Genomic DNA, 57,671 nt, shown 5'->3' on the forward strand with positions numbered 1-57,671 from the left:
TTCCTTGCATGTTCAAAACTGTGTTTGGCTATGACTGTTTGGGGTGTGGATTTCAGAGATCTCTATTCTTACTTTTTCAAGGCGATTTTTTAGCAGCTTTTAAAATGTATCCAGCCATTTATACCTGCCTTTTACTCTTTATTTTTTCGGCATTTCATTTCTTAGATAAATCTAGAAATTATAAAAAACTAATCTGGAGAATGGCAATCATAAATCTATTTTTTATGCTGGGCGGTTACTATCTTAAACACTTTTATTTTTAGATTTTCTAAAATCGCTTCGCTCTTTTTTGGAATTTGTCCCGATAGCTATCGGGGTTAAAAAAATGGAATTTTAAAAACTTTTATTTCTTAATCTGATCCAAAATATCGTTCATCATTTCGATTTGGACTTTTTGAATTTCGATTAATTCTTGCTGCTGATGCATAATCAAATGATCAATTTTATCATGAATTAATCTAATTTCCAACTCTGATTTAAGATTAATCATAAAATCTTTTTTAGCACGATTACGGTCTTTTTCTTCCTGACGGTTTTGGCTCATCATAATCACAGGTGCCTGTAAAGCTGCCACACAAGACAGTATTAAGTTCAAGAGAATAAATGGATACGGATCAAATCCTTTGTTTAAGAAAATAAAAACATTTGAGCCAATCCAAACCGAAATAAAAACTACAAACGAAATAATAAAAGTCCAGCTTCCTCCAAAATCAGCCACTTTATCAGCCACTATCTGCCCTAGGTTTCTTGTTTCCTCCTCTTCTTCCACAATACTTACAATCGATTTATCTTCTTTTAATGAAGAAATAACATTTTTCTCCATTGCAGAAAGAGCTCCGATTTCAGAAGAAAGATAATTTGAAATATATTTTTGGCGATAAACATTTAACTCATTTATAGAAATACAGTCTTCAGCATCAAAATCAGGATATTCTTTTTTAATTAATCCCAAAATAGGATCATGAATTGCCCTTCCGTAAATTTTCTCACTTTCAGGAAAAGAAATCCCAGAAATATCACTTTTAAATGTTTGATTGTTTTTCATTTTAATATATTTTAAAAGCTAATTTACGCAATAAACTTCTTAAGAATTGCATAAAAAAGAACCGCTTAAAATTCGTTTTTTATCACAAATCAAACTTTGCAAACAAAATTTCTTTCGTTAAATCGTGATTTTATTTCCAAAAAACGCCTTACTTTTAACGTTCCAAAATTATTCATCATTTTTTACCATTGTGACAAAAGACAATATCATACAAAATATAAGAGCTTTAAAGAGCCATTCACATATAAATTACGGCATTAAAACCAAAACGGAAGACTTTACAGAAAAGCTTTTTTATACGCTATTTGATTCGAATGCAGCGTTGGACGAGAGCATTGATGAACTGGAGTTCCGTTTTAAAGAAATTGCGGTTTTAGCCTGCAAAAAACCTCAAAATTTATGCGAATCTATTTGGGACCGTTTTTTAGAGAAGCTCCCTGGCGTTTTAGAAAAGCTAAATCAAGATGCAGAATATATTCTTGAAAATGATCCCGCTTCAAACAGCATAGACGAAGTATATCTGGGGTATCCTGGATTTTATGCCATCGCGATTTACAGACTAAGCCACGAATTATATCATCTCGATTTATTGCTGTTTTCTCGATTAATGAGTGAATATGCACACAGAATTACAGGTACAGATATCCATGCCGGAGCCGACATTGCATCGCCATTTTTTATCGATCACGCTACGGGTATTGTAATTGGTGAAACAACAGTTATTAAAAAACATGTAAAAATCTATCAGGGAGTTACGCTTGGCGCATTGAGTGTAAGCAAAGAAATGAAGAATGCTAAAAGACATCCGACGGTAGAAGCCAATGTCTGCATTTATGCCAACGCGACAATTCTAGGCGGAGAAACTGTAATTGGAAAAAACAGTATCGTTGGAGGAAATGCTTGGATTACCAAATCTATTCCCGAAGACTCTATTGTTTTAAATACCACTACTACTGAAGTCAAAATAAAAGAAAAGAAATAACATGAATTCACATAGATTATTAAACTTAATTGGCAATACTCCATTGATGGAAACGGTCAATCTGGTTAAAAATAAAAATGTAAAACTTTTACTGAAACTGGAAGGAAACAATCCTGGAGGAAGCGTAAAAGACAGAGCGGCTTATAATATGATTGCCGCAGCATTAGAAAGAGGCGACATCAAAAAAGGAGATAAATTAATTGAGGCAACCAGCGGAAATACAGGAATTGCATTAGCAATGATTGCACAGTTGTTTGGCATCGAAATCGAGTTGGTTTTACCAGAAGATTCAACCAAAGAAAGAACTCAGACCATGCGTGCATATGGCGCCACCGTGATTCTTACGCCTGCCAGCGAAGGAATTATAGGATCTAGAGATTATGCAGATAAAAAAGTGGCGCAAGGCGGGTATTTGATGCTGAATCAGTTTGCTAATGATGACAACTGGAAAGCGCATTACAAGACAACTGGTCCTGAAATATGGAATGATACTGACGGAACGGTAACGCATTTTGTTTCTGCTATGGGAACAACTGGAACTATTATCGGAACTTCGACTTATTTGAAAGAAAAGAATCCAAATATTCAAATTGTTGGCGCACAGCCTAGCGATGGTTCTCAGATTCCTGGAATCCGTAAATGGCCACAGGAATATCTTCCAAAAATTTTTGATGCTTCTAAAGTGGATACCGTTGTCGATGTAAGCGAAGAAGAAGCACGTGCCATGACTAAAAGATTAGCTCTGGAAGAAGGTGTTTTTGCAGGAATGAGCAGCGGAGGTTCTGTTGCCGTTGCCTTAAAAATAGCCGAACAGCTAGAATCTGGAGTTGTCGTAGCCGTAATCTGCGATCGTGGCGATCGTTATTTATCTTCTGATTTATTTGACTAAAAAGATACTAAGTTGCTAAGGCTCTAAGATGCTAAGTTTTGAATAAATAAAAACTTTGTGTCTCAGAATCTCAGCAACTCTAGAAAAAAAACTTAGAATCTTAGCAACTCAGAACCTTAGAATCTCAAAAAAAAATGAACTACAGAAAACTAGGAAAAACAAACTTCAATATCTCTGAAATCTCACTTGGCACTTGGCAAGTTGGCGGAAAATGGGGATCGGGTTTTGATGATAAAACGGCCGATGAACTTTTGAATACGGCTATTGACAATGGCGTAAACTTTATTGATACTGCCGATGTTTACGAAAACGGATTAAGCGAAACTGCTGTTGGAAGAGTCGTTCGCTCACGTTCTGAAAGAATTTTTGTTGCCACAAAATGCGGACGCCAGATAAATCCGCATGTTAATGAAGGATATACTCCAAAAGTGCTTCAAAAATTTGTTGAAGACAGTTTAAAAAGAACTGGCTTAGAAACTCTTGATTTAATTCAGTTGCACTGCCCTCCTACAGAAGTGTATTATCGTCCAGAAATATTTGAACTTTTTGACCGATTAAAAGATCAGGGAAAAATTCTTAATCTTGGTGTTAGCGTTGAAAAAGTTGAAGAAGCTTTAAAAGCAATTGAATATTCTAATGTAACCACAGTTCAGATTATTTTTAATCTGTTTCGCCAACGACCTTCTGAATTATTTTTCTCAGAAGCTAAAAAGAAAGACATTGGAATAATTGCAAGAGTACCGTTGGCAAGTGGGCTTTTAACAGGTAAATTTGATTCAAAAACTACTTTTGAACCTCAGGATCATCGCAATTTTAATCGTAACGGAGAAGCGTTTGATAAAGGCGAAACTTTCTCAGGAATTGATTATGAATTAGGATTAAAGGCTGTTGATGAATTAAAAGCTTTATTTCCTGAATCTAAAAATCTTGCTGCTATCGCACTTCAATGGATTTTGAGTTTTAACGAAGTCAGCTGCATTATTCCAGGTGCATCAAAAACAGAACATGTTTTATCTAATTTATCGGTTTATAACACTCCAAAATTAACTTCTGAAAAGATTGCTGCAATGAACAAAATTTACAGCGATTTGATCAAACCTTCAGTTCATCAGCTTTGGTAGTAAATAAAAAGGAATAAAAAGGGTTATTAAGCATTTCAAAATCTTAATAACCCTTTCATATTTAGACATCAAATTCAATTCTAAATTCGGCACCTTTATTTTTTCCTTTACTGGATGCTGTCAATTGCCCTTTATTTCTTTCAATGATTTTTTTGCACAAATACAATCCAATCCCCGTAGAACCTTCACTTGCAGTTCCAAGTCGGCTCATTTTCGTGAATTTTTTAAATAATTCTTCAATCTGATTTTTATCAAAACCTATTCCGTGGTCTTTTACTGTTATAATCAATTTTGAGTTTTCTGAAAAGATTCTGGCTTTTATTTCACTTTCAAAATAGGAAAACTTAATCGCGTTGCTAATCAGATTTACCAAAACCTGAATCAAAAGGCCCTCATCTATTTTCAGTTTAGCTTCTGAACATTCTATTGCTAAATCTAGTCTTATATTTTTATCAAGTAATCGCTGTTCGACTTGTTCATTAATAAAAGGAAGAATATTAGAAAATGAAATGACCTTAGCTTCTTGGCTCACTTTTGCAACATCATCTTGCTCTTTTAGCAACTTGATGAAATTTTCGATATATCTAAACTGAAGATCAGTCGATTCGCAAATCAATTCGGCCATATTCTTAACCGATTCTGATGGATTTTCGCTTATAATCAATTGAGCCAAACCTTGCGGATTTCCAGCAAAATTTTTCAAATCATGCGAAAGCATATAGATTAAATCCTGTTTTTCGTTGATAAAATTCTCAGCTTCATTAATAGATTCTTGTATGTTGCACAAAAGCAGTCCAGCTTCATCTGTATATTCTGTTGGCAGATCAGACAATTTTCTTGAAGTTCTATAATCATCCAAAGCCTTTGAAGCTGTGGCAATGGGCTTTATCAGCTTGTTTAAAACCAAAAGTGTTATTGCTGTTGCCAACAATGTCATAATTAAAGAAAAAATAAGAATGGAAGTCGATGAAACCTCATGCTCGAAAAACAAAACGAAAAATAAAATGCCAATTAAAGGAATATGAATACCTATAAAAGCGACAAATAGGAATTTAAAAGCATAACTTTTTTTAAGAAAGCTGATTTGTGAGAGTTTATGATACAACTTCATAAAAAGACAAGAATAAGCGTAGATTAATAGCTATTTTTATTGGGGATAATTGCTAAAACAAAATTAGCTTTTATAGCCAATTAAACTAATATTTTGAAGAATTTCTAAATTTTTTCAAAAATTAAATTTGTAAAAGTTTTCAAAGGCTTATTTTTGCGCTATGGGAAGAAAAAATACAGACAAAGTTGTCTTTCATCAAATTCAAGTTCTTGATGCTGGTGCAAAAGGGGTTTCAGTAGCCAAAGCACCTGACGGAAAAGTAATCTTTATTCCGAATGTGGTACCTGGAGATGTTGTAGACGTACAGACATTAAAAAAAAGAAAGGCTTACTACGAAGGTAAAGCTGTAAAATTTCACGAATTATCTGAATATAGAGTAGATCCGATCTGCGAACATTTTGGAGTGTGTGGAGGTTGTAAATGGCAAAATATGAAATACAGCCAGCAACTTGCATTTAAACAAAATGAAGTTAAAAATCACTTACAAAGAATAGGAAAAATTGAGCTTCCAGAATTTGAAGATATTTTAGGTTCTGAGAAACAGTTTTTCTATAGAAATAAAATGGAATTTTCTTTTTCTAACAGCCGTTGGCTTACAGAAAAAGAAATTGGAAGCACGGAAGACTTAGGAAATAGAAATGCTTTAGGATTCCATATTCCGAAAATGTGGGATAAAATTCTTGACATCAATAAATGTCATCTGCAAGAAGATCCCTCAAATGCCATTCGTAACGAGATCAGAGCTTTTGCAAACGAGCATAATTTAGCATTTTTTAATCCAAGAGAACATTCTGGATTATTGAGAACTGTCATGATTCGTACTGTCTCTACAGGAGAAATTATGGTTTTAATTCAGTTTTTTGAAGATGACAAAGAAAATAGAGAATTAATTCTTGACCATTTATACGAGAAGTTTCCACAAATCACTTCTTTACAATATGTGGTAAACGGCAAGCAAAATGACACTATTTACGATCAGGATGTTATTCTTTACAAAGGAAGAGATTACATTTTAGAAGAAATGGAAGGTCTAAAATTCAGCATTAATGCAAAGTCTTTCTACCAGACAAATTCTGACCAAGCCTACGAATTATACAAAATAACACGTGATTTTGCTGGTCTTACAGGAAACGAGACGGTTTATGACTTATATACAGGAACAGGGACAATTGCTCAATTCGTTTCTAAAAAAGCAAAAAAAGTAATCGGAGTAGAAAGTGTTCCAGAAGCTATTATTGATGCTAAAGCCAATGCAGAACGCAATAATATTAGAAATTGCGAGTTTTTTGTTGGTGACATGAAAGTAGTCTTTAACGAAGCTTTTATTGCACAACACGGAAAACCAGATGTTATTATTACAGACCCGCCTCGCGACGGAATGCATAAAGATGTAGTGGAGCAAATTTTAAAAATTGCACCAAAAAGAGTAGTTTATGTAAGCTGTAATTCTGCAACTCAAGCACGTGACTTAGCTTTAATGGATGAAAAATACAAAGTGACACGAGTGAGACCTGTTGACATGTTTCCGCAGACGCATCATGTTGAAAATGTTGTACTTTTAGAACTTCGATAAAAAATAGATGAAAAAACTAATTTCTCTTTTGCTACTCTTTACTTTTGGCTTATCTAGCTGCGAGAAAGATGATATTTGCGACGCCAATACACCAACCACGCCAAGATTGGTGATTACATTTTATGATATTGCCAATCCGACAAAAACTAAAAATGTAAGCAACTTAAAAGTTATTGGCGATGGAATGGAACAGGGAATTGTTTTTAATGAAAGTCTCGCCGTTGATGATCCGTTGAGATATGTAACCAGCGGAAGTAGTGTTATGATTCCTTTAAAAATAAATGACAACACAACAACCTTCAAGTTTATTTATAACTCTTTAAGTGAAACGCCCACAACGATCAATACTGATGTTATAAAATTCAACTATACGACACAAAATGTGTATGTATCTAGAGCTTGCGGATTTAAAACTATTTTTCAGTTAACAAACGTTGCCCCTTTTGTACATACTGATCCAGACGGAGATACTTTCTGGATGACCGAAGTTGATTTAGAAAACCCTAACATTGAATTAGAAAATGAAACACACATTAAAGTTTATTTTTAGTCTTTCATTATTGTTTTCAATGTTTTTAGGTTTTGCTCAGGATGTGCCTGAAATTTCTAAAAATAAAGACACAATAGTGGCTAAAAAGCCTCAAACAGAAAAAACTGTAAAAACGGTAAAACCAGAAATTCAGGAAGCTCCAAAAGATAGCGTTGTAAAAACTGATCGCTACGGACTTCGTGTTGGTGTTGACTTGTACAAATTAACTCGCGGACTTTACGATAAAGATTACAAAGGAATTGAATTTGTAGGAGACTGGCGCTTGACAAAAAAATATTATATAGCTGCAGAATTAGGCTACGAAGACAAAACTACAGAAGACGACCGATTGACTTCTTCTGCTAACGGAACTTATATTAAAGCAGGTTTTGATTATAACTTTTATCAAAACTGGCTGGATATGGAAAACCTGATTACGATAGGAATGCGCGGAGGTTTCAGTACTTTTAGCCAAGAACTGATTAATTACAAAATTTACAATTCGAATCCATATTGGGGTGAACTACCTCCGATAAACGAGGGTCAGAAATACAGCGGACTTATGGCAACTTGGATCGAAGTTGCAATGGGATTAAAAGCACAGGTTTTTAGAAACGTATTTGTTGGTTTTGGTGTTCAGCTGAAACTTCTGGCTACAAACAAAGAACCAAATAATTTTGAAAACCTTTATATTCCAGGATTCAACAGAACTTACGATGGAAGTTTTGGAATAGGTTTCAACTATACCGTTTCTTACTTTATTCCGATTTACAAGAAAAAGACAATGGCTTCTGAAACTGCAAAGAAAGAAGAGCCTAAGAAGAAATAGTTTTTTTTAGACGCTAAGATACTAAGGTTCTAAGATAAAAAAGGGAAAATTCAAATTGAATCTTCCCTTTTTTATGATGTTTAGAAACTTAGCAACTTAGAACCTAAGTAGCTTAGCAACTCGAAACTATGTTAATTGAAAATTAATTGCTGCTTGCGTATGTATTAAAGTTGTGTCAAAAATCGGAACATTTAAATCTCCTTCTTTTATGACTAGCGGAATTTCGGTACATCCTAAAATGATTCCTTCTGCTCCGTTTTTTATCAATTCATTTGCTATTTCTAGATAACGTTTTTTTGTTTCTTCCGTTGCGATTCCTCTTCCTAATTCTTCAAAAATAGTGTAATGAATAAAATCTTTTACTTCTTCACTTACGGGAATTATCGTTTCAATTCCTTTTTCAGCAAGCTTGTCTTTAAAGAAATCTAGTTCCATTGTAAATTTGGTTCCTAACAGACCTACTTTTTTCAGCTGTTTTTTCTCAATTTCAATTGCCGTTTCTACTGCAATATGAAGAAGAGGAATATCAATTGCTTGTTGTAATCTATCCGCAATGAGATGCATGGTATTAGCACATAAAAGAATCGCTTCTGCCCCGCCCGATTTTAAAACTTCCGCAGCTTTCAAAAGCATATTAAAAGTCGAATCCCAATCGTTGGCGTCGTTATTCTTTTTAATATCGGCATAATTAAAAGAATAAATCAAACACTCAGAGAAATTCAATCCGCCGAGTTTTTCATTAATTCCTTTATTAATCAAGGTATAATAATCAGATGTAGAAACCCAGCTGATTCCGCCAATAAGTCCAATTTTCCTCATATATTTTTTAGATTATTCGATTTCTTTGATTCCTTTTATAAAAAGCCATTTCATAAAAAGCTTCTCGCCATCTTTGGTTCTCACAGCTTGAAATTTAGGACCAATTATAGTTCCAATTACAAATGCTGTCATCGGAATCCAAATTCCTGTTAATCCTGTATAAGAAGCAATCAAATATCTAAATAGAAGAAATAGAATTGCAAAAGCTGCTAATTGGTATAAAAAAGCTCTTAGTTGTAGTTTTGACATTTTTTTTTTAGAGTTAGTAAGGTTCTGAGATGCTAAGTTGCTAAGATTTTTCTTAGCAACTTAAAACATCTAAATCTTAATATTATTTAAAATTTTCTTTAATCTTTTTTAGTTAGCTAAAATTCTAAGCATCTTAGAACCTTAGTAACTTAGAAACTTAGACTTGAAATTTAGTTCTCTTGCTTCCTTCGTACATTTCGTATTTCACCAAACGTGCTTCAAGACTTCCGTTGAAAAGTTTAATTTTTCTTGACGGTTTTAATCCGACAAATTTCAAAGCTTCAAGGTTTGCCGTAATAAACCAAGCATTTGTTCCAGGATAATTTTTCTTCAAAGTGTCTCCAATATTAGCATAGAATCTTTCCATGTGAATATCTAAACGCTCATCATAAGGCGGATTGAAAACGACATGAAGTTTTCCTTCTGTTTCTTTTTCCGTATCAAAGAAATTTTCTTCGTAAACCTTAATATAATCCTCTAAATTGGCATTTCTGATATTATCTTTTGCTTTGCTAACGGCGCTTGGCGCTTTATCAAAACCTTTAATCGTATAATGAAACTCGCGTGTTTTTTTCATTAAACTATCCACAATTGTATCAAACAAATCATTATCCCAATCTTTCCATTTTTCAAAAGCGAACTCTTTTCTGTTGATGTTTGCTGGAATATTGCAGGCAATCATAGCCGCTTCTGCCAAGAAAGTTCCCGAACCGCACATCGGGTCAAGGAAATGGCTTTGCCCGTCCCATCCAGACAATAAAAGGATTCCAGCTGCTAAAACCTCATTAATTGGTGCAATATTCGTAGCTGTTCTATAACCGCGCTGATGAAGCGAAGCTCCCGAAGTATCTAAAGCTACAGAAACCTGATCTTTATCGATATGAATATTAATACGCAAATCTGGATATTGTTTATCAATACTTGGTCTTTGCCCAGTTCTTTCTCTAAACTGATCTACAATTGCGTCTTTGCATTTCTGAGAAACAAATTCAGAATGATTGAAATAAGTAGAATGCACCGTAGCATCAATCACAAAAGTCTGGTTCGCATTTAAATATTTTGACCAGTTTAAACCCGAAATACCTTTGTACAAAGCCTGCTCATTATTTGCTCTAAAAGAATAAATTGGTTTTAATACTTTAAGAGCCGTGCGCAAAGACAAATTGGCTTTGTACATAAAACCTTTATCTCCTTTAAAGCTTACCATTCTCACTCCTTTTTCAACATCCTGAGCACCAAGTGTTCGTAATTCTTTTTCTAATATTTCTTCAAAGCCAAAAAAACATTTGGCAATCATTTTAAAATTTTCTTCCATTTTTTTTCAATTAAAAAAAACCAATCGCCATAACATTTTATTATACTGGTATAAACACGTATCGGAGCGAAATAGTTATTTTTCGGCAAAAATACACTAAATTTGCCGGACTTTGAATTAATTGAAATAGAATAAATGTCTGAAAAACATAACGCATCAACCCCAAACCAAGAAGACGACAATCAAAACTGGTATTCTTCATGGTTTGATACGCCATATTATCACATTCTTTATAAGGATCGTAATTATCGTGAAGCACAGATTTTCATGGACAATTTAACGCATTACCTTAATTTGCCTGAGAAAGCAAAAGTATTGGATTTAGCGTGCGGAAAAGGCCGTCATTCTATTTACTTAAACCAACTTGGCTATGATGTCTTAGGGGCCGATTTGTCTGAAAACAGTATTGCCGAGGCCAGCAAAAACAGTAACGAAACACTGCATTTTAAAGTGCACGATATGCGCGAACCTTTTGAAGAAAAGTTCGACGCTATTTTTAACCTTTTCACCAGTTTTGGCTATTTTGAAAGCGACGATGATAATTTAACAACCTTAAAGGCAATTAAAGAAAGCTTATCTGAATATGGTTTTGCTGTTATCGATTTCATGAACGTGGCAAATGTTATTGAAAACCTTGTGCCTGAAGAAGTAAAAACGGTCGACGAAATAGATTTTCATATCAAAAGATATGTTGAAGACGGACATATTTTTAAAGAAATTGATTTTGAGGACAAAGGCAGAAAATATCATTTTACAGAAAAAGTAAAAGCACTAACTTTGAAAGACTTTCAGGATTTAATGGACGAAGCCGGAATTTTCCTGCTGGACATTTTTGGAGACTACAAACTCAAAAAATTCCATAAAACCGAAAGCGAAAGATTAATCATGATTTTTAAATAAATTGGTAAATCGTTTAATTGTTTAACCGTTAATCGGAAGCAAAAAACGATTAAACGAATCAACGGTTAAACAAATATAAATGAACTATTTATTACCTTTATTTTCTGTACTTTTAGGATATAGCGCGGCTTTGTTTATAAAACCCGAAAACAAAACCAATTTAAAATTACTGCTGGCTTTCAGCGGCTCTTTTTTATTGTCTCTAACCGTAATGCACCTTCTTCCAGAAGTTTACGAATCACACAATCATAATATCGGAATCTTTATAATGGTCGGAATTTTGTTCCAGATCGTGCTCGAATTTTTCTCAAAAGGAGCCGAACACGGACATGTTCATGGACATGCAAAACTGTCTCAGATTCCGTGGCTATTGTTTGCCAGTCTTTGCATTCATGCCTTTTTAGAAGGTTTTCCAGTAAGCCATCATCACGGTTTGGCTATAGGAATTGCCATTCATCACCTTCCAATTGCGGTTATTCTAACGACCTTTTTTATCAATGCCGATTTAAACAAAAAAGCCATTTTTGCTTTCATGCTGACATTTGCCATCATGACACCGCTAGGAACTGTGGCGTCTGAATATTTGCCATTTTTAAGCAAATATTACACCGAAATAACAGCAATTGTAATTGGTATTTTATTTCACATTTCGTCAACGATTATTTTTGAAAGCAGCGAAGGGCACAAATTCAATGTTGCTAAAGTTTCTATGATCGTTCTCGGAATTCTATTGGCATTCTTTTTATAATCTGGGCGTGCCACCATCCCGATAAGAGGGCAAATTTACTTTGAGTTTATTCGCCCTCTTATCGGGACGCTGTCGGGCTATCCGCATTACTTCGGTAATTTGCTCCTATCCCTCACGCAAAAAATTATTCATAAGTCAACTAAAATCTCCTAAAACGTACTGTCTTTAAAGAAATAAAAGCTAAAATTCTATCTATTCTCTCTAATAAATCTAACTTGATACTTTATCTTTCAAAAAAACTTTGTGAAAAATATTTTAGCATATGTAACAATGATGGGAATAAAGCGTCTTTATGCTGAAAAAACACAAGAAAAAAAATTGATTTTAAATCTCTGAGACTTTGCAAGATTGAGATAAAATATATTAATTTTGACGAGTCTAAATAACGATAAAATGACATTTACCAAAACCACTGAACAAGCATCAAAATATGAACATTTAGAGAAAATGTCTGTTCATGAATTGTTATCCAATATAAACCAAGAAGACAAAACTGTGCCTTATGCAGTAGAAAAAGCTTTGCCACAAATCGAAGCTTTAATTCCTCAGATTGTAGAGAAATTAAAACTCGGAGGCAGATTGTTTTATATTGGTGCAGGGACTTCTGGCCGTCTTGGTGTTGTCGATGCTTCAGAATGTCCACCAACTTTTGGCGTTCCTTTTGATTTAGTAAATGGCATTATTGCAGGCGGTGATACAGCCATAAGACGTGCTGTAGAAAACGCCGAAGACAGTACAACAAATGCTTGGATCGATCTTCAAAACCATAATATCAATTCAAACGATGTGGTTATTGGAATCGCTGCTTCTGGAACGACTCCTTATGTAATTAGCGGTTTAGAATCTTGTAATAAAAACAATATTGTAACGGGATGTATTACTTGTAATGCAGGAAGTCCGTTGGCTTTAACTGCCCAATTCCCAATTGAAGTTGTAGTCGGACCAGAATTCGTTACAGGAAGCTCTAGAATGAAAGCTGGAACTGCACAAAAATTGGTGCTGAATATGATTTCGACTGCATCTATGATTCAGCTTGGAAAAGTAAGAGGAAACAAAATGGTTGATATGCAGTTAAGCAATATCAAACTTGTTGATCGAGGCGTTAAGATGATTATGGATGAAATTTCGGTTTCGTATGATGAAGCTTCTGAACTATTGAAAAAATATGGCAGCGTGAGAAATGCTGTTGATAATTATAAAAAATAAAAGTATTTTGCTTTGTCGTTTAGTTTAACCGCAATCCCGATAGCTATCGGGAGCTAAAGTTTACGCAAGGTTCGCAAGTTTTTTCAAAGCTTTGCGAACTTTGCGTTTTATTTAAAGTTTCTAATGTAAAAAAACTTTGCGACCTTTGCGGTTAAACACAAGTCAAACAACTTGAAACTTGACACAAGGAAAACCTGAAACTAAAAACATGGCAACAAATAAAGAATTACTAAAAAAAGGAGTGAAATATTTATCAGGTGCTCTGCCTCTTATGTTTCTTGGCCCAACATTGATTTATAATGCTTTTATGAACCAGCATACTAACTGGCATTATCTTGTTTTAGGAATCGGAATTGTGGCTTGTCTTTCTTCTATGCTTTTGATCTTTTTCGGATTGAAAATCATTATGAAAGGTATTTTTAATGACTAAATAAGCAATCAACAAACCTAACAAGTTTTGAAAACCTGTTAGGTTTAATATTTATAAAACATGGAAAGTCTAATTCACATTCAGAAAACATTTGAAAAAGTTGTTTATATCGATAAACGAATAAACAATCGAGAATTTGAAGATTGTGTGTTTAAAAATTGTGATTTTTCCAACAGCAATTTCAATTCTAATACTTTCCTTGACTGCGAATTTATTGACTGCAATTTATCTATGACCAGTTTGGCTGGAACGAGCTTAAAAAATGTAACCTTTAAAAACTGTAAACTTCTCGGAATCGCTTTTAATGAATGTGACGATTTTTATTTCAAGTATATTTTGAAGATTGTGTTCTGGATTATGCTCTTTTTTCGAATAAAAAAATGCCTAAAACCAAGTTCATCAATTCTTCTGTGCGCGAAGTGACTTTTATCGGAACCAATTTAACGAGTTCTGTCTTTGACAATTGCAATCTTGAGGGTGCTATTTTTAACGAAACTCAACTAGCTGGAGTTAACTTTAAAACAGCTTACAATTATAAAATTGATCCTGAGTTTAATCCGATGAAAAAAGCCCAGTTTTCTACTGAAGGAATTGTTGGATTATTAGATAAATATGACATTAAAATCATTTGATTATGAATGCAGATCAATCTTACCTAGAAAGTGTCAAAAAACAATTTTTATATTATAAAATGCTTGGCGAAAAAGCAATTGACCAACTTGAACCATCACAGCTTTTTGTTTCTTTTAATGACGACACCAACAGTATAGCGACAATCATAAAACATATTTCTGGCAATATGCTTTCTCGTTGGACAGATTTTTTAACTTCTGACGGCGAGAAAGAATGGCGAAACCGTGATTCCGAATTTGAAAACGATTTACAATCTAAAGAAGAAGTTTTGGAAGTTTGGAATAAAGGCTGGAATTGTCTTGAAAATGCTTTGGAAAGCTTAAAACCCGAACAGCTTTCAGATATCATTTACATTAGAAATGAAGGCCATACGGTTATTGAAGCTATAAATCGTCAATTAGCGCATTATCCTTATCATGTCGGACAGATTGTTTTTTATGCTAAACAATTGAAAAACAGCGAATGGAATAGCTTATCGATTCCGAAGAATAAATCGGGAAATTATAATGCCGAAAAGTTTGCCAAAGAAAAAGAAATCAAGAACTTTACTGATGATGAATTAAAGAAATTGAAATGATAAAAGCTGTAAGCTTAAAGCATAAAAAAATGAAAAAAATACTATTCTTATTACCGATTCTGGCTTTAGTGTCTTGTTATAATACCGAACACAATTGCAAGGATTTTAAAACTGGAAAATTCAAATTTGAAACAGAAGTCAATGGCGTAAAAAAAACAACTTATTTTGAGCGCAAAGACGATATTGAAATCGAAACATTTGAAGGAAAAACAGATACCGCGACTATTCGTTGGGTAAGTGACTGCGAATATGTGCTGCAGAAAAAACATCCAAAAAATATGGCTGAAGAAAAAGCCATCAGCATGAAGATTCTAACAACTTCTAAAGATTCGTATACTTTTGAATTTGGCTTGGTTGGTTCTGAAGAAAAACAGCGAGGCACAGTTTATAAAGTAGATTAAACTTTCGTTATATACTATTTAAAGCTCCAATCTTGGAGCTTTTTTTAATCTATTAAAAAATGAAATACAGTGTGGAGCTACTTACGGAGATCCCTCGTTCCTCGGGATGACAAAACTGTGAAAAAAAACCTTTGTCCCTTTGTCCCTCTGTTTCTTTGCAACTCAAAAAATAAAAATGTTTCTTTTACATTTCTATTTTAAATAGTACATTAGAACTTTAATCTAACCAAATGAAAAATACCATTTCGCAAAGAGTAGCTGACTTTTTAAAAGGATATCCGCCGTTTAATTTTTTGCATCAAAGAGATTTAGAAAAACTGTCTGAGCAGATTTCAATTATATATAAAGAAAAAGATGCTGTGATTTTTGCTGAAAATGACAAAACGCACGACTCTTTTTATGTGGTTCATAAAGGTGCAGTAGCTTTGAAAAAAAGCACTAAAAATACGGTTTTAGACATGTGTGATGAAGGGGATATTTTTGGACTTCGTCCGCTTTTGGCGCAAGAAAATTATATTATGGAAGCTGTGGCGCATGAAGAAACCATTCTATATGCCATTCCGATTGCCGTTTTTAAACCCTATGCGCTTGAGAATAGAAATGTTGGTAATTTCCTGATTGAGAGTTATGCTTCGAATACTCGAAATCCGTATTCAGATATCCATAAAGATAAATTATACGGTGATGATCAGCTGAATGAAAATTTGCATTCCAGCAATCATTCTTTCGATTTAGCCCCTATCAAATATTCTAAAAAAATCGTAACCTGCAGTCCGTCAACAACTGTTAAGGACATTGCGAAAATCATGAATAAGAAAAAAGTCGGTGCCATTTTGATTGTAGATGAAATGCTTCCGATTGGTATTTTGACGGATAAAGATCTTCGAAATAAAATTGTCACTGGAGATTTTCCTATAACGACAACTGCCGAAACAATAATGACAAAACCGGTTATTACGTATCCGAAAAAAATGACAGTCACCGAGGCGCAAATGGCGATGATGAAAAGCAATATCAGCCATTTATGTTTGACAAAAGACGGGACTGTAAATACAAAAGCAGTTGGAATTTTGTCAAAACACGACGTTATGGTGGCGCTCGGAAATAATCCAGCCGTTTTAATAAAAGCGTTGAAACGTGCTAAAAAAGTCAAAGAAATAAAGCCAATCCGAAACCGAATTATGCAATTGCTACAGGGTTATTTGGATCAAAACATTCCGATGACTCTGATTACCAAAATCATAACTGAATTGAATGAAGCGTGCATAACTCGAGTTATCGAAATTTGTATCGAAAAAATGAGCAGTCCCCCACCTGTAAAATTTGCTTGGCTGGCACTTGGAAGTCAGGGACGCGGTGAACAGATGCTGCATACGGATCAGGATAATGCTATTGTGTACGAAAATGTCAATGAAGTTTTCAGAGATGAAACTAAAATCTATTTCTTAAAATTTGCTGGACTTGTCAATAAAGGTCTTTTTGAAATTGGTTACGATTATTGTCCTGCCGAAATGATGGCTTCGAATCCAAAATGGTGCATGAGTTTGGATGAATGGAAAAGTCATGTGCACCATTGGATTACCAATCCTGGTAAAAATGAGGTATTATTGTCGTTTATTTTCTTTGATTACAGCTTAACTTACGGAGATAGCGAAGTGGCAAATCAATTGTCCGATTATATTTTTGAAGATTTAAAAGCAAATCCGATTTTTTATATGCATTTGGTAAGCGGTGCTTTACAAAGTCCTTCTCCAACTGGTTTCTTTAGACAGTTTTTAGTAGAGCAAGACGGAGCTAACAAGGATAACTTTGACATTAAACGAAGAGCTTTAATGCCTTTAACCGACGCAGCACGTGTTTTAATTTTATCTCATTCGGTAAAAGGAATCAGTAATACGGCAGAGCGTTTTGAGAAACTGGCAGAATTGGAACCAAACAATAGAGAGCTATATTTATCATGCTCGTATTCGTTTAAAGCGTTATTAAAATTCAGAACGAAACAAGGATTGTTGCATCATGATTCGGGTCAGTTTATCGAATTGGAATCTTTAACCAAAATGGAAAAAATTAAACTGAAACGTACTTTTAAAACTATAAAAGAACTTCAGGAACTTATTTCAGTACGTTTTAACATCTCAAATCTGGTATAATAATGAGTTTATTCAATTTTTGGAAGAAAGAAGAAAACAATTTATTCGACGAAAATATTACGATCGAAGAAACTCGTTTTGTGGTTTTAGATACCGAAACTACAGGATTTGACTACGATAATGATCGTATTTTGTGTATTGGCGCACTGGTTCTTCAAAACGGAATTATTAATGTTCAGGAAAGTTTTGAGGTTTATTTGGAACAAGAGCATTATGATAAATCTACCGCTCAGATTCATGGTATTTTAAAAGATCTGCTTATTAAACGCCCGACTGAACTAGAAGCATTACAGCAGTTTTTAGATTTTTTAGGAGATTCTATAATTATTGCACATCATACCATTTTTGATGTTACGATGATCAATAGAGCTTTAGAGCGCAATGAACTTCCGCAATTGCAAAACAAAACTTTAGATACGGCTTATTTGTATAAAAAGACTTTGATTCAGTCGCATTTATTTGAACGAAAAGATCATTATACTTTAGATGATTTGGCTGATAAATTTGATATTTCAAAAAAAGATCGTCATACCGCTTTGGGAGATGCTTATATAACAGCAATTGCTTTTCTTAAGATTGTAAAGAAGTTACGAGAAAAAAAAGAGGTCAGCTTAAATCAGCTTTTTAAATATTAATTTTTTTTATCAATCTTAAATTTACATTCAAAACCTTCAATTTACCATTTCATAATACAAGACTTACATTTATTAGCATTAAGAAAAAATTAACATAACGTGTACTTTGTTTTAGAGAGATAGCTTTGCCTTAATCAAAAAAATAAAAAACACTTTATGAAAGCTAACTTTTTAAAATCAATTACCTTGCTTGGACTTGCAGGTCTTTCTGCAATAAGCTGTCAAAATGATGACAAAGATTCAAAAAACGATGTAAACGCAAGTATCGATTTTACTTCACATTCAAAAGTACCTCCTTTTGTGTATGCTCAAACAGGTTTTGAAAACTTAAAAATCAGTACTTTAATTACAAGTGCAGATGTTCTTCCAAATTCACCTTCTTTTGTTTACGGAGCACAGCCAGACGGTGCCGGATTAATGAAAGACCCAAATGGTGATGGATACATTATGATTACCAACCACGAAATTATCCAATCTGTATCTAGAGTATATTTAGATAAAACTTTCAAACCTGTAAAAGGAGATTATATCGTTGATGGTGTTGGAGGCCTAACTCGTTTATGTTCTGCTACTTTGGCAACTCCAGAAATCCACGGATTTGGACCAATCTTTTTAACTGCCGGAGAAAGCGGTCAAGAAAGCATGGTTCACGGAATTAATCCTCTTGGATTATCTTCCGATAAAGCTAGAACAGATAGAGTTTTACCAGCTTTAGGAAAAGCAAGTATGGAAAACGCAGTTCCGCTTCCAAAAGAGGCTTATCCTGGAAAAACAGTTATTTTAATCGGTGAAGATCAGTCTTATGCAACTTCTCACGTAAGCGCCGGCCAGCTGATTATGTATGTAAGTACAGTTGGTGATTTATCTAACGGAAAATTATACGCTTTAAAAAGAACTGATGGAAATCAAGTTGAAACTACTATGACTTTAAACAATTCATACCCAGTTGAATTTGTTGAAATTCCAAATGCAAAAAACTTAACTGGTGCTGTAATCAATACAACGGTTAATGACTTAAAAGCAATTCGTTTTTCAAGAGTTGAAGACGTAGATTACAGAAAAGGAAGCGCAAGCAACAATAGAGAAATCTATTTTACTGCAACTGGTCAGGCAACTAACAATGCTCCTGTTGAAGGATATACCATGTGGGGAAGAGTTTATAAAGTGAAATTAGACGCAACAAACCCATTAAAAGGAACTTTAGAATTGGCTGTTGAAGGTGACAGTACTCCTGGAACTGGAATCATCAATCCAGATAATTTATGTGTGACTGAAAACTATGTATACATTCAGGAAGATGGCGACAGCTATTATGCAGATGCAAAACACGATTCATACATTTGGCAATACAATATTGCTACAAAACAAAATAAACCGTGGTTAAACATGAATCACAAAAGAACAGATACAGCTTGGAACACACTTTATAACCAAACCGGCGAAATGAGATTTGGAAGCTGGGAATTTGGAGCCATGCAAGACATTTCAGATATCATTGGTGTTCCAGATACTTTCACGGTAAATATTCACCCTCATACTTGGCAGAGCGATGCATTTAAAAATGCCGACGGTTCAGGAACTCAAACTAACAAAGAGGGAGGGCAAACTGTAATTATTAGAAACGTGCAGCGCTAATAATTTCTAACAAAATCTTATTGACAACCCTTATTTTCCGATAAGGGTTGTTTCTATTACAACGCCACTATGAAATTAAAATATTTTACTTTTCTATTCCTAATGCTTTCTTTTTTCTTTTCATGCAAAGAAAGCGAAGCTTCAAAACCTACAGTTAAACAAGAACTACTTGTCGATTTAAGTAAGCTTAATAATGAAATTACTCATCTTCAAAAGCTTGTAAAAAGCAATTCATCACAGAAAGAAATTGTCGAACAATTTAAAAAATCACGTCTGGCATACAAAAAAGTCGAATGGGCAATTGAATATTTCATTCCTGAAACTGCCCGATTTATGAATGGTCCTGCTCTTGACGAAATAGAATTGGAAGAAAACCGATCTTTTGAACCACATGGTTTTCAGGTTATGGAAGAAATGATTTATCCTGAATACAATTCCGAAAGTAAAGAAGATTTAGCAAGAGAATTGAATATTTTCCAATCGAATATAAAACAGTTAGAAAATACATTTGAAGCGATAAATGTAAGTGATGATTACGTTTTAGATGCTATACAGCAGAATGTTTTTAGAGTGATTGCCTTAGGAATTACGGGTTTTGATAGTCCGATTTTGCAATCTTCAATTCCAGAAGCCAGCCAAAGTTTAATCTCAATTCCAGAAACGCTTGAAAAGATTGATGCTGATAATAAGTCAGTATCTGAATTAAGAGAATTAACCCAAAATGCAAAAAAGTACTGCACGGAAAATAATAATTTTAATGCTTTCAATCGTGCAGTATTTATAACTGAATATCTAAATCCGATTTCGAAAAAACTGAAAACTTTTCAGAAAGAAGAAAACATTAAAGATGTAAAGAAAAGCAGTCCGCTAAAACCAACAATTGAAACTTTATTCGACAAAGATGCCTTTGACGTAAATGCTTTTGTACTTTCTAAAGAATATGCTTTTACTAAAGAAAAAGCTGTTCTAGGCGAAAAATTATTTTATGACACAAGTCTCTCAAAAAACAATGACCGAAGCTGTGCAACCTGCCATAATCCAGAAAAAGCTTTTACTGATAGCTTAAAAACTAATGTTTCATTAACGGGAAAGAATTTACCCCGAAACACTCCTACTCTAACCTATGCCTCTCTGCAAAATGCTCAATTTTGGGATATGCGTCAATTAGATTTAGAAAAACAAAGTGTAGATGTGATCCAGAATAAAGATGAAATGCACGGGTCTATGGAAAATATTCATGCTAAAATTCAGCTTGATAAAGAATATGTAAAACTATTCAAAAAAGCCTTTCCAAAAACCTCAAAACCTGAAGCTTGGCAGATTCAAAATGCTATTGCGAGTTATGTAAGATCTTTAAATGCTTTTGATTCCAAATTTGATGAATACATGAGAGGAAATAAAAACGTGCTGAACAATGAGGAAATTGAAGGAATGAACCTTTTTATGGGAAAAGCAAAATGTGCCACTTGTCATTTTACACCTTTGTTTAACGGAACGGTTCCGCCAAGTTATTCCAAAACCGAACATGAAGTTATCGGAACTCCAAATGAGCCTTTAGGAAAATCTTTAAGTCCAGATAAAGGCCGTTACATATACAATAAAATGCCACAATTGGTTGGTGCTTTTAAAACACCAACGGTTAGAAATGTAGCTATAACTGCGCCGTACATGCATAACGGAGTTTTTAAAACGCTGGAAGAAGTGGTTTCATTTTACAATAAAGGCGGTGGAATTGGTTTAGGCTATGAAGTAGAAAACCAGACGCTTCCTTTTGACAAACTGAATTTAACTGTAAAAGAGGAAAAAGCTCTTGTTGCTTTTATGAAAACGCTCACGGACAAGAAATACCAGTAAAACCAAAATAAATCTCGATTAAACAAAAACGGCTGAAAATATGATTTCTAGCCGTTTTACATTTTAATCAACAAATATCCTGTACGGATAGACATTTGATGATTTACTTTTCAGATTTTTAATAAAACTATCGCATAGATAGCTCCACTCCGAATCAGACAATTGCTGTTTCTCCTCTGGATTTGTCTTAATGTAGACATCAACCGTTCGACTGAAGCCTGCTTTTACAGAAATTTCCTTTCTAGTTCCTTTTTCAATTCTAATATCTTCTATTGAACTTTTAAAATGGTTAAACCCAAAGGCTTTAATATCAGCAAAAGTTACAATTCTCCCTCGAGTCAGCAAAGCATTTCTATAAGCCAATATTCTGTCTTTGTTGCTTTGCTTATTTAAACCACCTGCTGTGTTGGTCATAAGAGTCGTGGACTGACTCACAAAAAACAAATCGTCTTTGCATTCTAGGGCAGTTCCCGCCTTAATGTCATTTCCTTCTTCTGCACATGTAGACCAATAAGTAATCATAAATGCTTTTCCTACTGATTCATCTGCTCTTGGTTTAATCATTAAATAAGGATCATTATTCTTAGAAAAATTGCTTTCTTTTGCCTGTTGCTCTACTGAAGCCAGCAATTGGTTAATTTCACTGGCATTCCTGCAGGAAAACTTAAAGAAGAAGAGAAACAAAAACTAAATACTATTGAAGACGTTTTGAGAAAAAGGGTAATTGGCCAGGATCATTGTATTGCAACTGTTTCAGGATCTATTCTCGAATCACGTTCGGGATTAAGCAAAGCTGGACAGCCAATTGCATCATTTTTCTTTTTAGGACCAACAGGAACTGGAAAAACAGAATTAGCAAAAAGCTTAGCGGAATTTCTTTTTCAAGATGAAAATGCTATTATTCGTTTTGATATGTCTGAATTTAAAGAAGAACATTCTGCGGCTTTGTTGTACGGGGCACCTCCAGGCTATGTCGGGTATGAAGAGGGAGGTTTGTTAGTCAATAAAATTAGACAAAAGCCCTACTCTATTGTTTTATTTGATGAAATTGAAAAAGCACATCCTTCTGTTTTTGATGTTTTTCTTCAAATTATGGACGAAGGAAAACTGCATGATCGTTTAGGAAAAGAAGGCGATTTCTCTAACGCCATTATACTTTTTACCTCAAATATTGGTGCGGATCATATTGTCAACACATTCAATAGTGGTGAAATCCCAACTTCAAGTTCTTTAATGGAAATTATGGCAAATTATTTCAGACCAGAATTTTTAGGGCGTTTAACTGAAATTATACCTTTCGCGCCTATCATCAAAGAAAATGCATTAAAGATTTTCGAGATACACCTCAAAAAAGAATTTATGGATTTATTGAAAAACATCAATATTAAAGTAGAAATTCCGATGGGAGCCAAGCTCTATTTAGCAGAAAACGGCTACAATGCCAAATATGGAGCAAGACCAATTAAAACCATTATCAGAACGCATTTAAGAAGACCTTTAGCTAAAAAAATAATTTCTGGAGAAGTCAAAGATGGCGATACTGTTTCGGTTGTTATTGAAAATAACGAAGTAAAATGGGTTAAAGAAGAAACCCTTTCAATTTAAAATTAGATCTCAATAATTTATATAAAAAACGCTAAGAAATTAAGTAATCTTAGCGTTTTTTTGTTTTTATTCTAAAACTAGGCCTATTTGTCCATCGTCGTCTAATTCTGTTTCAACAGGATCATCTTCTGGAATTTCCGGTTTTTCCGGAACTTCTTCAATTGGTTCTTCATAAGGAAGCGGCTCTAATAAATTCACCTGTCTTAATTTATCAGTCGTCAATTGATTTCCAAGAGCTTTGAAACCTTTTACGGCTATAAAGTCTTCTACATCAATATGAAGATCGTCTTTTTGAACACCTTTTACTTTGGCGAAAACCAATTGTGCCACTGGACGATAATCAGTCGAAACGATTTCTAACTGCGAATTTGGATGATCAGTAATGAAACTTTCTTCTTTTCCTTCATTTTCTACCAAGAAACGTTTCAAGAAATAACGTTCTTTTTCTCCATCATAATAGATTGCTGAAATTGGTTTTTTAGGATTCCATTTTTCCAATACAATCATATCTTCATCAAAATGTGTAGATAATTCTGGAATGATTACTTTCAATTTCCCTGATTGACTAATGACTAAGATTTTATCTGTTGGTTTAAACTCTCCTAATAATTCTCCTCTTGCATCAACATTTAAACGTTTTACGGTATCATCAAACCAAACTTTTCTTGGCAGTAAAGTCGAAATTCCTTTTTCTTTTAATTCGATTTTTTTGATTGGATATTTGGTTACTAAATTTCCTTTAGAACCACGCCCTTTAATAGCTAACTTAGCGAAATCAATATCGAATTTCAGTTTCTTAATCGTTCCAACCTGACGAAGCAAAATAGTCACAACCTCGGCTTCTCCATTAGGATTATGCGAAAAATACACTACCTGAGAACCGTTTGTTCCATTCGTTAAATCGTAGGCTTTATCGCGTGTTACACCTGTAACATTAAAACGTTTTATATAAGACGGACCTGACTTACCATCACGATACATCATATTATAAATCGTGCGTTTATCGTTTTTATCAAATACCGCTGCGTGTATAATATCTTTTCCGATAAAAGTCTTGGCATCAACTTTTGTAATCATCATGGTTCCGTCTCGTAAAAACACGATAACATCGTCAATATCAGAACAGTCGCCTACGTATTCATCTTTCTTTAAACTAGTTCCTACGAAACCTTCTTCGCGGTTTACGTATAGTTTTGTGTTTCTTAAAACTACTTTTGTAGCTTCAACGTTATCAAATACGCGAAGTTCTGTTTTACGCTCTCGCCCTTTTCCATATTTCTCTTTCAGTTTGGTAAAGTAAGCAATGGCAAAATCGGTAAGATGCTCCAAATTGTATTCTACCTCTTTCATTTCCTCTTCTAATCTAGAGATTAATTCATCTGCTTTATCAGAGTCGAAACGAGTAATACGAATCATCGGAATTTGAGTCAGTCTTTGTAAATCGTCATCGTTGATTTCTCTAACAAATGATTTTTTGAAAGGCTCAAAACGGTCGTATAAATATTTGTAAAGTGATTCTCTATCTCCATATAATTTGAAGTCAATATACATTTCTTCACGAATGAAGATTTTTTCTAAAGTAGAGAAATGCCACTTATTTTTTAATTCTTCTAATTGAATTTCAAGTTCTTGTTTAAGCAAATCAACCGTTCTTTCAGTTGAAATCTTCAACATTTGTGAAACGCCAATAAATAACGGCTTATTATCTTCAATTACGCATCCTAAAGGTGCAATTGAAGTCTCACAGGCTGTAAACGCAAATAAAGCATCGATTGTTTTGTCTGGCGAAACACCCGGGAAAAGATGAATTAAAATCTCAACATCAGCGGCGGTGTTATCCTCAATTTTCTTGATTTTGATTTTACCTTTTTCATTGGCTTTCAAAATACTATCAATCAAACTCGAGGTATTGGTAGAAAACGGAATCTGCGTAATCACCAAAGTATTTTTGTCTAATTGCGAAATTTTAGCACGCACACGCACACGTCCGCCACGCATTCCATCGTTGTAATTCGAAACGTCGGCAATACCAGCTGTCGCAAAATCTGGATAAAGTGTAAATGATTTCCCCTTTAAGATTTTAATCGACGCGTCAATTAATTCGTTGAAGTTATGAGGAAGCACTTTTGTAGATAGTCCAACCGCAATACCTTCTGCTCCTTGTGCTAAAAGCAATGGGAATTTTACAGGAAGATTAATTGGTTCAGCTTTTCTACCGTCATAAGATAGTCCCCATTCTGTAATTTTTGGAGAATATAAAACCTCCAAAGCAAATTTGGATAAACGTGCTTCAATATAACGGGGTGCTGCTGCACCATCACCGGTTAAGATATTTCCCCAGTTTCCTTGACAGTCAATCAATAAATCTTTCTGACCGATTTGTACCATGGCATCACCAATACTCGCATCTCCGTGTGGGTGATACTGCATGGTGTGACCAACAACATTGGCAACTTTATTATAACGACCATCATCCAACTCTTTTAAAGAGTGCATAATACGACGCTGAACAGGCTTGAATCCGTCCTCGATAGCAGGAACTGCACGTTCCAAAATTACGTACGAAGCATAATCCAAGAACCAGTCTTTATACATTCCCGTTACTTTAGTAATAACGTCTTCGCCTTCTTCTTCTTGATTTTCGTAAAAATGTGCACCTTCGAAATGTTTTCCTTCACCATCAATCACATCATCATCGCCATCCTGAATGTTATCCAGATTTTCCTCTGAATTATTCTCGTCGTCGTTTGGAATTATGTTATCGTCTTCTTCGTCTTTCATATATTTTGTTCAGTATAAATACTAAAAAATTCTTCTGTAATTCTTTTCTTTTTAAACCTCCTCAAGCTCATCAATCTCCACCTTAAGATTTTTGATAATAAAATCTTGTCTGTCTGGGGTATTTTTACCCATATAGAAAGATAACAACTGCTCAATCGAAGTATGTTTATCCATCATAACTGGATCAAGGCGAATGGTGTCTCCAATAAAGTTTTTGAACTCATCTGGAGAAATCTCTCCTAAACCTTTGAATCGCGTGATTTCTGGTTTTGGCTTTAATTTCTCGATGGCATCTTTTCTTTCTTCTTCAGAATAACAATAAATGGTTTCTTTTTTATTTCGAACCCTGAAAAGTGGTGTCTGTAAGATATACAAATGACCTTCTTTGATTAATTCAGGGAAAAACTGCAAAAAGAAAGTAATTAAAAGTAAACGAATGTGCATTCCGTCGACATCGGCATCGGTTGCGATTACAATATTGTTGTAACGCAGTTTTTCTAATCCGTCTTCGATATCAAGCGCTGCTTGCAATAAGTTGAATTCTTCATTTTCATACACAATCTTTTTAGACATTCCGTATGAATTCAGAGGTTTACCTCGTAAACTGAAAACCGCTTGCGTATTTACGTCACGCGACTTTGTAATCGATCCAGAAGCCGAATCTCCCTCAGTAATAAAAAGCGTACTTTCTAAGTTTCTAGGGTTTTTGGTATCTGGAAGATGCGCTCGGCAGTCTCTTAATTTTTTATTGTGAAGATTCGCTTTTTTAGCACGATCTGTCGCCAATTTTCTAATTCCAGACAATTCTTTTCTTTCGCGTTCTGCCTGAAGAATTTTACGCAATAAAGCTTCGGCTGTTGGCGGATTTTTATGCAGGTAATTATCCAGTTTCGTTTTGATGAAATCGTTAACGAAAGTACGAACAGAAACCGCTGGTGTTCCGTCATCAGAACCCATATCGGTAGAACCTAATTTTGTTTTGGTCTGAGACTCAAAAACCGGTTCCATTACTTTAATGCTAATCGCACTTACAATCGATTTTCGAACATCTGACGCATCAAAATTCTTATTGTAAAACTCTCGAATTGTTTTTACAACCGCTTCACGATACGCCGCTAAGTGCGTTCCTCCTTGTGTTGTGTTCTGACCGTTTACAAAAGAGTGATATTCTTCGCTATATTGGGTTTTACTATGGGTCAATGCCACCTCAATATCGTGGTCTTTCAAATGGATAATTGGATATTCTAAATCTTCTTCACTGATAGTCTCTTCCAACAAATCACGAAGTCCGTTTTCTGAATAGTATTTTTCTCCGTTGAAAATAATCGTCAAACCATTGTTTAGATAACAATAGTTTTTAACCATTTTCACTACATATTCTAAACGGAATTTAAAGTTTTTGAAAATCGTTTCGTCTGGCGTAAAAGTTACTTTCGTTCCTTTACGTTTTGTTGTTTCTATAATATCTTCTTCGGACACTAAATTTCCAGCTGAAAACTCTGCCGCTTTTTGTTTGTCATCACGAACCGATTCTACGCGGAAATAAGTCGAAAGTGCATTTACTGCTTTTGTTCCTACTCCATTCAGACCTACTGATTTCTGGAAAGCTTTTGTATCATACTTTCCTCCCGTATTCATCTTCGAAACTACATCGACCACTTTTCCTAAGGGAATACCTCGTCCGTAGTCACGAACGGTAACCGTCTTTTCTTTGATACTTACCTCAATAGTTTTTCCAGAGCCCATTACGAACTCATCGATACAGTTGTCTAAAACCTCTTTTAGAAGAATGTAAATACCATCATCCGGCGCAGATCCGTCTCCAAGTTTTCCGATATACATCCCAGGACGCATACGGATGTGTTCTTTCCAATCAAGCGAACGAATATTATCTTCGGTATATTGATTTTGCTCTAGCATATATGATTTTGGGATTTTTTGCTAATGTACCATTTCTTAGCAAAAAATGAAAGCGTATTTTCTTTTTGTTATGAATAATAACAGTTTAAAATCTATTTAAATTGATTTTAAAGTAAAAAGGGCGCTGAAAGGATCTAAAAACTGCTTTTTTAGCAAAAAATATTATTTGATTCCTAGCACTTCTTTTGCTAAAGCAATCATTTCGGGCGTTCCCGTATTTTTATTTTTCTCGTCAGAAAGTTTCACAACGCCCTGCCAATGTAGATTATCGGGTTTTGTATCGGTTAATTTAATCACCATATTCATTGCAGGAAGGCCAACATCGTTGGTAAAATTTGTTCCGATTCCAAACGACATTTTTATTTTGTCCTGACAGAAATCGACAATCTTTTTTACTTTATCATAATTTAAGGAATCAGAAAAAACAATAGCTTTTGATTTTGGGTCGATTCCCATTTTTATGTAATGCGAAATCACTTTTTGAGCAAATTCAATTGGGTCACCACTATCATGTCGGACGCCATCAAAAAGTTTAGAATATTTTTTATCAAACTGATTGAAAAATATTTCGGTAGTATAAGTGTCTGTTAAAGCTATTCCGAGATCGCCGCCGTAAACTTGTGTCCAATGTTCCAAGCTTATCGAATTTGCCATTTTAAAACCATATTGCGCGGCATGAAACATAAACCATTCGTGAGCGTGCGTCCCTAGAGGTCTCCGATTATTGACCATTGCAAAATGTACATTGCTGGTTCCAATGAAACTTTGCCCACCATAAGTACGCAAAGTCTCATTTACAAGATTCTGCACATCATAAGAGTGGCGTCGTCTGGTTCCAAACTCTAAAATAGAAACTCCAAGTTTATTATAATTCTCTATTTTTTCTTTCGTAAGACTTTTTACCGCTTCATCATTTAAACGAATTAAGTGGTTGGATTTATAAAAAAGTTCCGAAATCAAAGCCATTAACGGTACTTCCCACAAAATGGTTCTGTACCAAAATCCTTCAACAGTAACTTTTATTTCTGATCCTTCTTGACTAATCTGAACTTCAGACGGATCAAAGCTATATCCTTGCAGAAAATCTAAATACGTAGGATCGAGATAGGGACAATAATGGGCGAGATAGTTCTTTTCTTCTTTTGTTAAACGAAGATCTGCCATTGCATCGACAGAATTTCGAAGTAAATCGGCAAAACCTTCCGGAAAAATATGTTTTCCGCGGTTTATAAAACCATACCGAACTTTTGCTTTTGGAAAAAGTTTAATTACAGCATGCTGCATTGTAAATTTGTAGAAATCATTGTCTAAGATTGATTTCAGAAAAGTTGTTTCCATAGCATTCAAATTCGGATCATTCTTGCTAAGATACGTCAATTTTAACAAAAGAAGAAAGATCTAAATCTAATCTTTTATTTTTAAACTATTTTAAAAGAAACGACACTATTTCCATCTACAAAAACAGTAATATAATCACCTATGTTACTATCTATTGGAATCTGAAATTCTAAACCTCCTCGCTTCTCTTTCGGATTTTGAACCTTAACAGCTTTATTGTATTTATTCAAATAAAAAACCTGATTCGATTTCGAAAGATTTTTGATTTCTACTGTAATTCTATCCCCATTTCGTGCTTCAATTATCCCAGAATCTGGGGATTTAATTTTATAATCTTTTTCGATTGTCGTATTATAAATCAAAGGTCCATTAAGAAAATCTTCTTTGCTTAATCTGTTTCCTAAATAAGAACCTGAATCTGGAAAGTGCTTCGCAAAGAAATAATCTGGATCTGTATCAAAATAAGCAGGATTAAAATCATTGACCATTCTGCCTTTACTGCTGTCATAATAGCCTTGTCCCCATGTTACATCTAGAAGACGCCATTTTTTATCAATCAAAACCATATTCCAAGCATGATTGGATGAAGTGGTTTTTCTTCCAATATCTCTTACTGAAATTTTAGAATCGCCACGAATGATTTCGCATTTAATTCCCATCAAGGAAGCCAAATGCTGATACAAAGCCGTAAAGCCTTCACAAACTGCTTTTTTAGATTTAAAAGCTTTCTGAACTAAATTATCATTCAGCTGTTTTATTTTTCGCTGTTTTTCTGCTTCTGAAGAATAACTGAAACCCTGCACTCTTGGCGGATTCAAATAGGCATTGTAATCGTATCTTATATTGAAAGCAATCCAACTGTAAATAGCACGCGCACGATCATAATCCGAATCAAAATCTTTTTCGATTTTGTCGGCTAATTTTTCAGTGCTATCAAAGCTTTTTGGGTATTTTGCAACTATTTTATCAACTTCACTAATCTTTTGAGCAAAAGTAAAATTGATGAAAATACTATTTAATAAAAGGAAAATAAGGGCAATCTTTTTTTGTGGCATTTAAAAATTTGATTTAATAATATCTTTCAGTTCTTGATCTAATTCAGGATTAGAGATTTTATTTTCTTGTAAATCAAAATTCGAGCCAAATGCTGGTAATGAGAAACTTCCTTTAATTTCAGCACCATAACGAGGAAAAAGATTCTGTGCAATTCCTAAAACAGATGCACCACCTCTACCGCCAGGAGAAGTTGCCAACAATAACATTGGTTTGTGTTGAAAAACATCTTTTTCAATTCTAGAACTCCAATCGAAAACATTTTTGAAAGCAACAGAATAATTTCCGTTATTTTCCGCCATTGAAACAACTAGAATATCAGCTTCTTTAAGTTTGTTCAAGAATGCTTGTGCCACTTCATGCTGACCAATTTCTTTCTCAAGATCTACGCTGAAAACTGGCATTGCAAAATCATTAAGATCTAAAACTTCAACTTCTGCATTTTCAAACAAACTAGATGCGTAGGTTGCTAAACGTTTATTGATTGACTGCTTACTGTTACTTCCTCCAAAGGCTACTATTTTCATATTTGTGGTATTTTTATTTTAAACCATATAAGTAATATAAGTTCATTTAAAAAACTTTGTCCTTAAATTAAAAAAAAACTTAAATTTCCTTCTATTACTTATATGGTTTAATATTAATTTTCGATTTCAAAAATCTCTTTTTGTATTTCTACAGAATAATCATTTGGCGAGATACTTCCGCCGAAAGCTTTTGCATAGACTTTAGTAAATTCTGCTCCAAAATATAAAATAATGGCCGAATAATACACCCAAACCAAAATTATAATTACAGAACCCGCCGCACCATAAACGCTTGCAACAGTTGAATTTCCAAGGTAAACTCCAATCGCAAATTTCCCTATCATAAACAAAATCGCAGTGCTTGATGCTCCAATAAAAGCATCTTTCCACTTGATGATTCCGTCAGGTAAAGTTCGGAATATAATGGCAAAAAGCAATGTTATGCTGGCAAAAACAATCACCAAATTAACCACATAAAAAAAGTAAACTGTTGTGTCTGGAAAATAGAGTTTTAAACGAGCATTTAAAAGATCCAGAGTAGCATTGACTATTAAACTGACCAGCATTAAAAATCCAACTGAAACAATCATGGAAAAAGACATCAATCTGTTTTGAATGAACTTTTTCAATCCCTTGTTGGGTTTTGCGCGAAGTCCCCAAATATAATTTATAGAGCTCTGAATTTCTGCAAAAACCCCAGATGCCCCAATTAAAAGCATTACAATCCCAAATACGGTAACAAAGACATTGCTGTCTGATAATTGAACATTCTTGATTGCCTCCTGAATCTGTACTGCAGCATTATTTCCAACCAATCGATTTATCTGACCATATAACTGACCTGTGACTGCCTCTTCCCCAAAAAAGAAGCCACAAATGGTAATTATAATAATCAATAAAGGAGGCAACGCAAAAATGGTATAGTAAGATAATGCCGCACTTAACTTAATTGCATTATCATCATTGAATTCTAAAAATGTTGTTTTTAATAAATACCAAGTTTTTGAAAAGATATTATGATTTTTCATTTGCTGATCTTTTGATATTCATTCAAATTTAAGCATTAATGAAAATTCGTTACTTCTTGGATTTTCGTTGGTTTTTATATTTTTCCCATATATGATATTTAACCCCTAACGGAATAATCTCATTGAGATTTAATATTGGTAAGTCAAATAAACGACACTCTAACTGTCACTTAGGGGACTTCACACCAAAAAATTATTTATAATGACAAAAAATCCCTTTATCGTAAACCGTCCATAAACTTGCTTTTTGATTCGCTGCTTTTAAAGCATTATTTGCCCAAGTATTGCATGTATAAAAAAGACTGTAACTTCCTTTGGCTTCATAAAAAGCATCTTTTTTCCCGTAGCTGTGACCTTCAATCCATTGTGGATGAATTGGATCACTAAAACTATTGGAAATATAATTGACTAAGTTTTGATAATTTTCTTTTGAAACTAAAATTCGCTTACAATCTTCTCCTTCTTTTAATTGCTTGAAAAATGTTGCATGCACAGCAGAAGAACTGATTCCAAATGCGGCTTTAAAAGCTGTACTTGCTTTTAAATCTGACCATTCTGGCGTTTCCAAATAAAAGCCTTTATCTCCCCAACCAAAAGCGATATAATTCATCAACGAATCTTTTGATTGCGTCTGATTGAATTGAATTTCGTTTCTCCAATCTTTTATTTCATTTTTTACGGGAACTACAATATCGGTATGAACTCCATTTGAAAGAATGTAAATTGGAATTGCGTCTTGTTCTTCGACTTTTGCGATATCTGAATTGACTGTAATTTTAGAAATAATCAAAACAGAAGAAATATAAAGGGCAAGAAAACTGAAAATTCCGAAAAGCGTCCAGCCCAGAATTTTGAATGATTTTTTTAGCATTTTAATTGGTTGATTTTAGATTAGTAATTGGTTATTTTTTCTGTAACCAATTTTTAAGCCAAAAATTTTTAATGCTGCTAATTTGTTTCCGAAATGGCACACGGATTTTACGGATTCGCTTTCGCAAAACGCGGATTTGTACGGATTTTTTTTTTAAAAGTTTGTCATCCTGAGCGAAGTCGAAGGACACGCAAGAAGCTCCATAAAGAAAATTGACAATCTGTGCGTAGGCTTCGACTTCGCTCAGCCTGACAAACAAAATCTTAAGTTATAGACATAAAAAAACTGCTGAATCTCTCCAGCAGTTTTTTAGTCTATTTTCTTTGCTCTTTCTTCTATTATCTAAAAAAAGATTAAACGTTGAAACGGAAGTGCATTACATCTCCATCTTTCACCACGTATTCTTTTCCTTCAACTCTGAATTTTCCAGCTTCTTTTGCTTTTGCTTCAGACCCGTATTGAACGTAATCATCATATGAAATTACCTCCGCACGGATGAAACCTTTTTCGAAATCAGTGTGGATAACTCCAGCTGCTTGTGGTGCAGTTGCTCCAATTGGAATAGTCCAAGCGCGAACTTCTTTTACACCAGCTGTAAAGTAAGTTTGCTGTTTTAATAATTTATAAGCTGCACGAATTAAAACTGAAGCTCCTGGCTCTTCTAATCCCATATCTTCAAGAAACACCTGACGCTCTTCGTAGCTTTCCAATTCTGTGATATCAGCCTCTGCTCCTACTGAAAGTACAATTACTTCAGCATCTTCATCTTTTACTAATTCACGAACTTGATCCACATATTTATTTCCGCTTACTGCAGAACTTTCGTCAACATTACAAACATACAAAACTGGTTTTCCTGTAATTAATTGGAAAGATTCCATCAGAACTTCTTCGTCATTATTTTGAGGAACCACTGTTCTAGCAGATTTCGCTTGCAAAAGAGCTTCTCTAATTCTGTTTAGCAAAGCTTCTTCTGCCTGAGCTTCTTTATTTCCTGTTTTTGCAGCACGTTTTACTTTTTCTAAACGCTTTTCGATGGTTTCTAAATCTTTTAACTGCAATTCAATATCGATAGTTTCTTTGTCACGAATTGGATTTACGTTTCCATCAACGTGCACAATGTTATCATTGTCAAAACAACGTAAAACGTGAATAATAGCATTACACTCTCTAATGTTTCCTAAAAACTGGTTTCCAAGACCTTCACCTTTACTTGCACCTTTTACTAAACCTGCAATATCTACAATATCTACAGTTGCCATTTGTACGCGCTCTGGTTTTACTAGTTCTTCTAGTTTGTTGATTCTTGGATCTGGAACGTTAACAACACCAATATTAGGTTCGATTGTACAAAACGGAAAGTTCGCACTCTGCGCTTTTGCATTAGATAAACAATTAAATAATGTTGATTTTCCAACATTTGGCAATCCTACAATTCCTGCTTTCATCTGTTTGTTTGTATTTATTTGATGTGAGCCTTCGATTTAGCTCTTCACATTAAACCCTGTGATTTAATGTCTTATGATTTACATGTTTTTATCATTTTATGCCAAAATGCTATTTTTTGGCTCTAAAATTTTGCAAATATAAGATTTAATAGCTCTTGCGCGAAGTAAAAATGTTCAATAATATAATTTTAGACATAAGCAATGAAATTTTTAAACATTTTATTAATATTTTGTTAAAAAAGACTACTTTTATAAAACTGATTAACAAAAAACAAACCAAAAAACCACTTACCATGAAAAAGATTGCATTATTGTTATTTCTGCTGAATTCAGCATTTCTCTTTGCACAAAAAGAGGTCTCGGGTCTTGTAAAAGATAAATCGGGAAATCCGCTTCCGGGCGTTAATATTGTCGAAAAAGGAACTTCAAATGGAGTTTCTACTGATTTTGAGGGTAGCTTTAGAATAAAAGTAAAAGAAGGTGCAACTTTAGTTTTTAGTTATGTCGGTTTTACAACAGTTGAAAAAACAGCTTCTGGAGATAAAATAAACATTGTCTTAAGCGAAAACGATGGCCAAGTTTTGAATGACGTTGTTGTCGTGGGTTCTCGAAATGCAAAACGGACGGTTGTAAATTCGGCCGTTCCTATTGATGTAATCAATGTCAAAGATGTTACTACTCAAAGCGGAAAAATTGAAATTAATCAGCTTTTACAATATGTAGCTCCTTCATTTAATGCAAATAAACAATCTGGTTCTGATGGTGCCGACCACGTTGATCCCGCTTCTTTAAGAGGTATGGGACCAGATCAGACTTTGGTTTTGATTAATGGAAAAAGAAGACATCAATCGTCTCTAATCAATTTATTTGGAACTCGCGGACGTGGTAATACAGGAACAGATTTGAATGCAATTCCTGCTGCGTCTATTAAAAGAATTGAAATTCTGCGTGACGGTGCTTCTGCACAATATGGTTCTGATGCGATTGCAGGGGTTATTAATATCGTGACAAATGACAACGTTGACGAATTAACAGGTTCAGTTACGTACGGCGTTTTTAACACACATGCCAAAGGCGAATTCTTGCCAGGAACTCCAAATACAAAAGGATTTAGATTGGATCAAAATGGAAATGGGAATTCGTACGGAAAAGATCAGGACTTTGACGGAGGTTCTGTAAGAGTGGCAGCTAATTACGGAACAGGAATTGGAAGCAAAGGCGGTTATGTAAATGTTACGGGAGAATTTTTAAGTAAAAACAAAACTCTTAGACCTGCTTACGATTTTAGAAAAGGATTTGGTGATGCTGAAATGACAGGTGTTAACCTGTTCGCCAATTTAGCAATTCCTATTTCTGATAAAACCGAATTTTATGCTTTTGGAGGAAGCAATTTTAGAGATACCGACGCTTATGCTTTTACCAGAAATGACGGAGAAAGAGTTGTCGAATCTGTTTATCCAGGAGGTTATACTCCAAGAATTACTTCTAAAATTAATGATAATTCTATCGCAGCGGGAATTAGAACCGAATCTTCTGGCGGATGGAAATTTGATTTGAGCAATACTTTTGGTAAAAACAAATTCCAATATGATATTAAAGGAACTATAAATGCTTCTCTTGAAGAAAAATCTCCTCATGAATTTGACGCTGGAGGACACAGCTTACTTCAAAACACTACAAATTTTGATATTTCTAAAAACTACGAAAGTGTTTTAAGCGGTTTAAATATTGCTTTTGGAGCAGAATTTAGAGTGGAGCAATTTGAAATTTTTGCTGGCGAAGAAGGTTCATACGCGACTTATGATACAGATGGAAAACCTATTACAGATCCAACAACGCAAAGCGCACCAATTGATCCTGTAACTGGAGAACCAAGACCTGGAGGTTCTCAAGGTTTCCCAGGATACAGCCCTGCAAATGAAGTCAATAAAGACAGAACCAATTTTTCTCTCTATACTGATGCCGAATTGGATGTTACCGAAGCTTGGATGGTAAGCGGAGCTTTACGTTTTGAAAATTACAGTGATTTCGGAAGTACATTAAATGGAAAACTAGCATCAAGACTTAAAATCACAGACCATATCAACGCTAGAGGATCGATAAGTACAGGTTTCCGCGCTCCTTCTTTAGCTCAAATTTATTATAATTTACGTTTTACCAACTTTAATGCAAGCGGGGCAACAGAAGTTTTATTGGCTCCAAACGATAGCCCAGTTACAAGAGCATTTGGAATTGAGAAATTAAATGAAGAAAAAGCGGTAAATGCTTCATTAGGATTTACTGCGTCTTTCGGTGATTTTACAGCAACCGTTGATGGTTATTATATCAAAGTAAAAGACCGTATTGTTTTGACGGGATATTTTGATGCCAGTTCTTTAAATCTAGGTGTTTCGGAAGCTCAATTTTTTGCGAATGGAGTTGACACAAGCACGCATGGTTTGGATTTGGTTTTCTCTTGGAAAAAGACATTTGATTTTGGTCAGTTTGGTGCAACTTTAGTTGGAAACATCAACGATATGAAAATTGACAAAGTAAAAAACGGAACTCTTGATGAAGCTATTTTCTTCGGAAAACGCGAAAAAGCATTTTTATTAGCTTCGGCTCCAGACAATAAATTTGGTTTAAACCTTACTTACGCAAAAAACAAATTTGATGCTGGTTTAGCTTTTACTCGTTTCAGCAAAGTAGTTCTGGTTGATTATGCAGACGAAGATGATGTTTACAACCCAAGATTGATTACCGATTTAACTGTTGGATATCAGTTCACTAAAAGCTTAAAACTGACTTTAGGAAGCAACAACTTATTTAATGTATATCCAACCAAACAGGACGAACAAGGAAATACAGAGGCAGGAGGTTATTGGGACGCTGTACAAATGGGTTTCAGCGGAGCTTATTACTACGCAAGGCTTGGTTTTAATTTTTAAGAAAGGGCTTCGACTCTGCCCAGTCTGACCAAACAAAAAATCCTGAGCGTTATGTTCAGGATTTTTCATTTCTATTTATAATTACAATTTAAACTCTAATGATGCGACGATTGCTTTTTCTTCGTCGGTTGCTGTAAATCCTGAAATATCCCAATAATTGGTCAAGATTTTGTTTTTCTTATTGAAAAGTGATTTTTCTTTAAAGACATCACTGTCGTTATAGGTGAAATTTTGTTTATTAAAACCTGTTGTTACAAAACTATTTCTTATCTGGACATTTTTAGTTTTATCCTTTAAAACAATATTATAACCAATTTCTTCATTCGAACTCAATACATAATAATCGGTTCCATCCCATCTATAATTTACTTTTACAAATGATTTTGTTAAGTTTTTTTCGCCTTCTTTTGTCTTTTCTTCCACTTTATCGAGAGTTGCAGGCGTAGTTGAAATCGTAAATTCTACAATAATCTTTTTCAAAGGATCATAAATGATTTCAAAATTATCAATTGCTTCTTTGGCCTTGTCCAACGGAACAACTGACATTACGTAGTAATCTTTGTTTTTCGAATGTCCTTTTATTGTAAAATCGTATGCTTTTTTTGACTTTGAATCTAATAATGGATCAAAATATTTAAAATTCGAATAATTCTCCATTATATTATTAAGGTTATAGCCCTTTAAATCAGCACTCACATCTGCTTCTAATAATCCGTAGGAGCGATTTTGTTCAACCAATAAAGTGGTTGCATTATTATTTTTATCAAATTGAAAATTTACCAATCCATCATTATAGTAGGTATACTGATTGTCAAGCATAAAAAACTCTCTAACATATACTTTCTGTCTATGAGAGATACTTATTTTCTTTATAGAATTGTTAACCAATTTCTGCAGTATTTTTTCAGGAGATTCCTTAGACAAAACTACTTCATCTAATTTATTGTTTTTACTCTTTAAATAAATAACAAATTTTTGCTCTCCATTTAAAGAAGTCCAGCGTACAGTCAAATCTTCATAATTAGTTTCAGAAACCTGAACGTTAGATCCGCCGGTCAGCATAAAAGTAACTTTTCCTTCTTCATTGCTCAATAAAATCTGTTGGGTTTTCATTATTTTAACCGTAGCATTTTGTATTGGCTCCAAAGTTTCTATATCCTTAACAATAATAGAATACTCCTCCTTTTGTGCAAAAACGCTTACGCAATTGAGCAAAACAACAAATAAAAGTAGCAATCTCTTCATAGGCATTGTTATTTTTTCAACTAAAGTATTATTTTTTTAACAATTAACCAATAGCCTAAAAATAAAACATTCACTATCAAGAAACTGACTTTTTAAAATACCTGAAATCAGGGTAAAAAAAAATCCTGAACCAAAAGGTTCAGGACTATATTTTAAATACAAAGAAAAATTATTCAGCATGCAAAAATGCTTGTCTCTGCAATAAAGTTTCTTCGTCTTCAACATGATTATCATCAGGAACGCAACAGTCAACAGGACAAACAGCAGCACATTGCGGCTCATCGTGAAAACCTTTACATTCTGTACATTTTCCTGGTACTATATAATAGATTTCGTCAGAAATTGGAGTCTGCGCATCATCTGCGTCAACTTCAGTTCCGTCAGGTAATACAATTTTTCCAGAAAGACTTGTTCCGTCTTTATATCTCCAATCATCTGCTCCTTCATATATTGCTGTATTTGGGCACTCTGGTTCGCAAGCCCCACAATTGATGCATTCGTCAGTTATAATAATTGCCATCTTTTTTAGTCTTAAGGTTTAAAAGTCACAAAGTCTAAAGTCATAAAATCTGTCATAAAGTTTGAAAGTATTTAAAGTAAAAATATTAAAGTCTTTTCAACTTAGGACTTTCGACTTTTGACTTTTGTCTTTCGACTTAATTATGCTTATTTTTGTGCAAAATTACAATCAAAACAATTCATAAACAAACATTATGACATTAGAAACAAAAAAAAGTGTTTTTGTTGAATTAGGAAAATTTTTAAGTCAGTTTTCTGAGAGCGGTTCTGTGCAAAAATCTGACGTTTTATATAACGACATCTTTTTTGAAGATTTCGAAAATCTAATTCGCCTTTCACAATCTCATAATGGATGGTATACTCCAGAACAAGTATATTTCTCGATACAATCTTGGGCAGAAGCTTTAACAAAAGAAAATATAGACAAATGGCTTTCGGCTTATTCCTTCGACTCCGCTCAGGATGACAAAAATGGAAAAACTGTTGCTCTGATTTTAGCTGGAAATATACCTTTGGTAGGTTTTCATGACTTTTTATCAGTTTTAATAACAGGAAATAAAGCTTTAATCAAAACTTCATCAAATGATCAGTATTTATTGCCTTTTTTGGCTAAATATTTAATAGCTATTGATGAAAACCTAAAAGACAGCATCACTTTTGTAGAAGGGAAACTGGAAAACTTCGATGCTGTAATTGCAACTGGAAGCAATAATACTTCTCGTTATTTCGAATATTATTTTAAAGACAAACCGTCAATTATTCGTAAAAACAGAAATTCGGCTGCGATTTTAACTGGAAAAGAAACCCATGAAGATTTAGAAGCTCTTGGTGAAGATATTTTCAGATATTTTGGTTTAGGATGTCGAAATGTTTCAAAATTGTATATCCCAAAAGACTATTCTTTTGATGCATTTTTTCAAGCAATGTTCAAATATCAAGACGTTATTCACTATGAGAAATACGCTAATAATTACGATTATAATAAAGCTGTATTTTTAATGAGCAATTTCAAATTATTAGATAACGGATTTTTGACTTTAAAAGAAGATTCGAGTTATGCTTCGCCAATTTCGAGCGTTTTTTATGAATATTACGAAAACCTTGATGAGCTAGAAAAACGTCTTCAGGAAGACACAGATCAAATTCAATGCATTGTAAGCAATAATTTAACCCCAAACAGTATTGCATTTGGAGAAACCCAAAAACCTCAATTGTGGGATTACGCAGATAATGTCGATACTATAACGTTTTTGTTAACAACAAAGTAATAAATTGTTTAATTATTTCGAATATTTTAACGCTTTTTCGGCTCTTATTACCGAAATTTGCGTCTTTAAAATTTTCGACTATTAACAACAACCATGAAAAAACACAACTACAGCGCAGGACCAAGTATTTTACCTCAGGAAGTTTTTGAGAAGGCATCAAAAGCAATTTTAAATTTTAATGATTCAGGGTTATCTATCCTTGAAATCTCGCACCGAAGCAAAGATTTCGTTGCAGTTATGGAGGAAGCTCGTTCCCTTGCTTTAGAATTATTAGGACTTCAAGGAAAAGGTTATCAGGCTTTATTTTTACAAGGTGGTGCAAGTACAGCTTTCTTAATGGCACCATACAACCTAATGAAAGAAAACGGAAAAGCAGCTTATTTAGATTCAGGTACGTGGGCAACTGCGGCAATCAAAGAAGCGAAACTTTTCGGTGAAACTGTTGTCGTAGCTTCGTCAAAAGAAGACAATTATACTTATGTTCCAAAAGGTTACGAAATTCCAGCTGATGCTGATTATTTCCACTGCACAAGTAACAATACCATCTTTGGAACTCAAATGAAAGAATTCCCATCAACAAATATTCCTGTTGTATGCGATATGAGTTCTGATATTTTTTCACGCGAATTAGATTTTTCTAAATTCGATTTAATCTATGCTGGAGCTCAAAAAAATATGGGACCTGCTGGAACTACATTAGTGGTAGTTAAGGAAGAAATCTTAGGCAAAAACGGAAGAACAATTCCTAGCATGCTAGATTATAGCAAACACATCAAGGCAGAAAGTATGTACAATACTCCATCTGTATTTGCTGTTTATGTGTCTCTTTTAACTTTACAATGGATTAAAGAAAAAGGCGGAATTGCTGCTGTTGAAAAATTAAACAACGCAAAAGCAGAATTACTTTACGCTGAAATCGACAGAAACCCATTATTTAAAGGTGCTGCAAAAGTAGAAGACCGTTCAAATATGAACGTAACTTTCTTGTTGACAAACCCTGATCATACTGCAACTTTTGATGCTTTATGGAAAGAAGCAGGAATTTCAGGATTACCTGGACACCGTTCTGTAGGTGGTTACAGAGCTTCAATCTACAACGCTATGCCAATTGAGAGCGTTCAGGTTTTAGTTGACGTAATGAAAGCATTAGAAACTAAAGTTTAATCTTTTTTCGGTTAATCGTTAATTTGCTTAACTGTTTAATCGTCAAAACACTTGCTTTAAAATATCAAAAAAAAGAAAAATCAAATAGTTGGTTATCGATTAAACAATTAAACGATGAACCAAACAAACAATAAACACAACAATGAAAGTATTAGCAAATGACGGAATTTCTAAAAGTGGAATTCTAGCCTTAGAAAAAGGCGGTTTTGAAGTTATCACTACAAAAGTAGCTCAAGAACAAGTAGCTAACTATATAAATGAAAACAACATTGACGTAATTTTAGTTCGTAGTGCGACTAAAGTTCGTAAAGATATCATCGATGCATGTCCTGGCATCAAAATCATCGGTCGTGGTGGTGTTGGTATGGACAATATCGATGTGGACTACGCAAAAAGTAAAGGAATCCATGTAATTAATACCCCTGCTTCATCTTCTGAGTCTGTTGCGGAATTGGTATTCGGACACTTATTTTCTGGTGTGCGCTTCTTGCATGATTCTAACAGAAATATGCCTCTTGAAGGGGATTCAAACTTCGAAGGTTTGAAAAAAGCATATGCTAACGGAACTGAATTAAGAGGAAAAACTTTAGGTATTGTTGGTATTGGCCGTATCGGGCAAGCTACTGCAAAAATGGCTCTTGGTCTTGGAATGAAAGTGATCGCTGCAGATAGCTTTATTCCTCAAGTTGATGTAAAAGTTGAATTTTTCGACGGACAGTCAATCACAACTACAATTGTTTCTCAATCTTTAGAGTCTTTATTTAAAGAAGCAGATTTCATCACATTGCACGTTCCTGCTCAAGATGGATACATCATTGGAGAAAAAGAACTTGCCATCATGAAAGACGGTGTTGGAATCGTAAACTGTGCTCGTGGTGGTGTTATTGATGAAGTAGCTTTAGTAAAAGCTTTAGATTCAGGAAAAGTTGCTTTTGCTGGTTTAGACGTTTTCGAAAGCGAACCAAAACCAGAAATGGCAATTTTAATGCATTCTAAAATCTCTTTAACTCCTCACATCGGAGCTGCGACAGGAGAAGCACAAGATAGAATTGGTACAGAATTAGCATCACAAATCATTACTTTGTTAAGCTAATTAACTATATTTAAATTACATAGAAGGGATTTATTAACACAGTTTAATAAATCCCTTTCTTTTTTTGTTTAAATTTGATTGATAATCTAAACCCTAAATATCATGTTTGAACAATTAACCCAATTAGTGCAGCAATACGGAGGCGATGCTGTGGTAAACAATAGCGCTGTCCCAAATGAACATAATGACGCCGTAATAAGCGAGACAAGCAATTCTATTTTTGAAGGATTAAAAAAGATTGTTTCTGAGGGAAACACAGATCAGATTGCCGGATTATTTAATGGAAATTCTCCAATAGACAGTTCAAATCCTGTTGTTCAGCAAATCCAACAGCAATTAAGCGGAAGTCTTGGAGAAAAATTTGGTTTAAGCAGTGCAGATTCAAATGGAGTTGCTTCCAATTTGATTCCACAGATATTAGGCTCTTTAGTCAATAAAGCAAAAGATCCAAACGATAGCAGTTTTCAAATTTCAGATATTATAAATTCCATTTCTGGTAACAGCGGACAAGCTTCTGGAATAATGGATACCATTTCTAAATACGGAATGCAATTTGGACTTGACCAAAACAACGACGGAAAAGTTGATGTTGCAGATGTTCTTGTAGTAACCAAAAGCAAAGGAGGAATTGCAGGTTTTATTGGAAAACTTTTTGGAAGTAAATAGTTAAGACACTAAGACTCTAAGTCTCTAAGATACTAAGTTTTTAAAGCTGTTTGCTTCGCAAACAGCTTTCTACTTTTATGCACACAACCAAAAATAAAGCTTAGAAGCTTAGCACCTTAGAAACTTCAAAAGAATGTTAAACCTTTGTTACTTTGAGCCTTTGCCTCTTTTAACCTGAAAAAATATTCGTAAATTTATAATATGAAAAAATGCATTTCCATATTAATTGTTTTACTTATAATTGTTGCATGTTCTACAACTTCGCAGAATATTGCGAGCGCTAATACTGCATCTGCATCAAGTAAAAAAATAAGTGATACTGTTAGAATTGCAAACGACTCTCTTGAATATGAAGTAATAATTATCGATAATGGTTTCAGCACTTGGCTTGCATCAAGAGCTTATCCAAGAAATTATTATTCATTACAATATCTTGAAAATAAAAACTATTTGTATGTAACTGAATGGAATAATCGTGTCCTACAGCCGCAGCGTTACAATCCAAATTTATACGAAATGTCAATAAACTATCGTCCTGACATTCATTATGGCTATGAAGTAAATTACCTAATTTACAATTACATGATTTATTTCCAAAATACTTACAAACAAAAGCTTTGGGGTAACGTTCCTTCAAGATAATATACTATATTTGTAATCATTACAAATAGTATGGACAGATTAAAAAAACGCTGGGGAATCACCTCAAATTTACAAGCCGTTATTATATTTATCGTTTTTGCCATCACAGGATCGGCATCTGCTTGGCTGTCTAAACCTTTATGCGTTTGGCTAGGAATTACCAAAGAAGATTTCGGAGGTTGGTTTACGCTTATTCGTCTTATTATTATCTTCCCAATTTATCAGGTTTTATTGGTTGCTATAGGAACTGTTTTTGGGCAATTTAAATTCTTTTGGAACTTCGAAAAGAAAATGCTTAAAAACATGGGACTTGGATTTTTATTTAAAGATTAGACTTTCTCAATTTTGCTTTGAGAAAAAATAAGTATAAATCCATGTCAAAGTAAAAGAAGGAATAACATCTGTAAAAGGAATAATCTCTTCCAGAAATGTCAAAACCCCAGCAACCTTCCCTACTCTCCCTTTGTACATTTTTGCCATAATTATACCTGCAATTGGCGCCCAAACAACATCTGAGAATTCACCCAAAAACGGAATCGAGAAAGAAATCATACCAATTCCGTCCAAAACCAATCCAATAATTAATTTTGACATTCTGTTATCTTCTACCACTTCTAAATCTTGCATAACACATTCATTTTTAAGTTAATCGAAATTAAAAATAATTCCCTAAAGTAGTCTTACTTATTATTAAATTTAATTTCCAACATTCCCATATCAATTTATGTACCGATTTTAGATTTAGATTTTAGATTTTAGATTTTAGATTTTAGATTTTAGATTTTAGATTTTAGATTTTAGATTTTAGATTTTAGATTTTAGATTTTAGATTTTAGATTTTAAAAATCGCTTCGCTCTTTTTAGAATTTGGTATTTATTTTGAAATTTCCACATTGACTTTTGATATTGACCTTTGATATTGACTTTTGATATTGATTTTTGATATTGACTTTTGTAATTTGATATTGATTATAATCTTCGTTTCTTTGTAAAAACAGTTTCAGTACATGATACACGCAAAAAACATACATAAATTCTACGACAAACTTGAAGTTCTAAAAGGAGTCGATCTACATATTAAAAAAGGTGAAATTGTTTCTATAGTTGGTGCTTCGGGTGCTGGCAAAACGACATTATTGCAGATTTTAGGAACTCTTGATAAACCAGACCATAATCCAGATTCATCTCTGACTATTAATGGTAAAAACGTTTTAGAGCTCCAAAATATTAAAAACGATAACTCTAACCAAGAAAAAGCATTTAAAATCATTACCTGGTTAGGAGCACTTTATTTCGTTTTACTGGCTGTGTTTGCATTATTTTTTAGAAGCAAAATAGAAAATAATATTTTCGGTTACGGCACTTTGGCAGTAATTCTCACACCTACTCTACTAATGATTCTTTATTATAATCGTTACTTTAAAAAGAAAAGCAGACAAGACAAAGTTTTATCCGATTTTAGAAACTTAAACTTAGGATTCATTTTTCAGTTTCACCAGCTTTTGCCTGAGTTTACAGCCTTAGAAAACGTTTGTATTCCGGCTCACATTGCAGGTAAAAAAACAGCCGAAACCGAAGAAGAAGCAAAAAAACTCCTTTCTTATCTCGGACTTTCGCATAGAATCAATCATAAACCTAGCGAACTTTCGGGCGGTGAACAGCAGCGTGTTGCCGTTGCAAGAGCTTTAATCAATAAACCAGATGTCATTTTTGCCGATGAACCATCAGGAAATCTGGACACACATTCTGCCGAAAACTTACACCAACTGTTTTTTCAACTTCGAGACGAATTCGGACAAACTTTTGTTATTGTAACCCACAACGAAGAATTAGCAAACATGGCTGACAGAAAATTGGTAATGGTTGACGGGCAGATTAGCAATTAAATTAATCAGGAGCTATTTCCTGCTGTCCTTCCAATCTTTTGCCTCCCGATAGCGATCGGGACGGGCACAAAAGGATTTTCCCTCCCATCAGGGCTAGGGTCTCGTATACATAAGAAGATTTCATTAAAATGAACCAAAAAGAACTCAAAGAATTTCTAGACGAAAAAGTCATTCAATATAACAATCAGGATTTTATAGAAAGCGATCCCGTTCAGATTCCGCATCTTTTTAGCAAAAAAGAAGATATCGAAATCGCTGGTTTTCTTAGCGCATCAATTGCTTGGGGAAACCGTAAAATGATCATTAAGAATTCGCATAAAATGATGGAACTAATGGGGAATACACCCTACGATTTCGTCATGTCGCATTCTGATGAAGATTTGGCAAGACTTGAAACTTTTGTCCATAGAACTTTCAACGGACACGATTTTGCTGGTTTTATAAAAGGCTTAAAACATATCTACCAAAACCACAACGGACTAGAATCTGTTTTTGCTAAAAATCAAGAAAAAGACAGCCTTCAGAAAAGCATCAGCGAATTCAAAAAAATATTCTTCGAAACAGATCATTTAGCTCGAACTCAGAAACATATTTCAGATCCGTTAAACAATTCGGCGGCGAAGAGAATCAACATGTACCTGCGCTGGATGGTTCGACAAGATGCAAAAGGAGTCGATTTAGGAATCTGGAAAAGCATTTCGCCATCTGTTTTATCTTGTCCGCTTGATGTTCATTCTGGAAATGTGGCTCGCAAACTGGGAATTCTTTCGCGTAAGCAAAATGATGCAAAAGCTTTATTGGAATTAGATACCAAATTAAGAGAAATGGATGCAAAAGATCCTGTAAAATATGATTTTGCTTTGTTTGGATTAGGAGTTTTTGAAGGCTTTTAATCTTTTAAGATCTAAAAATATACAACCGTCAGGCTGAGCGGAGTCGAAGCTCACGCTCCAATCGTTGCGCTCTTCTCCCGAAGCCTCGGGATCGCTCAGAGTGGCAATACTATATCAAAAATTACAAATTCAACAAAAAACCACGAATTTAACGTACATTTGCACAAAATTTAAAGCAAATGAGCACTTTCGAAAAATTTAATCTTCCAAAATCATTACAAAAAGCAGTTGACGAATTAGGATTTGTTACGCCTACTCCTATTCAAGAAAAATCTTTTTCTGTAATCATGTCTGGACGTGATATGATGGGAATTGCACAAACGGGAACCGGTAAAACATTTGCTTATTTATTACCTCTTTTAAAGCTTTATAAATTCACTCATACCAATACGCCAAAAATTGTAATTCTAGTTCCAACACGCGAATTAGTAGTTCAAGTGGTTGAAGAAGTAGAAAAACTGACGAAATATATGTCGGTTAAAACTCTAGGAATTTATGGAGGCGTAAACATCAATACACAGAAAAAAGCCGTTTACGAAGGGGTTGACATTTTAGTTGGAACTCCTGGACGTACAATGGATTTAGCTCTTGATGCTGTTGTTCGTTTTGACGAAACACAAAAACTGGTTATCGACGAGTTTGACGAAATGCTGAATTTAGGTTTCAGACCACAGCTGACTTCGCTTTTTGCGATGATGAAACCTAAACGTCAAAACATTCTGTTCTCTGCAACGATGACAGACGAAGTTGATGATTTATTAAATGATTATTTTGATTTTCCTGAAGAAGTGACATTAGCACCATCAGGAACGCCTCTTGAGAAAATTACGCAGCTTACTTATAATGTTCCAAATTTCAATACAAAAGTAAATCTGCTAAAACATTTATTGGAAACCGACGAAAGCATGAGTCGCATTCTAGTTTTCGTAAACAACAAAAAGATTTCAGATATGCTTTTCAATCGCATTGATGAACTTTTTGACGGGCAATTTGGTGTGATTCACTCCAACAAATCTCAAAATTACCGTTTGAGTACAATGGCTGAGTTTCAAGAAGGAAATCTTCGCGGTTTAATTACAACCGATGTTATGGCAAGAGGTTTGGATATTTCTAACATTACACACGTAATTAACTTCGAACTTCCAGAAGAACCTGAATTGTACATGCACAGAATTGGCCGTACAGGTCGTGCAGATGCAACAGGAACAGCCATTAGTTTTGTTACTCCTAGAGAAGAAGAATTCAAAATAGCAACGGAACTTTTAATGGATCAAGAGCTTGAAATAGCTGATTTTCCTGAAGAAGTTGAAATTTCAGAAAAACTTATTGAAGCTGAAAAAGATAAATTACCAAGAAAGTTTTTATTGAAAAAACCGAAGCTGGAAGGTGAAGGCGCTTTTCACGAAAAATCTAAAAAGAACCAGAAAGTCAATCTTGGAGGTCCTTCAAAAACCAAAAAGAAAACACATGGTTCTGTTAACAGAAATATGTTGAAGACAAGAAACGAGAAGAAGAAAAAAAAATAAGTGTTTTTTAGATACTAAGCTACTAAGATGCTAAGTTTCTAAGTTTTTTTTCTATAAAATATGAAAAGGGTAAAGATTTTAAATAAATCTTTACCCTTTTTTAATCTTAGAAGCTTAGCGTCTCAGAACCTTAGCAACTTTTCTCTATATTTTCGTAAACAACAATCCCACTGGCGAACACAACTGTATTCTTCTGCCAGTATCTACAATCTTTCCTGTTGCGATATCTCTTTTAAAAATAACTATATCATTAGTATATTGATGGCCTACTAAAAGGTAATTTCCTGTTGGATCAATTGCAAAATCACGTGGACCTTTTCCTAATGTGCTTTGCTGTTCTACTAATTCCAGACTTCCTGTTTTAGAGATTTTGTAAACCGAAATAGCATTCGCATCAACACGGTCTGAAACGTATAAAAAATTTCCATCAGGTGAAATTTTGATTGCAGCTGCACCCGTTCCGCCTTTAAAGTCTTTTGGAAGAATGCTTGTTTCAGCAACTACTTTTAAACTTCCAGTTTTATCCCAGCTTAGTGTTGTTAAAGTTCCATCCAATTCCTGAACTAAATACACAAATTTTCCGTCTTTACTGAAAGTTAAGTGTCTTGGTCCGCTTCCCGGTTTTACATCAACACTACCTTTTAAAGTCAGAATTTCATTTTTTGAAGTTGGGTTGTATTTATAAATAAACACTTTATCTAAACCTAAATCATTTGACAAAACAAACTTTTTGTCTGGAGAAAACATAACCATGTGCACATGCGCCTTTTCCTGACGAGCTGCATTTGGTCCTTTTCCTTCATGTTGAATAAGTTGTTGTTTTTCTGTAATGCTTCCATCTGGATTTTTCTTAAAAACAACAATGCTTCCACCAGAATAATTGGCAGCAATTACATTTTTATCATCATTAATTAAATGGCAAGGATCTGCTCCAAAAGAATCATTTTTATTTAAAAGATTGATTTTGCCCGTTTGCGAATCATATGAAAAAGAACTTACTGTACTTTGTGTCCCGTTTTCGTTTACAGCATAAATAAATTTATTATCTGCAGAAACTGATAAATAGCTCGGACTAACAACATTCTCTGAAGAACTTTTTAATTTATAATCACCTGTTGTAGCATCAAATTCATACACATAGATTCCGTTGCTTTGGCAAGTATTGGTATAAGTTCCTACCAGTAAGTTGAATTTATTCTGAGCTCTAACCGCGGTTATTGATAAAGCTGAAAATAATACTAGATACATTTTTTTCATAGTTTATTTTTTGTTTTTGTGAATTAGCTAAAATAAGTAATAATATTTGTTTGAAGGAGTTTCTAAGTTACAAAGAAATTACAAAAGTTACATTTTTTGATAGTTTTCTTGCTAGTCAAAACATTTTCAATTCATAATTGACAATTAACAATTCATAATTCTCCTACTTATATGGTTTAATAATTTTAATTTGTATTTTTGACCAGCATCTTCGCGAAAAACAAAACGTAGTGAAGTAAATCGAAGCCAGAATGCATTTTAAACATCCCGAAATTCTATACTTTCTGTTTTTATTGATCGTTCCAATTTTGGTACACTTATTTCAATTAAGACGATTCAAAACTTCCTATTTTACCAATGTACGCTTCTTAAAAGAACTTGCTATACAGACTCGTAAGAGTTCTAAAATCAAAAAACGTCTTTTATTGACCACTCGTTTATTATTGCTTACCTGTGCCATTATCGCCTTTGCACAGCCTTTTTTTGAAGCAGCCGACAGTAAGAACGCTTCAAATGAGATGTATATTGTACTGGATAATTCTTTCAGCATGCAGGCAAAAGGCAAAAAAGGAGAATTATTAAAAAGAGCCGTACAGGAATTGCTTGAAAACACTCCAGAAAACACACAATTTTCACTTTTAACCAACACTGAAAATTTTTGGAATACGGATATAAAATCTTCTAGAAGTGCTTTACAAAATTTAAAATACAGCGCTTCTCCTTTTGACCTTTCAGCAATTACAGCTAAAATAAAAGCTCATAAATCGGCTCATAAAAAAGATATTGTCATTATTACTGATGCTGTCGGTTTAAAGGAAGCAGCTATTCAAAATATAGATTTCGAAGAAAAACCATACTTTATTGTTCCAGAAGCGGAGCAAAAAAACAATGTCTCAATAGACAGCGTTTACATCAATCAGACTTTAGAAAACTTCTACGAAATCGGAATTAATCTATCAGCTTATGGTGAAGATTTTAAACCAGTTTCAACTGCACTTTACAATCAAAATAAGCTGATTGCCAAAACTATTGTCAATTTCGACGCTAAGAAAAAGAAAATCAATTTTACCATTCCTAAAGAAGCTTTTCACGGATATGTAACAATTGAAGACAATGGTTTAACTTATGACAATAAATTGTTTTTCAGCATTTCAAAAAATAAAAAAACAAACGTTATCAGCATTGGTGAACCTGAAAAAAGCAATTTCTTATCCAGAATTTACACTTCCGCAGAATTCAATTATAACAATTATCCAATCGGTTCTTTAGATTATAATAGTTTAGAAAAACAAAATACTATTATTTTAAATGAACTGGTTGATATTCCGCAAGCATTACAAACCACTTTAAAGGCTTTTGTTTCTAAAGGAGGAAATTTAGTTGTGATTCCATCCGAGAAAACTTCTATTTCAAGTTTAAACGCTTTATTGGGTAATTTTGGAAAAATACAATTCGGAAATTTAGAAACCAACAGTAAATTAATCACTAAAATTAATTTTGATCATCCTCTTTTTTCAGGCGTTTTCGAAAACAAAATAAGCAATTTCCAATACCCAAAAGTAAACAGTTCGTTTGCCGTTTCGAGTTCATATCCTGCTGTTCTTTCGTTTGAAGACCAGACTGCTTTTGTAACCGCCGTTCAAAATCAGGTTTCTGGAGTTACGGTTTTTACAGCTCCGATTAATAGTGCCAATTCTAATTTTCAGCAATCGCCTTTAATTGTCCCATTGTTTTATAAAATTGCTCAAAACAATCAGAAAACTGGCGTAAATGCTTTAACAATAGGAAACAATCAGCCTTATTTTGTTGATGTTCTTTTGACTAAAGATGCTATTTTGGAAGTAAAAGGAACAGAAGATTCGTTTATACCCGTTCAGCAGATTTTAAACAATAAAGTCAAATTAACCTTTAATGATTTTCCTGAAACAGCAGGAAATTACAGTGTTTTTGACAAAAAAGAATGGGTAGAAAACATCAGTTTTAATTACAAAAGAACCGAAAGCGATTTAAGCCAAGTAAACACCAATGTAATTTCTGATTTCAAAACTGCCGATACGATTTCGACCATTTTCAATACATTACAAACTGAACGAACCGACAGCCAAATTTGGAAATGGTTTGTTATCTTTGCACTGTTATTTTTAGCATTAGAAATGGCAATCATAAAATTTGTAAAATAGGTTTCTCGTTTTCTAAAACGTCTTACTTTTTACAAAAATCATTTTACGACAAAAAAATATCTACATATGAAACTAATCATCAAAAGCGCCAAAATTATCGACTCAAAAAGTCCGTTTCACAATCAGACCGTTGATCTTTTAATTGCAGATGGTGTAATAGAAAAAATAGGCGTTTCACTTCCAAACGATGACGCAGAAGTGGTACGATTTGATAATCTTCATGTTTCTCAAGGATGGTTTGACAGCAGTGTCTCTTTGGGAGAGCCTGGTTACGAAGACAGAGAAACCATTGCAAATGGATTGAATGTTGCAGCCAAAAGCGGTTTTACGGCAATTGCATTACAGCCAAATTCGTTACCAATTATTGACAATCAATCTCAGGTAAATTTTGTAAAAAGCAAAGCAAATGGTTCTGCTACAGAAATTTTCCCGATTGGAGCTTTAACAAAAGCCAGCGAAGGAAAAGATATGGCGGAGCTTTTTGATATGAAAAATTCTGGAGCAATAGCTTTTGGAGATTACAACAAAAGCATTGACAATGCTAACATTCTAAAAATTGCTTTGCAATATGTACAAGATTTTGACGGATTGGTAATTGCTTACTCTCAAGACCCAAATATTAAAGGAAACGGTGTTGCAAACGAAGGAATTGTTTCAACAAGATTAGGTTTGAAAGGAATTCCAAACTTAGCTGAAGAACTTCAAATCTCGAGAAACTTATTTTTATTGGAATATACTGGTGGAAAACTTCACATTCCGACTATTTCTACAGCAAAATCAGTTGAATTAATTAGAGAAGCTAAAGCAAAAGGCTTAAACGTTACTGCAAGTGTTTCGGTGCATCATTTGGTTTTAACGGATGAAAAACTGGATGGATTTGACACTCGTTTTAAAGTGACGCCTCCATTAAGAACTGAGGTTGACCGACAAGCTTTACTAAACGGAATAGCTGACGGAACTATCGACATGATTACTTCAGATCACAATCCGATTGATATCGAATTCAAGAAAATGGAGTTTGATACTGCCAAAAATGGAACTATCGGATTAGAAAGTGCTTTTGGTGCTTTACTAACGGTTTTACCTGTGGAAACGGTTGTTTCAAAATTAACTGCTGCGAGAAATGTTTTTGGTCTTGAAGATCTTACAATCAAAGAAGGTGCAAAAGCAAATTTAACTTTGTTTACAACAGAAGGAAAATCAACTTTTACGAAAGAAAATATTCTCTCAAAATCAAAAAATTCTGCTTTTTTAGGAACTGAACTTAAAGGTTCTGTTTACGGGATTTTCAATCAAAATCAATTAGTTACAAAATAACAAAATGAATAATTCAGTCGAAGAAGGAAAACCAATTGCTATAACTAGCTATATTCTAATTATTGGTGTTTTAATCGCCATGAGCATGAATTCTGAGAACAAAAATAGTTTTGCTTCCTTTCATATCCGCCAATCTTTAGGATTATCTTTAACCTTTATTTCTTTGGGTGCAATCATTAGTAATTTCGATAGTTTCTTCATTACTTTCCCAATGTGGATCTGCATTTCAATTCTATGGACTTTCGGTATTTTTAATGCCATTCAAGGACAAATGAGACCTATTCCTTTAGTTGGAAATTTATTTCAAAAATGGTTTAAAAAAATTGGTTAATTTTTAAATTTCCAATTTTTAAGTACCAAATTCCAAACTAAAAACGTCAAAACTTTGACAAAGTTAAGAACTGAAAACCGCGACTGAGACTGAGACCAAAAATTTACAATTCACAACTTACAATTCATAATTAAAAAATGAATCTATCTTTAGAATATAAAATAAGAGAACCAAAAGTAATTTTAGATAAAAATCCTTTATTGCTTTTATTGCACGGATACGGCAGCAACGAAGCCGATTTATTCTCTTTTGCTTCTGAACTTCCAGATAATTATTATATCATTTCTGCAAGAGCCCCTTACGACTTACAATATGGCGCGTATGCTTGGTATGCCATCAACTTTGATGCAGATCAAAATAAATTTTCAGATAACGAACAAGCCAAAACTTCAAGAGATTTAATTGCAAAGTTTATTGATGAATTAGTGGCAAATTATCCAATTGATGCGAACAACGTAACGTTAATTGGATTTAGTCAAGGTTCAATTTTAAGTTATGCAACGGCACTTTCTTATCCTGAAAAAATTCAGAGAGTTGTCGCAATGAGCGGTTATTTCAACGAAGAAATCATCAAAGAAGGTTTTGAAAACAATGATTTCAAAAACTTAAAATTCTTCGCTTCACACGGAACTGTAGATCAAGTTATTCCAATTGAATGGGCAAGAAAAACACCTGCCGCTTTAGAAAAACTTAATATTCCGCTTACGTACAAGGAATATCCTGTTGGACATGGAGTTGCTCCTCAGAATTTCTTTGATTTCAAGAATTGGTTAGCTTTATAACTCATTTAAAAAAAACAAAGAAAAAACTTACTTTTTTTTTCTTTTGCAAATTATATATTGTATTTTAGTCTTAACAAACTAACGTAGTTTAATAAAGATAAAAATAATTAAATACCCAAAAGTTTCTTTAAAAGGAAACTTTTGGGTATTTTTGTAATAGTAAGAGAATGGAAAAAAATTTTGATATAATTTTTCTAGAAGAGGTTTTTGATTTTCTTAGAAATTTAAAAGCAAAACATTCAGAAAAAATACTTTATAACATTAGAAAATCGCAAACAAAAAATGACCCTGAACTTTTTAAAAAGTTAAATAATGACATTTGGGAGTTTCGAACTTTATATCAAGGAAATCATTATCGATTATTAGCTTTTTGGGACAAAACCAATACACAAAATACTTTAGTAATTTCTACACATGGCTTTATAAAAAAGCAAGGCAAAGTGCCCGAGAAAGAAATATTAAAAGCGCAAAAACTGAGATTAGAATATTTTAAAGATAAAGATTAAATTCAATTTTAAAAATATGAAAACATATAATTTGAATCAAGTAACAGATGAGATAGTTGGCAAAATCGGAACTCCTGCAAGAGATCAATTTGAGTATGACTTGCAAATGGATTTAATCGGAAATGCTATTAAACAAACTCGTAAAGAGCGTAATTTAACTCAAGAAGAATTAGGAAAACTTATTGGGGTACAAAAAGCGCAAATATCTAAACTTGAAAAAAACGCTGGAAATGTAACACTTGAAACTGTTATTAAAGTTTTTACAGCACTAAAAGCTACAGTCAAATTTCAAATAGAATTAAAAGACTTAACGATCAGTTTAGACAAATAAATTTTGCTATTTTATAACTACAATACTTTATAAATGAACACCAAAAAACTTGATAATCCTGCATTAATTTTAATTGATATTCAAAAAGGCTTTCATGATATTGCCTATTGGGGCGGCGACCGTAATAATGTTACAGCAGAAGAAAAAGCTGGCGAACTTCTGGAAATTTGGAGAAACAAAAAATTGCCTATTTTTCACATACAACATTGTTCTTCAAATCCAAATTCAATTTTAAACGAGACAAACCCGGGAAATGAATTTCAAAATGTGGTAAAACCTCTTGAAGGAGAAATCATTATTAAAAAGAATGTCAACAGTGCTTTTATTGGAACTAATTTAAAAGAGCTTATTGATAATGCCGAAATAACTAATCTTGTTATTGTGGGTTTAACTACAGACCACTGTGTTTCTACCACGACAAGAATGGCTGGAAATTTCGGTTACAATGTTTACTTGGTTTCTGATGCAACGGCGACTTTCAATAAAAAAGGCTTAAACGGAGAAGAATTCTCTGCCGAATTAATACATCAGACTGCTTTAGCAAGTTTAAATGAAGAATTTGCCCAAGTCGTAGATTCTGAATTTATTAAAGAGATTATTTAGTATTCAGTCGCAGTCGCAGTTTCAATCTAACTATAAAAAAACTTTGTCAAAGTTTGAAACTTTGACAAAGTTCTAACTGAAAACCGAGACTGTGACTGTAAACTTTTATTCTCCAGTATAAAGAATCTTCTCTCCTTTTTTCAGAACATAACCTTTCCACGGAATCAACTGCCAGTCGCCGTTAATCCAAGAATCACCTTCTGATTTTCTTTCTAAAATAATGGATTCTTTTTGAGTATCTAGGAAAAGCTCTGCTTTATTTCCGTCAAAAATTACATAGGAAACGGTAGAATATGCTTTTCCATCTTCAGCATGATTTAGTCTTGTGCTGTTTTCAAAAACTCTAATGCATTCTTTTTTCAAAACCGACCAAGTATAGCCTGCCGAAGCTTTGCATCCATGAGAATCGGAATCTCCTCCAACGACAGCTTCCTTTTCAGGTTCTTTTGGAGTTGTGCTTGCATTTTCTTGAGAAACTTTTTTTCCGCAAGAAATTGCACTTGCCATAATCAAAAACAAAAACATCTTTTTCATAATCCTATTTATTTAAAAGTCAAAAAAAAAAATAGGATTAAAAAATCCTATTTTTGATATAACCAAGTTTGATTTACTTCAAAGGTAATATTATCATCATTATCAACAAAGTATTTTAACAAGACTTCTCCCCATAATTCTCCGTTACTGTAATCTGCAATGATCCATCTATGGTTTAAAATTTTTACTTTATTAATGATAAATTTGTTTGGCCCAATCTGATCTTGTCCCGTGTAAGGATTCCCTTTTGGATTAGAATTAAAGTCCAATAACTTTTCTGTCACAACCGGAATTAGTTTTTCGTATAAAATTACTTTTCCTCCAGAAGCGCTGTTATCGAAGTAGTTTTGCGCATTTTCGTTGTGTTCTAAAGAAAAATAATCTGCTTCTGCCAATTTATTTTTCATCAAACTAATGCTGTCTCTTAACTTCTTAGTGGTTTTATCATATCGCTCTTGTCCAAATTTCACTTCTCCGCTATAAAACGAATACGTAAAAACATTCATCAAAATGGCAAGAATAAAAAGATAAAGCATTAAAGATTTTTTCATTGTGTGGTATAATTAAATTGTAATTTCTAAATTGTCGTAAGCCAGAAAAACATTTTCAGGAAGCTGTTTCTGAACTTCCTCATGAAAACCTAAAACATGGCTGATATGAGTTAAATAAGCTCTTTGAGGCTTAACCAAATTAATAAAATCAAGTGCTTCTTGAAGATTAAAATGAGTATCGTGAGGTTCAACACGCAACGCATTTACAACGAGAACTTTTATTCCTTTCAGCTTCTCAACTTCAGCTTGTTCAATTGTTTTTACATCAGTCAAATAGGCAAAATCTTCAATTCTGTACCCAAAAACCTGAAGATCGCCATGCATAGCGTTTATCGGAATTGCCATTTTATCTCCAACGGCAAAAGATGCATTATTTTGCACTTCGATCGTTTTTACGCTTGGAGCTCCTGGATATTTATTTACAGTCTCAAAAACATAATCGAAACGACGTCTTAGATTATCTAAAACGCGTTTATGTCCGTAAATCGGAATTTCTCCTTGTCTGAAATTAAACGGACGAATATCATCTAAACCAGCAGTGTGATCAGAATGTTCGTGGGTAAAAAGAATTGCATCGAGCTTTCGGCATCCGCATGAAAGCATCTGCTGTCGGAAATCAGGACCGCAATCTATTACATACGAATGCTCCTCCCATGTTATCCAAATGGACACACGAAGCCTTTTATCCTTAGCATCAGTGCTTTTACAAACTGGATGATCGATTCCGATAATTGGAATGCCTTGAGAAGTGCCTGTACCTAAAAAATAAACCTTCAATTGAACTTAATTTTTTTACAAAAATAGATTATTTCTCTTTCATTAGACTGCTAATTTACTAACTTTGTAACAAATCTATTTAAAACAAAATGGGTACAGAAATAAAACTCAAAGGTGACAAGGTCATCGAACAGATTCCTTCTATAAAAGACAAAGCGTTACGCATTAATTTAAACGAAAATATTTACGGAACATTTGCTGAGATTGGCGCTGGACAGGAAACTGTTAGACACTTTTTCAGATCGGGAGGTTCGTCGGGAACTATTGCAAAAGCCATGTCTGCCTATGATAAAGATTTCAGTGATGCTGTTTATGGAGCTGAAAGCGACGGAAGATATGTTACCGAAGAGCGATTAAAAAAAATGCTTACCCATGAAGGACAAATCATCGAAGAGCGTTTAAGCCGAGAAAAACACCCAACAAAACTTTTTTTCAGTTATGCCAATACCGTTGCCACAATAGATTTTGCTA

General features: G+C 33.9%; 57 protein-coding genes and 3 pseudogenes (1 of these 60 cut by a window edge). 39 read left to right on the forward strand and 21 right to left on the reverse strand.

Annotated features, from left to right (window positions below):
* The first annotated feature begins 8 nt into the window (after nucleotides 1-8).
* Complete coding sequence (locus tag BB050_RS00695; RefSeq protein WP_236940448.1) at nucleotides 9-263, forward strand: DUF2752 domain-containing protein; 255 nt, start codon at nucleotides 9-11, stop codon at nucleotides 261-263.
* Between the two features lie 80 nt (nucleotides 264-343).
* On the opposite strand, the gene BB050_RS00700 is transcribed toward BB050_RS00695, so the two are convergent.
* The gene (locus BB050_RS00700; RefSeq protein ID WP_066032227.1) at nucleotides 344-1,045 is read right to left on the reverse strand and encodes a DUF1003 domain-containing protein; all 702 of its coding nucleotides are present in this window, start codon (nucleotides 1,043-1,045) and stop codon (nucleotides 344-346) included.
* Between the two features lie 190 nt (nucleotides 1,046-1,235).
* Here BB050_RS00700 and BB050_RS00705 point away from each other — a divergent pair, with 190 nt between their 5' ends.
* The 3 genes from BB050_RS00705 to BB050_RS00715 all read left to right on the forward strand — a co-directional run bounded on the left by BB050_RS00705 (nucleotide 1,236) and on the right by BB050_RS00715 (nucleotide 4,037).
* Complete coding sequence (locus tag BB050_RS00705; RefSeq protein ID WP_035690666.1) at nucleotides 1,236-2,027, forward strand: serine O-acetyltransferase; 792 nt, start codon at nucleotides 1,236-1,238, stop codon at nucleotides 2,025-2,027.
* A 1-nt stretch (nucleotide 2,028) separates the two neighbouring features.
* Complete coding sequence (gene cysM / locus BB050_RS00710) at nucleotides 2,029-2,916, forward strand: cysteine synthase CysM (protein ID WP_066032228.1); 888 nt, start codon at nucleotides 2,029-2,031, stop codon at nucleotides 2,914-2,916.
* 134 nt (nucleotides 2,917-3,050) lie between these two features.
* A complete protein-coding gene (locus BB050_RS00715; RefSeq protein ID WP_066032229.1) occupies nucleotides 3,051-4,037 on the forward strand; it encodes an aldo/keto reductase in 987 nt (328 codons plus the stop codon).
* Between the two features lie 61 nt (nucleotides 4,038-4,098).
* Here BB050_RS00715 and BB050_RS00720 read toward each other — a convergent pair whose 3' ends face one another.
* The gene (locus BB050_RS00720; RefSeq protein ID WP_236940399.1) at nucleotides 4,099-4,974 is read right to left on the reverse strand and encodes a sensor histidine kinase; all 876 of its coding nucleotides are present in this window, start codon (nucleotides 4,972-4,974) and stop codon (nucleotides 4,099-4,101) included.
* A gap of 334 nt (nucleotides 4,975-5,308) precedes the next feature.
* Between BB050_RS00720 and rlmD the strand changes: the two genes are divergently transcribed.
* Genes rlmD through BB050_RS00735 form a run of 3 tightly spaced genes read left to right on the forward strand, consistent with a single transcriptional unit; the run spans nucleotide 5,309 to nucleotide 8,079 of the window.
* A complete protein-coding gene (gene rlmD, locus BB050_RS00725; protein WP_066032231.1) occupies nucleotides 5,309-6,721 on the forward strand; it encodes a 23S rRNA (uracil(1939)-C(5))-methyltransferase RlmD in 1,413 nt (470 codons plus the stop codon).
* A gap of 7 nt (nucleotides 6,722-6,728) precedes the next feature.
* Nucleotides 6,729-7,271 (forward strand): DUF6452 family protein, encoded by a 543-nt coding sequence (locus BB050_RS00730; RefSeq protein WP_008462612.1) that lies wholly within the window; start codon nucleotides 6,729-6,731, stop codon nucleotides 7,269-7,271.
* Nucleotides 7,243-8,079: a DUF6048 family protein gene (locus BB050_RS00735; RefSeq protein WP_066032232.1), complete on the forward strand. Its 837-nt coding sequence runs from the start codon at nucleotides 7,243-7,245 to the stop codon at nucleotides 8,077-8,079. The genes BB050_RS00730 and BB050_RS00735 overlap by 29 nt, the downstream gene beginning before the upstream one ends.
* A gap of 126 nt (nucleotides 8,080-8,205) precedes the next feature.
* On the opposite strand, the gene BB050_RS00740 is transcribed toward BB050_RS00735, so the two are convergent.
* The 3 genes from BB050_RS00740 to BB050_RS00750 form a co-directional block, all read right to left on the reverse strand.
* Nucleotides 8,206-8,898, reverse strand: a complete 693-nt coding sequence (locus BB050_RS00740; RefSeq protein WP_066032233.1) for an aspartate/glutamate racemase family protein — start codon at nucleotides 8,896-8,898, stop codon at nucleotides 8,206-8,208.
* Between the two features lie 12 nt (nucleotides 8,899-8,910).
* Nucleotides 8,911-9,147, reverse strand: a complete 237-nt coding sequence (locus BB050_RS00745; RefSeq protein ID WP_008462608.1) for a hypothetical protein — start codon at nucleotides 9,145-9,147, stop codon at nucleotides 8,911-8,913.
* Nucleotides 9,148-9,304: 157 nt separating this feature from the next.
* Entirely contained in the window at nucleotides 9,305-10,462 is a 1,158-nt protein-coding gene (locus tag BB050_RS00750; RefSeq protein WP_008462606.1) for a THUMP domain-containing class I SAM-dependent RNA methyltransferase, read from the reverse strand.
* A 135-nt stretch (nucleotides 10,463-10,597) separates the two neighbouring features.
* Between BB050_RS00750 and BB050_RS00755 the strand changes: the two genes are divergently transcribed.
* From BB050_RS00755 to BB050_RS00805, 12 genes are all read left to right on the forward strand, one after another.
* A complete protein-coding gene (locus BB050_RS00755; protein WP_008462605.1) occupies nucleotides 10,598-11,362 on the forward strand; it encodes a class I SAM-dependent methyltransferase in 765 nt (254 codons plus the stop codon).
* Nucleotides 11,363-11,441: 79 nt separating this feature from the next.
* A complete protein-coding gene (locus BB050_RS00760) occupies nucleotides 11,442-12,110 on the forward strand; it encodes a ZIP family metal transporter (protein WP_066032234.1) in 669 nt (222 codons plus the stop codon).
* Between the two features lie 393 nt (nucleotides 12,111-12,503).
* Nucleotides 12,504-13,316 (forward strand): N-acetylmuramic acid 6-phosphate etherase, encoded by an 813-nt coding sequence (gene murQ, locus BB050_RS00765; RefSeq protein WP_008462601.1) that lies wholly within the window; start codon nucleotides 12,504-12,506, stop codon nucleotides 13,314-13,316.
* 208 nt (nucleotides 13,317-13,524) lie between these two features.
* Entirely contained in the window at nucleotides 13,525-13,746 is a 222-nt protein-coding gene (locus tag BB050_RS00770; protein ID WP_008462598.1) for a DUF6095 family protein, read from the forward strand.
* Nucleotides 13,747-13,806: 60 nt separating this feature from the next.
* Nucleotides 13,807-14,169: a pentapeptide repeat-containing protein gene (locus BB050_RS22020; protein ID WP_236940400.1), complete on the forward strand. Its 363-nt coding sequence runs from the start codon at nucleotides 13,807-13,809 to the stop codon at nucleotides 14,167-14,169.
* Nucleotides 14,127-14,378 (forward strand): pentapeptide repeat-containing protein, encoded by a 252-nt coding sequence (locus BB050_RS22025; protein WP_236940401.1) that lies wholly within the window; start codon nucleotides 14,127-14,129, stop codon nucleotides 14,376-14,378. The genes BB050_RS22020 and BB050_RS22025 overlap by 43 nt, the downstream gene beginning before the upstream one ends.
* Before the next feature lie 2 nt (nucleotides 14,379-14,380).
* Nucleotides 14,381-14,956 (forward strand): DUF1572 family protein, encoded by a 576-nt coding sequence (locus BB050_RS00780; protein ID WP_066032235.1) that lies wholly within the window; start codon nucleotides 14,381-14,383, stop codon nucleotides 14,954-14,956.
* Nucleotides 14,957-14,985: 29 nt separating this feature from the next.
* A complete protein-coding gene (locus BB050_RS00785; RefSeq protein WP_035690664.1) occupies nucleotides 14,986-15,357 on the forward strand; it encodes a hypothetical protein in 372 nt (123 codons plus the stop codon).
* Nucleotides 15,358-15,587: 230 nt separating this feature from the next.
* Nucleotides 15,588-17,507 (forward strand): DUF294 nucleotidyltransferase-like domain-containing protein, encoded by a 1,920-nt coding sequence (locus BB050_RS00790; protein WP_066032236.1) that lies wholly within the window; start codon nucleotides 15,588-15,590, stop codon nucleotides 17,505-17,507.
* A 2-nt stretch (nucleotides 17,508-17,509) separates the two neighbouring features.
* Nucleotides 17,510-18,142: a 3'-5' exonuclease gene (locus BB050_RS00795; protein WP_066032237.1), complete on the forward strand. Its 633-nt coding sequence runs from the start codon at nucleotides 17,510-17,512 to the stop codon at nucleotides 18,140-18,142.
* Nucleotides 18,143-18,298: 156 nt separating this feature from the next.
* Nucleotides 18,299-19,777, forward strand: a complete 1,479-nt coding sequence (locus tag BB050_RS00800; RefSeq protein WP_066032238.1) for a PhoX family protein — start codon at nucleotides 18,299-18,301, stop codon at nucleotides 19,775-19,777.
* A gap of 69 nt (nucleotides 19,778-19,846) precedes the next feature.
* On the forward strand, nucleotides 19,847-21,631 hold the full coding sequence (locus tag BB050_RS00805; RefSeq protein ID WP_066032239.1) for a cytochrome-c peroxidase: 1,785 nt from the start codon (nucleotides 19,847-19,849) through the stop codon (nucleotides 21,629-21,631).
* A 63-nt stretch (nucleotides 21,632-21,694) separates the two neighbouring features.
* Here the strand turns inward: BB050_RS00805 and BB050_RS00810 are convergent, their stop codons facing one another.
* Nucleotides 21,695-22,261 (reverse strand): hypothetical protein, encoded by a 567-nt coding sequence (locus tag BB050_RS00810; RefSeq protein ID WP_066032240.1) that lies wholly within the window; start codon nucleotides 22,259-22,261, stop codon nucleotides 21,695-21,697.
* Between the two features lie 12 nt (nucleotides 22,262-22,273).
* Here BB050_RS00810 and BB050_RS00815 point away from each other — a divergent pair.
* Nucleotides 22,274-23,236 (forward strand): annotated as a pseudogene (locus tag BB050_RS00815) (AAA family ATPase); the annotation flags it as partial.
* 66 nt (nucleotides 23,237-23,302) lie between these two features.
* Here BB050_RS00815 and BB050_RS00820 read toward each other — a convergent pair.
* The 8 genes from BB050_RS00820 to ychF all read right to left on the reverse strand — a co-directional run bounded on the left by BB050_RS00820 (nucleotide 23,303) and on the right by ychF (nucleotide 34,202).
* The gene (locus BB050_RS00820) at nucleotides 23,303-26,017 is read right to left on the reverse strand and encodes a DNA gyrase/topoisomerase IV subunit A (protein ID WP_008462578.1); all 2,715 of its coding nucleotides are present in this window, start codon (nucleotides 26,015-26,017) and stop codon (nucleotides 23,303-23,305) included.
* 51 nt (nucleotides 26,018-26,068) lie between these two features.
* Nucleotides 26,069-27,937 carry a DNA topoisomerase IV subunit B gene (locus BB050_RS00825; protein WP_008462577.1) on the reverse strand — a complete coding sequence of 623 codons (1,869 nt, stop codon included), beginning with the start codon at nucleotides 27,935-27,937 and terminating at the stop codon, nucleotides 26,069-26,071.
* Nucleotides 27,938-28,099: 162 nt separating this feature from the next.
* Nucleotides 28,100-29,275 carry a nicotinate phosphoribosyltransferase gene (gene pncB, locus BB050_RS00830; protein ID WP_066032241.1) on the reverse strand — a complete coding sequence of 392 codons (1,176 nt, stop codon included), beginning with the start codon at nucleotides 29,273-29,275 and terminating at the stop codon, nucleotides 28,100-28,102.
* Between the two features lie 80 nt (nucleotides 29,276-29,355).
* Nucleotides 29,356-30,330: a transglutaminase domain-containing protein gene (locus tag BB050_RS00835; protein ID WP_066032242.1), complete on the reverse strand. Its 975-nt coding sequence runs from the start codon at nucleotides 30,328-30,330 to the stop codon at nucleotides 29,356-29,358.
* Nucleotides 30,331-30,855, reverse strand: a complete 525-nt coding sequence (locus BB050_RS00840) for an NADPH-dependent FMN reductase (protein ID WP_066032243.1) — start codon at nucleotides 30,853-30,855, stop codon at nucleotides 30,331-30,333.
* A 113-nt stretch (nucleotides 30,856-30,968) separates the two neighbouring features.
* The gene (locus tag BB050_RS00845; protein WP_066032244.1) at nucleotides 30,969-31,883 is read right to left on the reverse strand and encodes a YihY/virulence factor BrkB family protein; all 915 of its coding nucleotides are present in this window, start codon (nucleotides 31,881-31,883) and stop codon (nucleotides 30,969-30,971) included.
* Nucleotides 31,884-32,076: 193 nt separating this feature from the next.
* A complete protein-coding gene (locus tag BB050_RS00850; protein ID WP_066032245.1) occupies nucleotides 32,077-32,754 on the reverse strand; it encodes a TIGR02117 family protein in 678 nt (225 codons plus the stop codon).
* A gap of 353 nt (nucleotides 32,755-33,107) precedes the next feature.
* Entirely contained in the window at nucleotides 33,108-34,202 is a 1,095-nt protein-coding gene (gene ychF, locus BB050_RS00855) for a redox-regulated ATPase YchF (RefSeq protein ID WP_066032246.1), read from the reverse strand.
* A 293-nt stretch (nucleotides 34,203-34,495) separates the two neighbouring features.
* Here ychF and BB050_RS00860 point away from each other — a divergent pair, with 293 nt between their 5' ends.
* Nucleotides 34,496-37,129, forward strand: a complete 2,634-nt coding sequence (locus BB050_RS00860; protein WP_066035070.1) for a TonB-dependent receptor — start codon at nucleotides 34,496-34,498, stop codon at nucleotides 37,127-37,129.
* A gap of 81 nt (nucleotides 37,130-37,210) precedes the next feature.
* On the opposite strand, the gene BB050_RS00865 is transcribed toward BB050_RS00860, so the two are convergent.
* Nucleotides 37,211-38,374 carry a peptidase associated/transthyretin-like domain-containing protein gene (locus tag BB050_RS00865; protein WP_066032247.1) on the reverse strand — a complete coding sequence of 388 codons (1,164 nt, stop codon included), beginning with the start codon at nucleotides 38,372-38,374 and terminating at the stop codon, nucleotides 37,211-37,213.
* Between the two features lie 169 nt (nucleotides 38,375-38,543).
* Nucleotides 38,544-38,894 (reverse strand): 4Fe-4S dicluster domain-containing protein, encoded by a 351-nt coding sequence (locus BB050_RS00870; protein ID WP_008462559.1) that lies wholly within the window; start codon nucleotides 38,892-38,894, stop codon nucleotides 38,544-38,546.
* Between the two features lie 193 nt (nucleotides 38,895-39,087).
* Here BB050_RS00870 and BB050_RS00875 point away from each other — a divergent pair, with 193 nt between their 5' ends.
* The 6 genes from BB050_RS00875 to BB050_RS00900 all read left to right on the forward strand — a co-directional run bounded on the left by BB050_RS00875 (nucleotide 39,088) and on the right by BB050_RS00900 (nucleotide 44,059).
* Nucleotides 39,088-40,161 (forward strand): acyl-CoA reductase, encoded by a 1,074-nt coding sequence (locus BB050_RS00875; protein WP_066032248.1) that lies wholly within the window; start codon nucleotides 39,088-39,090, stop codon nucleotides 40,159-40,161.
* 93 nt (nucleotides 40,162-40,254) lie between these two features.
* Complete coding sequence (gene serC, locus BB050_RS00880) at nucleotides 40,255-41,325, forward strand: 3-phosphoserine/phosphohydroxythreonine transaminase (protein WP_066032249.1); 1,071 nt, start codon at nucleotides 40,255-40,257, stop codon at nucleotides 41,323-41,325.
* 142 nt (nucleotides 41,326-41,467) lie between these two features.
* The gene (locus BB050_RS00885) at nucleotides 41,468-42,418 is read left to right on the forward strand and encodes a D-2-hydroxyacid dehydrogenase (protein WP_066032250.1); all 951 of its coding nucleotides are present in this window, start codon (nucleotides 41,468-41,470) and stop codon (nucleotides 42,416-42,418) included.
* A 102-nt stretch (nucleotides 42,419-42,520) separates the two neighbouring features.
* On the forward strand, nucleotides 42,521-43,084 hold the full coding sequence (locus tag BB050_RS00890; RefSeq protein WP_008462553.1) for a DUF937 domain-containing protein: 564 nt from the start codon (nucleotides 42,521-42,523) through the stop codon (nucleotides 43,082-43,084).
* Between the two features lie 201 nt (nucleotides 43,085-43,285).
* The gene (locus BB050_RS00895) at nucleotides 43,286-43,726 is read left to right on the forward strand and encodes a DUF6146 family protein (protein WP_066032251.1); all 441 of its coding nucleotides are present in this window, start codon (nucleotides 43,286-43,288) and stop codon (nucleotides 43,724-43,726) included.
* Nucleotides 43,727-43,756: 30 nt separating this feature from the next.
* Entirely contained in the window at nucleotides 43,757-44,059 is a 303-nt protein-coding gene (locus BB050_RS00900) for a DUF6787 family protein (protein WP_066032252.1), read from the forward strand.
* Between the two features lie 6 nt (nucleotides 44,060-44,065).
* Here BB050_RS00900 and BB050_RS00905 read toward each other — a convergent pair whose 3' ends face one another.
* On the reverse strand, nucleotides 44,066-44,353 hold the full coding sequence (locus BB050_RS00905; protein ID WP_008462550.1) for a hypothetical protein: 288 nt from the start codon (nucleotides 44,351-44,353) through the stop codon (nucleotides 44,066-44,068).
* Between the two features lie 380 nt (nucleotides 44,354-44,733).
* Between BB050_RS00905 and BB050_RS22225 the strand changes: the two are divergent.
* The 4 genes and pseudogenes from BB050_RS22225 to BB050_RS00920 all read left to right on the forward strand — a co-directional run.
* Nucleotides 44,734-44,946: pseudogene (locus BB050_RS22225) on the forward strand (ATP-binding cassette domain-containing protein); the annotation flags it as partial.
* A gap of 216 nt (nucleotides 44,947-45,162) precedes the next feature.
* Nucleotides 45,163-45,612 (forward strand): annotated as a pseudogene (locus tag BB050_RS22230) (ABC transporter ATP-binding protein); the annotation flags it as partial.
* Between the two features lie 128 nt (nucleotides 45,613-45,740).
* A complete protein-coding gene (locus BB050_RS00915; RefSeq protein WP_066032254.1) occupies nucleotides 45,741-46,505 on the forward strand; it encodes a TIGR02757 family protein in 765 nt (254 codons plus the stop codon).
* A gap of 179 nt (nucleotides 46,506-46,684) precedes the next feature.
* Nucleotides 46,685-48,031: a DEAD/DEAH box helicase gene (locus BB050_RS00920; RefSeq protein ID WP_008462547.1), complete on the forward strand. Its 1,347-nt coding sequence runs from the start codon at nucleotides 46,685-46,687 to the stop codon at nucleotides 48,029-48,031.
* A gap of 144 nt (nucleotides 48,032-48,175) precedes the next feature.
* Here the strand turns inward: BB050_RS00920 and BB050_RS00925 are convergent, their stop codons facing one another.
* Complete coding sequence (locus BB050_RS00925) at nucleotides 48,176-49,288, reverse strand: lactonase family protein (RefSeq protein WP_066032255.1); 1,113 nt, start codon at nucleotides 49,286-49,288, stop codon at nucleotides 48,176-48,178.
* Between the two features lie 251 nt (nucleotides 49,289-49,539).
* On the opposite strand from BB050_RS00925, the gene BB050_RS00930 reads away from it, so the two are divergent.
* The 7 genes from BB050_RS00930 (at nucleotide 49,540) to BB050_RS00960 (ending at nucleotide 55,338) form a co-directional block, all read left to right on the forward strand.
* Nucleotides 49,540-51,468 carry a vWA domain-containing protein gene (locus tag BB050_RS00930; protein WP_066032256.1) on the forward strand — a complete coding sequence of 643 codons (1,929 nt, stop codon included), beginning with the start codon at nucleotides 49,540-49,542 and terminating at the stop codon, nucleotides 51,466-51,468.
* Nucleotides 51,469-51,534: 66 nt separating this feature from the next.
* Nucleotides 51,535-52,785 (forward strand): dihydroorotase, encoded by a 1,251-nt coding sequence (locus tag BB050_RS00935; protein ID WP_066032257.1) that lies wholly within the window; start codon nucleotides 51,535-51,537, stop codon nucleotides 52,783-52,785.
* A 4-nt stretch (nucleotides 52,786-52,789) separates the two neighbouring features.
* Entirely contained in the window at nucleotides 52,790-53,116 is a 327-nt protein-coding gene (locus tag BB050_RS00940; RefSeq protein ID WP_008462543.1) for a membrane protein, read from the forward strand.
* A gap of 137 nt (nucleotides 53,117-53,253) precedes the next feature.
* Entirely contained in the window at nucleotides 53,254-53,898 is a 645-nt protein-coding gene (locus BB050_RS00945; RefSeq protein WP_066032258.1) for an alpha/beta hydrolase, read from the forward strand.
* Nucleotides 53,899-54,065: 167 nt separating this feature from the next.
* Nucleotides 54,066-54,404, forward strand: coding sequence for a type II toxin-antitoxin system RelE/ParE family toxin (locus BB050_RS00950; RefSeq protein ID WP_066032259.1), 339 nt, complete (start codon nucleotides 54,066-54,068; stop codon nucleotides 54,402-54,404).
* Between the two features lie 16 nt (nucleotides 54,405-54,420).
* Nucleotides 54,421-54,735: a helix-turn-helix transcriptional regulator gene (locus BB050_RS00955; RefSeq protein WP_066032260.1), complete on the forward strand. Its 315-nt coding sequence runs from the start codon at nucleotides 54,421-54,423 to the stop codon at nucleotides 54,733-54,735.
* A gap of 33 nt (nucleotides 54,736-54,768) precedes the next feature.
* Entirely contained in the window at nucleotides 54,769-55,338 is a 570-nt protein-coding gene (locus BB050_RS00960) for a cysteine hydrolase family protein (RefSeq protein ID WP_066032261.1), read from the forward strand.
* Nucleotides 55,339-55,443: 105 nt separating this feature from the next.
* Here the strand turns inward: BB050_RS00960 and BB050_RS00965 are convergent, their stop codons facing one another.
* From BB050_RS00965 to BB050_RS00975, 3 genes are read right to left on the reverse strand one after another with little or no spacing between them, the layout of a single operon-like run.
* The gene (locus BB050_RS00965) at nucleotides 55,444-55,872 is read right to left on the reverse strand and encodes a hypothetical protein (protein WP_236940402.1); all 429 of its coding nucleotides are present in this window, start codon (nucleotides 55,870-55,872) and stop codon (nucleotides 55,444-55,446) included.
* Nucleotides 55,873-55,919: 47 nt separating this feature from the next.
* Complete coding sequence (locus tag BB050_RS00970) at nucleotides 55,920-56,423, reverse strand: hypothetical protein (protein ID WP_035690590.1); 504 nt, start codon at nucleotides 56,421-56,423, stop codon at nucleotides 55,920-55,922.
* 12 nt (nucleotides 56,424-56,435) lie between these two features.
* Complete coding sequence (locus BB050_RS00975) at nucleotides 56,436-57,200, reverse strand: MBL fold metallo-hydrolase (RefSeq protein WP_066032263.1); 765 nt, start codon at nucleotides 57,198-57,200, stop codon at nucleotides 56,436-56,438.
* A gap of 89 nt (nucleotides 57,201-57,289) precedes the next feature.
* On the opposite strand from BB050_RS00975, the gene BB050_RS00980 reads away from it, so the two are divergent.
* On the forward strand, nucleotides 57,290-57,671 hold the beginning of the coding sequence (locus BB050_RS00980; protein ID WP_008462537.1) for a TonB-dependent receptor. It continues 1,079 nt past the right edge of the window; 382 of the gene's 1,461 nt are visible here — the first part of the coding sequence; its start codon is at nucleotides 57,290-57,292; its stop codon lies off the right edge, out of view.

This window comes from Flavobacterium anhuiense (assembly GCF_001705175.1).
GTDB lineage: Bacteria > Bacteroidota > Bacteroidia > Flavobacteriales > Flavobacteriaceae > Flavobacterium > Flavobacterium anhuiense.

Coding starts and splice junctions, on each gene's coding strand:
- BB050_RS00760 (WP_066032234.1), top strand. CDS start 11,442: ATGAACTATTTATTACCTTTATTTTCTGTACTTTTAGGATATAGCGCG.
- BB050_RS00840 (WP_066032243.1), bottom strand. CDS start 30,855: ATGAAAATAGTAGCCTTTGGAGGAAGTAACAGTAAGCAGTCAATCAAT.
- BB050_RS00950 (WP_066032259.1), top strand. CDS start 54,066: ATGGAAAAAAATTTTGATATAATTTTTCTAGAAGAGGTTTTTGATTTT.
- ychF (WP_066032246.1), bottom strand. CDS start 34,202: ATGAAAGCAGGAATTGTAGGATTGCCAAATGTTGGAAAATCAACATTA.
- BB050_RS00740 (WP_066032233.1), bottom strand. CDS start 8,898: ATGAGGAAAATTGGACTTATTGGCGGAATCAGCTGGGTTTCTACATCT.
- BB050_RS00715 (WP_066032229.1), top strand. CDS start 3,051: ATGAACTACAGAAAACTAGGAAAAACAAACTTCAATATCTCTGAAATC.
- BB050_RS00795 (WP_066032237.1), top strand. CDS start 17,510: ATGAGTTTATTCAATTTTTGGAAGAAAGAAGAAAACAATTTATTCGAC.
- BB050_RS00965 (WP_236940402.1), bottom strand. CDS start 55,872: ATGAAAAAGATGTTTTTGTTTTTGATTATGGCAAGTGCAATTTCTTGC.
- BB050_RS00835 (WP_066032242.1), bottom strand. CDS start 30,330: ATGCCACAAAAAAAGATTGCCCTTATTTTCCTTTTATTAAATAGTATT.
- rlmD (WP_066032231.1), top strand. CDS start 5,309: ATGGGAAGAAAAAATACAGACAAAGTTGTCTTTCATCAAATTCAAGTT.
- serC (WP_066032249.1), top strand. CDS start 40,255: ATGAAAAAACACAACTACAGCGCAGGACCAAGTATTTTACCTCAGGAA.
- BB050_RS00785 (WP_035690664.1), top strand. CDS start 14,986: ATGAAAAAAATACTATTCTTATTACCGATTCTGGCTTTAGTGTCTTGT.
- BB050_RS00790 (WP_066032236.1), top strand. CDS start 15,588: ATGAAAAATACCATTTCGCAAAGAGTAGCTGACTTTTTAAAAGGATAT.
- BB050_RS00800 (WP_066032238.1), top strand. CDS start 18,299: ATGAAAGCTAACTTTTTAAAATCAATTACCTTGCTTGGACTTGCAGGT.
- BB050_RS00955 (WP_066032260.1), top strand. CDS start 54,421: ATGAAAACATATAATTTGAATCAAGTAACAGATGAGATAGTTGGCAAA.
- BB050_RS00930 (WP_066032256.1), top strand. CDS start 49,540: ATGCATTTTAAACATCCCGAAATTCTATACTTTCTGTTTTTATTGATC.
- murQ (WP_008462601.1), top strand. CDS start 12,504: ATGACATTTACCAAAACCACTGAACAAGCATCAAAATATGAACATTTA.
- BB050_RS00745 (WP_008462608.1), bottom strand. CDS start 9,147: ATGTCAAAACTACAACTAAGAGCTTTTTTATACCAATTAGCAGCTTTT.
- BB050_RS00780 (WP_066032235.1), top strand. CDS start 14,381: ATGAATGCAGATCAATCTTACCTAGAAAGTGTCAAAAAACAATTTTTA.
- BB050_RS00750 (WP_008462606.1), bottom strand. CDS start 10,462: ATGGAAGAAAATTTTAAAATGATTGCCAAATGTTTTTTTGGCTTTGAA.
- BB050_RS00825 (WP_008462577.1), bottom strand. CDS start 27,937: ATGCTAGAGCAAAATCAATATACCGAAGATAATATTCGTTCGCTTGAT.
- BB050_RS00940 (WP_008462543.1), top strand. CDS start 52,790: ATGAATAATTCAGTCGAAGAAGGAAAACCAATTGCTATAACTAGCTAT.
- BB050_RS00920 (WP_008462547.1), top strand. CDS start 46,685: ATGAGCACTTTCGAAAAATTTAATCTTCCAAAATCATTACAAAAAGCA.
- BB050_RS00935 (WP_066032257.1), top strand. CDS start 51,535: ATGAAACTAATCATCAAAAGCGCCAAAATTATCGACTCAAAAAGTCCG.
- BB050_RS00860 (WP_066035070.1), top strand. CDS start 34,496: ATGAAAAAGATTGCATTATTGTTATTTCTGCTGAATTCAGCATTTCTC.
- BB050_RS00695 (WP_236940448.1), top strand. CDS start 9: ATGTTCAAAACTGTGTTTGGCTATGACTGTTTGGGGTGTGGATTTCAG.
- BB050_RS00885 (WP_066032250.1), top strand. CDS start 41,468: ATGAAAGTATTAGCAAATGACGGAATTTCTAAAAGTGGAATTCTAGCC.
- BB050_RS00720 (WP_236940399.1), bottom strand. CDS start 4,974: ATGACATTGTTGGCAACAGCAATAACACTTTTGGTTTTAAACAAGCTG.
- BB050_RS00820 (WP_008462578.1), bottom strand. CDS start 26,017: ATGAAAGACGAAGAAGACGATAACATAATTCCAAACGACGACGAGAAT.
- BB050_RS00875 (WP_066032248.1), top strand. CDS start 39,088: ATGACATTAGAAACAAAAAAAAGTGTTTTTGTTGAATTAGGAAAATTT.
- BB050_RS00755 (WP_008462605.1), top strand. CDS start 10,598: ATGTCTGAAAAACATAACGCATCAACCCCAAACCAAGAAGACGACAAT.
- BB050_RS00925 (WP_066032255.1), bottom strand. CDS start 49,288: ATGAAAAAAATGTATCTAGTATTATTTTCAGCTTTATCAATAACCGCG.
- BB050_RS00805 (WP_066032239.1), top strand. CDS start 19,847: ATGAAATTAAAATATTTTACTTTTCTATTCCTAATGCTTTCTTTTTTC.
- BB050_RS22020 (WP_236940400.1), top strand. CDS start 13,807: ATGGAAAGTCTAATTCACATTCAGAAAACATTTGAAAAAGTTGTTTAT.
- BB050_RS00890 (WP_008462553.1), top strand. CDS start 42,521: ATGTTTGAACAATTAACCCAATTAGTGCAGCAATACGGAGGCGATGCT.
- BB050_RS00845 (WP_066032244.1), bottom strand. CDS start 31,883: ATGAAAAATCATAATATCTTTTCAAAAACTTGGTATTTATTAAAAACA.
- BB050_RS00895 (WP_066032251.1), top strand. CDS start 43,286: ATGAAAAAATGCATTTCCATATTAATTGTTTTACTTATAATTGTTGCA.
- BB050_RS22025 (WP_236940401.1), top strand. CDS start 14,127: ATGCCTAAAACCAAGTTCATCAATTCTTCTGTGCGCGAAGTGACTTTT.
- BB050_RS00970 (WP_035690590.1), bottom strand. CDS start 56,423: ATGAAAAAATCTTTAATGCTTTATCTTTTTATTCTTGCCATTTTGATG.
- BB050_RS00850 (WP_066032245.1), bottom strand. CDS start 32,754: ATGCTAAAAAAATCATTCAAAATTCTGGGCTGGACGCTTTTCGGAATT.
- cysM (WP_066032228.1), top strand. CDS start 2,029: ATGAATTCACATAGATTATTAAACTTAATTGGCAATACTCCATTGATG.
- BB050_RS00915 (WP_066032254.1), top strand. CDS start 45,741: ATGAACCAAAAAGAACTCAAAGAATTTCTAGACGAAAAAGTCATTCAA.
- BB050_RS00700 (WP_066032227.1), bottom strand. CDS start 1,045: ATGAAAAACAATCAAACATTTAAAAGTGATATTTCTGGGATTTCTTTT.
- BB050_RS00900 (WP_066032252.1), top strand. CDS start 43,757: ATGGACAGATTAAAAAAACGCTGGGGAATCACCTCAAATTTACAAGCC.
- BB050_RS00945 (WP_066032258.1), top strand. CDS start 53,254: ATGAATCTATCTTTAGAATATAAAATAAGAGAACCAAAAGTAATTTTA.
- BB050_RS00735 (WP_066032232.1), top strand. CDS start 7,243: ATGAAACACACATTAAAGTTTATTTTTAGTCTTTCATTATTGTTTTCA.
- pncB (WP_066032241.1), bottom strand. CDS start 29,275: ATGGAAACAACTTTTCTGAAATCAATCTTAGACAATGATTTCTACAAA.
- BB050_RS00770 (WP_008462598.1), top strand. CDS start 13,525: ATGGCAACAAATAAAGAATTACTAAAAAAAGGAGTGAAATATTTATCA.
- BB050_RS00960 (WP_066032261.1), top strand. CDS start 54,769: ATGAACACCAAAAAACTTGATAATCCTGCATTAATTTTAATTGATATT.
- BB050_RS00905 (WP_008462550.1), bottom strand. CDS start 44,353: ATGCAAGATTTAGAAGTGGTAGAAGATAACAGAATGTCAAAATTAATT.
- BB050_RS00870 (WP_008462559.1), bottom strand. CDS start 38,894: ATGGCAATTATTATAACTGACGAATGCATCAATTGTGGGGCTTGCGAA.
- BB050_RS00730 (WP_008462612.1), top strand. CDS start 6,729: ATGAAAAAACTAATTTCTCTTTTGCTACTCTTTACTTTTGGCTTATCT.
- BB050_RS00865 (WP_066032247.1), bottom strand. CDS start 38,374: ATGAAGAGATTGCTACTTTTATTTGTTGTTTTGCTCAATTGCGTAAGC.